The 57671-nt window shown below is 40.6% G+C and carries 54 protein-coding genes (1 of these 54 only partly in view); 42 read left to right on the top strand and 12 right to left on the bottom strand.

Annotated elements, in window-relative coordinates; genetic code table 11:
- Positions 1-100: 100 nt before the first annotated feature.
- Positions 101-1150 (top strand): glycosyltransferase, encoded by a 1050-nt coding sequence (locus FZ945_RS05820; RefSeq protein WP_148803194.1) that lies wholly within the window; start codon positions 101-103, stop codon positions 1148-1150.
- Positions 1147-1917 carry a polysaccharide deacetylase family protein gene (locus FZ945_RS05825; RefSeq protein WP_148803196.1) on the top strand — a complete coding sequence of 257 codons (771 nt, stop codon included), beginning with the start codon at positions 1147-1149 and terminating at the stop codon, positions 1915-1917. The genes FZ945_RS05820 and FZ945_RS05825 overlap by 4 nt, the downstream gene beginning before the upstream one ends.
- 78 nt (positions 1918-1995) lie before the next feature.
- Here FZ945_RS05825 and FZ945_RS05830 read toward each other — a convergent pair whose 3' ends face one another.
- The 7 genes from FZ945_RS05830 to waaC are packed head-to-tail and all read right to left on the bottom strand — an operon-like array spanning position 1996 to position 7994.
- Positions 1996-2499, bottom strand: coding sequence for a hypothetical protein (locus FZ945_RS05830; protein WP_148803197.1), 504 nt, complete (start codon positions 2497-2499; stop codon positions 1996-1998).
- Complete coding sequence (locus FZ945_RS05835; protein ID WP_148803199.1) at positions 2499-3296, bottom strand: polysaccharide deacetylase family protein; 798 nt, start codon at positions 3294-3296, stop codon at positions 2499-2501. The genes FZ945_RS05830 and FZ945_RS05835 overlap by 1 nt, the downstream gene beginning before the upstream one ends.
- A complete protein-coding gene (locus FZ945_RS05840) occupies positions 3293-4372 on the bottom strand; it encodes a glycosyltransferase family 4 protein (RefSeq protein ID WP_148803201.1) in 1080 nt (359 codons plus the stop codon). The genes FZ945_RS05835 and FZ945_RS05840 overlap by 4 nt, the downstream gene beginning before the upstream one ends.
- Positions 4373-4374: 2 nt before the next feature.
- Positions 4375-5439, bottom strand: a complete 1065-nt coding sequence (gene rfaQ, locus FZ945_RS05845) for a putative lipopolysaccharide heptosyltransferase III (protein WP_148803203.1) — start codon at positions 5437-5439, stop codon at positions 4375-4377.
- Entirely contained in the window at positions 5436-6140 is a 705-nt protein-coding gene (locus tag FZ945_RS05850; protein WP_148803204.1) for a glycosyltransferase family 2 protein, read from the bottom strand. The genes rfaQ and FZ945_RS05850 overlap by 4 nt, the downstream gene beginning before the upstream one ends.
- Complete coding sequence (locus tag FZ945_RS05855) at positions 6134-7027, bottom strand: lipid A biosynthesis lauroyl acyltransferase (protein WP_148803207.1); 894 nt, start codon at positions 7025-7027, stop codon at positions 6134-6136. Before FZ945_RS05855 ends, FZ945_RS05850 begins: the two co-directional genes overlap by 7 nt.
- Positions 7020-7994: a lipopolysaccharide heptosyltransferase I gene (gene waaC, locus FZ945_RS05860; protein ID WP_148803209.1), complete on the bottom strand. Its 975-nt coding sequence runs from the start codon at positions 7992-7994 to the stop codon at positions 7020-7022. The genes FZ945_RS05855 and waaC overlap by 8 nt, the downstream gene beginning before the upstream one ends.
- Before the next feature lie 63 nt (positions 7995-8057).
- Between waaC and FZ945_RS05865 the strand changes: the two genes are divergently transcribed.
- The 4 genes from FZ945_RS05865 to FZ945_RS05880 are packed head-to-tail and all read left to right on the top strand — an operon-like array spanning position 8058 to position 11574.
- Positions 8058-9068, top strand: a complete 1011-nt coding sequence (locus FZ945_RS05865; RefSeq protein WP_148803211.1) for a 3'-5' exonuclease — start codon at positions 8058-8060, stop codon at positions 9066-9068.
- A gap of 20 nt (positions 9069-9088) precedes the next feature.
- Complete coding sequence (locus FZ945_RS05870; protein WP_148803213.1) at positions 9089-10147, top strand: NAD-dependent epimerase; 1059 nt, start codon at positions 9089-9091, stop codon at positions 10145-10147.
- Positions 10148-10726, top strand: coding sequence for a DNA-3-methyladenine glycosylase I (locus FZ945_RS05875; RefSeq protein WP_103581948.1), 579 nt, complete (start codon positions 10148-10150; stop codon positions 10724-10726).
- Positions 10726-11574 carry a DNA ligase gene (locus tag FZ945_RS05880; protein WP_103581949.1) on the top strand — a complete coding sequence of 283 codons (849 nt, stop codon included), beginning with the start codon at positions 10726-10728 and terminating at the stop codon, positions 11572-11574. The genes FZ945_RS05875 and FZ945_RS05880 overlap by 1 nt, the downstream gene beginning before the upstream one ends.
- Here the strand turns inward: FZ945_RS05880 and FZ945_RS05885 are convergent.
- A complete protein-coding gene (locus FZ945_RS05885; protein ID WP_148803215.1) occupies positions 11571-12611 on the bottom strand; it encodes an LLM class flavin-dependent oxidoreductase in 1041 nt (346 codons plus the stop codon). The genes FZ945_RS05880 and FZ945_RS05885 overlap by 4 nt on opposite strands.
- A gap of 191 nt (positions 12612-12802) precedes the next feature.
- Here FZ945_RS05885 and galE point away from each other — a divergent pair, with 191 nt between their 5' ends.
- The 27 genes from galE to FZ945_RS06020 all read left to right on the top strand — a co-directional run bounded on the left by galE (position 12803) and on the right by FZ945_RS06020 (position 43147).
- Positions 12803-13786, top strand: coding sequence for a UDP-glucose 4-epimerase GalE (gene galE, locus FZ945_RS05890; RefSeq protein WP_148803217.1), 984 nt, complete (start codon positions 12803-12805; stop codon positions 13784-13786).
- Positions 13787-13795: 9 nt separating this feature from the next.
- Positions 13796-15118 (top strand): UDP-glucose dehydrogenase family protein, encoded by a 1323-nt coding sequence (locus FZ945_RS05895; protein WP_148803219.1) that lies wholly within the window; start codon positions 13796-13798, stop codon positions 15116-15118.
- On the top strand, positions 15115-15558 hold the full coding sequence (locus FZ945_RS05900) for an ecotin (protein WP_148803221.1): 444 nt from the start codon (positions 15115-15117) through the stop codon (positions 15556-15558). The genes FZ945_RS05895 and FZ945_RS05900 overlap by 4 nt, the downstream gene beginning before the upstream one ends.
- Complete coding sequence (locus FZ945_RS05905; RefSeq protein ID WP_103571625.1) at positions 15555-16787, top strand: nucleotide sugar dehydrogenase; 1233 nt, start codon at positions 15555-15557, stop codon at positions 16785-16787. Before FZ945_RS05900 ends, FZ945_RS05905 begins: the two co-directional genes overlap by 4 nt.
- A 117-nt stretch (positions 16788-16904) precedes the next feature.
- A complete protein-coding gene (locus tag FZ945_RS05910) occupies positions 16905-18422 on the top strand; it encodes an MATE family efflux transporter (protein WP_148803223.1) in 1518 nt (505 codons plus the stop codon).
- Positions 18423-19184 carry a glycosyltransferase family 25 protein gene (locus FZ945_RS05915; RefSeq protein WP_148803225.1) on the top strand — a complete coding sequence of 254 codons (762 nt, stop codon included), beginning with the start codon at positions 18423-18425 and terminating at the stop codon, positions 19182-19184.
- Positions 19185-20117 carry a glycosyltransferase family 2 protein gene (locus tag FZ945_RS05920; protein WP_148803227.1) on the top strand — a complete coding sequence of 311 codons (933 nt, stop codon included), beginning with the start codon at positions 19185-19187 and terminating at the stop codon, positions 20115-20117.
- A complete protein-coding gene (locus FZ945_RS05925) occupies positions 20114-21172 on the top strand; it encodes a glycosyltransferase (protein WP_148803229.1) in 1059 nt (352 codons plus the stop codon). Before FZ945_RS05920 ends, FZ945_RS05925 begins: the two co-directional genes overlap by 4 nt.
- Positions 21169-22212 carry a glycosyltransferase gene (locus FZ945_RS05930; RefSeq protein ID WP_148803231.1) on the top strand — a complete coding sequence of 348 codons (1044 nt, stop codon included), beginning with the start codon at positions 21169-21171 and terminating at the stop codon, positions 22210-22212. The genes FZ945_RS05925 and FZ945_RS05930 overlap by 4 nt, the downstream gene beginning before the upstream one ends.
- The gene (pglJ, locus tag FZ945_RS05935; RefSeq protein ID WP_148803232.1) at positions 22209-23333 is read left to right on the top strand and encodes an N-acetylgalactosamine-N,N'-diacetylbacillosaminyl-diphospho-undecaprenol 4-alpha-N-acetylgalactosaminyltransferase; all 1125 of its coding nucleotides are present in this window, start codon (positions 22209-22211) and stop codon (positions 23331-23333) included. The genes FZ945_RS05930 and pglJ overlap by 4 nt, the downstream gene beginning before the upstream one ends.
- Positions 23326-25425: an STT3 domain-containing protein gene (locus FZ945_RS05940; RefSeq protein WP_148803234.1), complete on the top strand. Its 2100-nt coding sequence runs from the start codon at positions 23326-23328 to the stop codon at positions 25423-25425. Before pglJ ends, FZ945_RS05940 begins: the two co-directional genes overlap by 8 nt.
- A 2-nt stretch (positions 25426-25427) precedes the next feature.
- Entirely contained in the window at positions 25428-26543 is a 1116-nt protein-coding gene (pglA, locus tag FZ945_RS05945; RefSeq protein WP_148803236.1) for a N,N'-diacetylbacillosaminyl-diphospho-undecaprenol alpha-1,3-N-acetylgalactosaminyltransferase, read from the top strand.
- A complete protein-coding gene (pglC, locus tag FZ945_RS05950; protein WP_148803238.1) occupies positions 26536-27141 on the top strand; it encodes an undecaprenyl phosphate N,N'-diacetylbacillosamine 1-phosphate transferase in 606 nt (201 codons plus the stop codon). Before pglA ends, pglC begins: the two co-directional genes overlap by 8 nt.
- Entirely contained in the window at positions 27128-27718 is a 591-nt protein-coding gene (gene pglD, locus FZ945_RS05955; RefSeq protein ID WP_148803240.1) for a UDP-N-acetylbacillosamine N-acetyltransferase, read from the top strand. The genes pglC and pglD overlap by 14 nt, the downstream gene beginning before the upstream one ends.
- 49 nt (positions 27719-27767) lie before the next feature.
- The gene (gene pglE / locus FZ945_RS05960) at positions 27768-28859 is read left to right on the top strand and encodes a UDP-N-acetylbacillosamine transaminase (protein WP_148803242.1); all 1092 of its coding nucleotides are present in this window, start codon (positions 27768-27770) and stop codon (positions 28857-28859) included.
- Positions 28860-30641, top strand: coding sequence for a UDP-N-acetylglucosamine 4,6-dehydratase (configuration-retaining) (gene pglF, locus FZ945_RS05965; protein WP_148803244.1), 1782 nt, complete (start codon positions 28860-28862; stop codon positions 30639-30641).
- A gap of 2 nt (positions 30642-30643) precedes the next feature.
- Positions 30644-31540, top strand: a complete 897-nt coding sequence (locus FZ945_RS05970; protein WP_009294679.1) for a PDC sensor domain-containing protein — start codon at positions 30644-30646, stop codon at positions 31538-31540.
- Positions 31537-32148, top strand: a complete 612-nt coding sequence (gene hisH, locus FZ945_RS05975) for an imidazole glycerol phosphate synthase subunit HisH (protein ID WP_148803245.1) — start codon at positions 31537-31539, stop codon at positions 32146-32148. Before FZ945_RS05970 ends, hisH begins: the two co-directional genes overlap by 4 nt.
- Complete coding sequence (gene hisA / locus FZ945_RS05980) at positions 32148-32858, top strand: 1-(5-phosphoribosyl)-5-[(5-phosphoribosylamino)methylideneamino]imidazole-4-carboxamide isomerase (RefSeq protein WP_148803339.1); 711 nt, start codon at positions 32148-32150, stop codon at positions 32856-32858. The genes hisH and hisA overlap by 1 nt, the downstream gene beginning before the upstream one ends.
- A gap of 63 nt (positions 32859-32921) precedes the next feature.
- On the top strand, positions 32922-33287 hold the full coding sequence (locus FZ945_RS05985) for a chemotaxis response regulator CheY (RefSeq protein WP_002939933.1): 366 nt from the start codon (positions 32922-32924) through the stop codon (positions 33285-33287).
- Positions 33287-34120, top strand: coding sequence for a 50S ribosomal protein L11 methyltransferase (locus tag FZ945_RS05990; protein ID WP_148803247.1), 834 nt, complete (start codon positions 33287-33289; stop codon positions 34118-34120). The genes FZ945_RS05985 and FZ945_RS05990 overlap by 1 nt, the downstream gene beginning before the upstream one ends.
- The gene (gene ftsH / locus FZ945_RS05995) at positions 34113-36038 is read left to right on the top strand and encodes an ATP-dependent zinc metalloprotease FtsH (protein WP_148803249.1); all 1926 of its coding nucleotides are present in this window, start codon (positions 34113-34115) and stop codon (positions 36036-36038) included. The genes FZ945_RS05990 and ftsH overlap by 8 nt, the downstream gene beginning before the upstream one ends.
- Position 36039: 1 nt before the next feature.
- Positions 36040-36657: a phosphatidylserine decarboxylase gene (locus tag FZ945_RS06000; protein ID WP_148803251.1), complete on the top strand. Its 618-nt coding sequence runs from the start codon at positions 36040-36042 to the stop codon at positions 36655-36657.
- A gap of 1 nt (position 36658) precedes the next feature.
- Complete coding sequence (gene pssA / locus FZ945_RS06005; protein ID WP_148803253.1) at positions 36659-37390, top strand: CDP-diacylglycerol--serine O-phosphatidyltransferase; 732 nt, start codon at positions 36659-36661, stop codon at positions 37388-37390.
- Positions 37391-37530: 140 nt separating this feature from the next.
- On the top strand, positions 37531-39045 hold the full coding sequence (locus tag FZ945_RS06010; RefSeq protein ID WP_148803255.1) for a 2-isopropylmalate synthase: 1515 nt from the start codon (positions 37531-37533) through the stop codon (positions 39043-39045).
- Positions 39046-39591: 546 nt separating this feature from the next.
- A complete protein-coding gene (locus FZ945_RS06015; RefSeq protein WP_148803257.1) occupies positions 39592-40308 on the top strand; it encodes a basic amino acid ABC transporter substrate-binding protein in 717 nt (238 codons plus the stop codon).
- 100 nt (positions 40309-40408) lie between these two features.
- The gene (locus FZ945_RS06020; RefSeq protein ID WP_148803259.1) at positions 40409-43147 is read left to right on the top strand and encodes a M16 family metallopeptidase; all 2739 of its coding nucleotides are present in this window, start codon (positions 40409-40411) and stop codon (positions 43145-43147) included.
- 314 nt (positions 43148-43461) lie between these two features.
- On the opposite strand, the gene FZ945_RS06025 is transcribed toward FZ945_RS06020, so the two are convergent.
- From FZ945_RS06025 to FZ945_RS06035, 3 genes are read right to left on the bottom strand one after another with little or no spacing between them, the layout of a single operon-like run.
- Positions 43462-44364 (bottom strand): Cj0814-related protein, encoded by a 903-nt coding sequence (locus tag FZ945_RS06025; protein WP_148803261.1) that lies wholly within the window; start codon positions 44362-44364, stop codon positions 43462-43464.
- 52 nt (positions 44365-44416) lie between these two features.
- On the bottom strand, positions 44417-44638 hold the full coding sequence (locus FZ945_RS06030) for a hypothetical protein (protein ID WP_002941152.1): 222 nt from the start codon (positions 44636-44638) through the stop codon (positions 44417-44419).
- Positions 44639-44670: 32 nt separating this feature from the next.
- Complete coding sequence (locus FZ945_RS06035; RefSeq protein ID WP_148803263.1) at positions 44671-44964, bottom strand: putative quinol monooxygenase; 294 nt, start codon at positions 44962-44964, stop codon at positions 44671-44673.
- A 153-nt stretch (positions 44965-45117) separates the two neighbouring features.
- On the opposite strand from FZ945_RS06035, the gene FZ945_RS06040 reads away from it, so the two are divergent.
- Positions 45118-47571: a molybdopterin-dependent oxidoreductase gene (locus tag FZ945_RS06040; RefSeq protein WP_148803265.1), complete on the top strand. Its 2454-nt coding sequence runs from the start codon at positions 45118-45120 to the stop codon at positions 47569-47571.
- A gap of 88 nt (positions 47572-47659) precedes the next feature.
- Positions 47660-48766, top strand: coding sequence for a D-TA family PLP-dependent enzyme (locus FZ945_RS06045; RefSeq protein WP_148803267.1), 1107 nt, complete (start codon positions 47660-47662; stop codon positions 48764-48766).
- Positions 48767-48933: 167 nt separating this feature from the next.
- Here the strand turns inward: FZ945_RS06045 and FZ945_RS09870 are convergent, their stop codons facing one another.
- Positions 48934-49071, bottom strand: a complete 138-nt coding sequence (locus FZ945_RS09870; RefSeq protein ID WP_187424173.1) for a hypothetical protein — start codon at positions 49069-49071, stop codon at positions 48934-48936.
- A gap of 141 nt (positions 49072-49212) precedes the next feature.
- Between FZ945_RS09870 and FZ945_RS06050 the strand changes: the two genes are divergently transcribed.
- From FZ945_RS06050 to FZ945_RS06080, 7 genes are all read left to right on the top strand, one after another.
- Positions 49213-49944, top strand: coding sequence for a phosphatidate cytidylyltransferase (locus FZ945_RS06050; protein ID WP_148803269.1), 732 nt, complete (start codon positions 49213-49215; stop codon positions 49942-49944).
- On the top strand, positions 49926-51035 hold the full coding sequence (gene dxr, locus FZ945_RS06055) for a 1-deoxy-D-xylulose-5-phosphate reductoisomerase (RefSeq protein WP_148803271.1): 1110 nt from the start codon (positions 49926-49928) through the stop codon (positions 51033-51035). Before FZ945_RS06050 ends, dxr begins: the two co-directional genes overlap by 19 nt.
- Entirely contained in the window at positions 51022-52257 is a 1236-nt protein-coding gene (locus FZ945_RS06060; protein ID WP_148803273.1) for a uracil-xanthine permease family protein, read from the top strand. Before dxr ends, FZ945_RS06060 begins: the two co-directional genes overlap by 14 nt.
- Positions 52257-53555 (top strand): M99 family carboxypeptidase catalytic domain-containing protein, encoded by a 1299-nt coding sequence (locus FZ945_RS06065; protein WP_148803275.1) that lies wholly within the window; start codon positions 52257-52259, stop codon positions 53553-53555. Before FZ945_RS06060 ends, FZ945_RS06065 begins: the two co-directional genes overlap by 1 nt.
- The gene (tsaD, locus tag FZ945_RS06070; protein WP_148803277.1) at positions 53552-54562 is read left to right on the top strand and encodes a tRNA (adenosine(37)-N6)-threonylcarbamoyltransferase complex transferase subunit TsaD; all 1011 of its coding nucleotides are present in this window, start codon (positions 53552-53554) and stop codon (positions 54560-54562) included. The genes FZ945_RS06065 and tsaD overlap by 4 nt, the downstream gene beginning before the upstream one ends.
- A 190-nt stretch (positions 54563-54752) precedes the next feature.
- Complete coding sequence (locus tag FZ945_RS06075) at positions 54753-55496, top strand: hypothetical protein (RefSeq protein WP_148803279.1); 744 nt, start codon at positions 54753-54755, stop codon at positions 55494-55496.
- A gap of 267 nt (positions 55497-55763) precedes the next feature.
- Positions 55764-57671: the 5' portion of a dynamin family protein gene (locus FZ945_RS06080; RefSeq protein WP_148803281.1), read on the top strand. It continues 174 nt past the right edge of the window; 1908 of the gene's 2082 nt are visible here — the first part of the coding sequence; its start codon is at positions 55764-55766; its stop codon lies beyond the right edge, outside the window.

Below are 57671 nucleotides of genomic sequence, written 5' to 3' on the forward strand. Positions count from 1 at the left end.
GTAAAATCATACGAAAATGTATCAAAAATTTTAAAAATATTTAATACAATAAATGGCTTTTTATCAAATAAAAAAATGAAAGAATTTAAAGAGTAGAAAAATGATAAATATACTTGAGCTTGAAAGCTCTTCGGGATTTGGTGGGCAAGAGCACCGCACGCAGCGTGTGATAAATGGGCTAGATAAGAGTAAATTTAAGGTTTTTTATGGATTAAATCCTGGCTCAAAAAGCTTTGAAAAGCAAATAGAGTGCGAATTTGTAAAGTTTAACCTCAAAAAATCTTTTAACATCTTTGAAATTTTAAAAATTTGCAAATTTGTAAAGCAAAATAATATAAAAATCATCTCAACTCACTCAGGCAAAGACGGCACGATAGGCGCGATCGTGGGCAAAATTTGTGGCGTTAGCGTGGTTCGCACTAGACATTTACAACTACCTATAAGCTCCCCAATACCTTACAACCTAAGCACAAAAGTGGTCGGCGTTTGCAACTCAGTCTGCGCTGATCTTATAAAAAGAGGCGTTAAAAAAGAGAAGGTACTAAAAATTTACACTGGCATCGATACGCAAAAATACACGCCAGAATTTAAGATAGACATGAAAAAAGAATTTGGGCTAAGTGACGACGTGGTGGGCGTTTGTATCGTGGCAGTGCTAAGAGCTGCTAAAAATCACAAGCTCTTAATTGATGCATTTAACGAGCTAAACTTAGAAAATTCAGCCCTTTTCATCGTAGGCGATGGTCCGCAAAATGAGAATTTAAAAGAATATATAAAAGATAAGAAAAATATCTTCATGCTTGGCAACAGAACCGATGTGAGCGATTTTTTGGGATCGCTTGATATCTGCGTGTTACCTTCAGACATGGAGGCTATCGGCGGAGCTTTGCTTGAGGCTTCTTCGTGCAAGCTAGCTACCATCGGAAGCGACGTGGGCGGTCTTGGCGAGGCGGTAAGCGACGGAAAGAGTGGATTTTTATTTCAAAATGGTGATAAAGAGGGGCTAAAAAAGGTACTTGAAAAGCTCATTTTGGACGAAAATTTAAGAAAACATATGGGTGAATTTGGCAGAGAGTATGTAAAAGAGACATTTAGCATCGAAAAAATGATAGAAAACACACAAAATTTATATATGGAGCTTGTAAAATGAGCGTACCAGTTTTGATGTATCACCACGTGCTTGAAAAGAGCGGATTTATCGCTAGTAGCGTGGATGAGTTTAGATCGCATATGAAATTCTTAGCCGAAAATGGTTATAAAACTCTAAGTGTAAATGAATTTATCGCGTACAAAAAGGGCGAGCTGGAAGTACCAAAAAAGAGCGTTTGCATAACATTTGACGATGGCTGGATGGACAACTACATCTATGCCTATCCTATCGTGAAAGAATTTGGACTAAAAGCAAATATATTTATAATAACTGGCTGGATAGAAGCGGCACAAAAGGCTCATGAGATGAGGCCTGCTAGCTTTTTAAACGTCGATCACAACGAGTGCAAGAAGCTTGCGCCAAGTAGGCCACAAGATGTGATCTTAAATTTAGAGCAGATTGAGAAGATGAGTGAGTGCTTTTATTTTCACTCGCATACGCACGGCCATTTTGATGGCTACTTTGGGCAGCTAAGTCTGGACGAGGAATTTGGCCTTTGCCGTGAGTTTATGAAAAAGAATTTTGGTTTTGATGATGATGCACTTTGCTGGCCACGTGGCAAATATAACGACGAGTATCTAAGCGTGGCTAAAAAACATGGCTACAATGCGTTTTTCACGACAAAACGCGGCATAAACAAGGCTGACGGCAACCTTGAAGAGATAAAACGCATAGTGACAAAACGTGATGAAAAATGGCTTAAAAAGACCATGTTTATCTATCAAAATGATATTTTAGGCTCAATTTACGCGGCGATAAGGTCTTAGTGGGCTATAAACTTATTTAGTAAAAATTTTCTAGTTCTTTGCTAGATGTTTTTCGCAATATCTAGGAATTACTTGTGTTTAAATATTTCGTTTTATTGGTGATTTAAACTCTAATTTAAATTTATACTCAAGGCCCGTTAGATCAAGCTCCTTTTTATCTATATGCTTTTGAGTGTTGTCTGGATATTCTCTGGAGTTTCTTTTGTAAATTCCAGCGATTCTATCTTCTTCGTTCATGCTTAAAATACAGAGTATATCGCATTTGCTGATGCGCGTAAGAGGGTTGGCGCTTGCGTAGATCACAACCTTTACAAATGGCATGATAAATTTAAAAAATGGCCTTAGCTCGTCTCTTTGATCACTCTTGATTTTTACTCTTGGGCGTATAAAAAAGAGATTTATACTCATCACTCCATCGTCTATAACGGCGACCTGATACGGCTTAAAGTTTCCAAAACCTTTGCGTCTTAGCTCTTTACCAAGTGTGCTTTTGCCACTGCCGTGAAGTCCGGCAAGGGTGATAAACACTCGTTTTTTTTCTTTTAATATCTCTTCGCAAGCTAAATTTAACGCTTCTAGCATTATTTATAGCCTCTATTTCTAAAATTTGAATATAAATTTCCTATTATTGGCATTGAATAGATAAAAAGCTTCTTTTTAACCCTAAAAACGTAGTCATCATCGTTTTTTGAGCTGCTAGAGATATCTATACGCCTTATCTTAAATTTATCATCTCCCATGCAATATCCACCATCTATCACGCTAAAAGCAAAGCCATAATACTCTTTAACTATCCTTTGTGAAAGCTCGTTAAAATGCCCCTTTGGAAAGCAAAAGCCAAATTCTTTTTTCTCAGGAAATAGCTCTTTTATCTTAGCAAGTGAGCTAGAAAACTCCTCTCTTAGCTTTGCCTCATCGTCACTTCTGCAAGAAAAGTGGCTCGCTGTGTGGCTATCAAACTCAAAAAGCCCGCTCTCTTGCATCTGCCTGATCTCATCTAAATTTAAAAAATACTCTATATCTTTATCGTAGTTGATATCTTTGTGCATTTTAAAGGAAAAATCATAATCCTGCCTTTTAAAATCCCTGATCTTATCTGTGATCAAAAAGCAAACAGCTGGGATATTTAGCTCTTTTAAGAGAGGAAAAGCAAATTTGTAATTATCAAAATATCCATCATCAAAAGTTAGTAAAATACTCTTTTTGTGAGCCTTTGCTCGGCCTGCCACGATATCTTTAAACTGGGCGTAGTTTATAAATTTATAGCCCTCGTCTAGCGCCACTTGAAGTGCTTTTTTTAAAAGTTCTGGGCTTATAGCAAAGTCATTTTTATTGTTGTTGCAGTGATGTACTGTCAGTACGCAAACTGGGTGATTCATAGGCTCTCCAATAATCTCTTGATATATGTTTTTAGAATTTGTGCGTCGTAATTCTCTTTGACAAAGGTGCTAGCATTTTCTGCGCATTGTTTGGCCAGCTCGTCATTTTGTATGTACGCATTTATCTTCTCCGCCATATCTTGCGCGTCTAAAAATTTAGCGCATTGCCCTCTGTTTTCTGCGAGCAGATTATTCATAGGGGCAATATCAAAAGCAACAATAGGACGAGATAGAGCCATAGCCTCTAGTAAAGCCGTAGGAAGGCCCTCCGTGTGAGAGGGAAAGGTGTAATAATCTATCCCTTTTACCACATTTGCTATATCGCTTCTAAAGTCTGTAAAGACTAATTTTTCTCTCACTGCATCATCAAATATGTTTAAAATTTGATCTTTTGTATTTTTGTTGATGTTTCCGCCAAAAATGCCGTATATATCGCTGTTTTTTTGCATGAGAATTTTTAGTGCATTTGCAAATTCAAAAACACCTTTTTGGCGACTTAGCGAGGAAAACATACCTACTGTTATAGCTTGTTTTGGGATGCTAAATTCTCCTTTAAATGTTGATTGCACCGCATTTAGAGCTTCGTGGTCCACAAAAGTTGGGATAAAAAATATTTTTTCATTTTTTACACCTATTTTTTGTAAAATTTCTGTCACATTTGGGCTTACGCTTATGATCTTATCAAAAAGTGTGGTGTGTAAAAATTTACTCAAAGAGCCTTTTATTGGGAACTCATTATGCCTTTCGCGTATAAATTTAACACCTTTTTTTCTGGTAAAAATTTTTGATATAGCAGCTACCCAGCTGTCTGTGGAGCCATTTGATATGACCACGTCTATATTTTCTTGCCACAAAATTTTGCAAAATATAGGCACTGTTTTATGAAAATTTTTCTTATTCATCTCACATTCGATAACTTTAAAATTTTCTTCTCGAGCGCGTTTTGAAATTTCAGAATTTGGGTTGCAAAATAGCGTTGTGCCGTGTCCTAGCTCACGCATATGACGCATCTCATTCATGATCTTATTTTGTTGCCCACCCCAGTTAAAAAGCGTCTCTGTGTGAAGTATATTCATCGCTATAGTCCTAAATTTTGCTTGATTTTTGCTTTTATCTGTGGCATCTCATCGCTAAAATCCATTAATGTTTTTTCTACGCCATGTTCTTTTATGCCCTCTTTGTCGCAAGGCACAAAGTCCCAGTCCTTTTGATAGACGATGTGTTTGCCCATGCTTTGTGTGCCATTTTGCGATGTGTAGCCATTTTGCATTAGAGCATTATCCCATGGTCCCCATTCAAAAGCTCCGCTAGGGCCAAAAAAGGCGATCACAGGCACGTCATTTGCCGCTGCTATGTGCATGATAGCAGTATCGACGCCTATAAAGAGGCTTGAGTGCTTTGAAAGGGCGATCGTTTGTTTTAGGCTTAGTTTACCGCCTAAATTTATAGGCTCGCTTTTACAAATTTTTAGCACGCTTGCAAGCTTATTTAACTCATTTTCTTTGTTGTCGCTTGTTAGCACGACCTTTACGCCAAGCTCATTTTCGCAGTAGTCGATGAGCTCAGCCATGCTCTCGTCGCTTGCGCATTTAAACATCCATCTGCTTGTTAGATGCATATGCGCAAAGCGTTTTGGTAAATTTAGATATTCCACGCTCTCATCTGAAAAGACGCTCACTTTTTTACTCACTGGCTCAAAGCCCAGCGCTCTTAGTGCGTTTAAATTTAGATCAACCGTGTGCGAGAAATTTTCGTAGTATTTTGCCTTTACGCTTAAGAGCTTATTTATCGCCTTGCGTTTGCCTAAAAAGCCAACTATCTTTTTTATCTTGGCGTACTTTGAGATGATGACGCCGCGGTCTCCAGTGGTCGTTTGCACTGCCATATTGTATTTCTCTTTTTTGATCGCTCTTATAAATTTTAGCTCGGTCATTAGCTTTTTAAAAAAGCCAGAATTTGCACTTTGCCTATCATAAATGTGGATTTTATTTATATAAGGATTGCCCTCTATCATCGCTTCCGTGCCTTTATTTAGGGCAAAGTCGATGGTCGCGTCTGGATAGTAGTGATGCAGGTTTTCAATGAGCGGTGTCGTTAAAAGCACATCGCCGATGTTTCTAAATTTAATTACAAGTATTTTCATTTTATATATTTCCAAAATGTGTACTGGGCGTAAAGTCTAGCGATAACATAGCCCATAAAGCCCTCTTTAAAGCCACCTTTTAACACAAAAAGCTTAAAAAATGTCCAAGCTGGGCTCGTAAGCGCCTTAAATAAATTTCTCTTTGCGCCCATGCTTGAGTAGCGATTTTGCTTAGCGATAAACTGCTCGATACTCTCATACGCATAGTGCAAGAAGTGATTTTTAAGCGTTCCAAGTCTTTGCGAGCCGTCATTTAAAACGACCTTTTCATGCACCGCTCTGCCATCAAATTTGGCAAAATTTTTATTAAAAACCCTCACCGTGTAGTCTGGATATAGCCCCATATTTTTTATCGCTTTGCCAAAGAAAAAATTTAGCCTAGCAACGTTGTAAGCGATAAATTTAGGCTCTTTTAGCACGCTAATGATCTCATTTTTAAGCTCGCCTGTAATTACCTCGTCGCTATCAAGCACAAAGACCCACTCGTTTTTGGCTAGATCCACGCCCTTTTGCTTTTGCGCGCCAAATCCAAGCCATGCTTGCTCGTGAAATTTCACGTTGCTAAAGCCATCACAAATTTGCCTTGTGCTATCTTTTGAGCCGCTATCAACCACGATGATCTCATCAGCAAATTTAGCGCTCTCTAGCACCTCTTTTAGGTACTTTTCGCTATTAAAAGTCAAAACGACAACGCTTAGCATTTGTACTCATTTTCGTAAAATCTCTTAAACCTTTGGTGAAACCAAAAGTACTCTTCTGGCCTTGCTCTAACCATCTCTTCGCACGCACTGCACTGCATCTGCGTCGCTTTTTGCACGGCATCTTCTTTGTCAAACGTGCTTATGTCTATTGGCTGCTCAAAGCAAATTTCATTTGAATTTTCATCTTTTTGGTAGATAAATGCGTTTATGATTAAAGCATTTGTCTTTTGCGCTAGCACGCTTGCTGCTGGCGTGTGAAGCACATCTTTGCCGAAAAACTGCACCTTTATCCCATCTTTTGGTGCGGTGTTTTGATCAACTAAAATTCCTACTATTCGCCTAGCTTTTAGCGCTTTTAAGATATCTTTTGCACCGCCATCCTTGTCGATTAGCTCCACATCAAACTGCGCTCTATTAGCTCTTAAAATTTTATCCATGACGCTGCTATCTAGCCTTCTGCCAAGCGCCGAAGAGGCCCCAAAGCGAGATGCAACAGCAAGCCCAAATATCTCCCACTGCCCAAAATGCGCAGTTGTGACTATGATAGGCCTGCCAGACTTTATCGCGTCAAGTAAAAAGTGCTCATTTTTAAAAACAACTTGCTCTAGTATCTTTTGCTTTGTCGTGTTTTGATTGAGGATGAAGTTTATACCAAGATATTTTGCAAAGTTGTAGTAGCATTTTTTGGCGATCTCAAGCTTTTCTTCTTTGGTTTTTGACTCGCCAAAAGCAAGGTCTAAATTTGTCATCACGATATGAAATCTCTTTTTTTTAAGCTTCATAAAGGCAAATGCCATAAATTTAGCAAGCATGTTTTGAAGCGAGCAAGGCATTATAAATATAAGAAATTTCAAGGTATAAAAGCCAGCTAGATATAGCCTATCCATTTAGCAGCCTTTTTGCGAAATTTGCAACTGTTTCAGGGTAAATTTCTCTTATGCAAAAGTCGTTTTTATCGATACTTCTAGCATCTATTTGTTTGCCCATATCAATGACAAGATTTTTGTCTGTGACGTAGGCGTTTCTGTGGCTTGGTCGGTTGCCAAAAAGCGTGATAGAAGGCCTATTTACAGCCCATGCAAGGTGCGTTAGACCGCTATCATTGCCAATTACCAGATCGCAGCTTGCTATGTAATCTATCATATCTTTTATGCTTAGTTTTTCAAGCAGTTTTGCAGATGTGCCCGAAATGATCGCCTCAGCCCTTGCTTTTTCGCTCTCACTCCCGTAGCAAAGGTAAATTTCACAACCAACAAGAAGTCTGATCACATCTTTAAATTTGTCATAAATTTTACTCTCTTCACTTGCAAAAGCAGCGATTAAAATGCGTTTTTTGCCGCTTTCATTTTTAAATTTCCCTACTATTTCAAAGCAGGGCGATTTTTCTAAAATTTCATCTCTGTCAAAGACAAAATTTAGAGCATATCCAACAAGGCTTAGGTTTCTAATTATGATATTTTCGTTGTAGTCGATCTTAAATTGATGCTTATAAAGCCTGGCTGCAATCTTTTCTTTGACGCTTTCTCTGCTAAAGCCGTAAATTTCTTTGCCAAGTAGTTTTGCGACGACGGCTGATTTAAAAAGCCCTTGCAAGTCGATGATCTTGTCAAATTTGCCAAGCGTTTTTATGATCTTGTAGCTTTTTTTAAAGCTCTCTTTAAGTGGCAAAACGACTAGCTCGTCGATTAGGGGATGATCTTTTAAAAGGCTTGCAAAACGGGCATCAACGAGCCATGTGATGTGAGCATTTGGGCAGTGCTTTTTTATAAACTGAAGCACGATGGCTGCGTGCACGATGTCACCAAGTGCCGAAAGCTTTACTATGGCTATTTTTAGTTGATTTTTATCTTGCATAAAACACTTTAAATATAAATTTTTGGTATGATTTTAAAAAAAAATGCTTAAAAAAGGGCTAAAATGGCGAAAAGTTACATCTGCGTCTTTGACTGCGAGACGATACCTGATGCAAATTTGATAAGAAAAATTTACGGCATTGACGGGAGCGACGAAGATGTGAGCGTGCAGGCGATGGCCTTGCAAAAAGAGGCCAGTGGTAGCGACTTTTTGCCCGTGATGTTTCATAGAGTGGTCGCAATCTCTGCGGTGATGGCTGATGAGTACGGCAAATTTTTAAAAGTTAGCACGATGGAGGGCAAGGACGAGCGCGAGATCATCGCTAAATTTTTAAAATTTATAAATGATTATAACCCAAGGCTTGTTAGCTTTAATGGCCGTGGCTTTGACCTGCCTATGCTTATGGTGCGTGCGATGCGATACAACCTAAACGCGGCGGCATATTATGAGAGCGAAAACAAAGAGCTAAACAAAAATAAATGGGAAAATTATAGAGCCAGATATTCGCCTAAATTTCACCTTGATCTGCTTGATTTTATAAGCGATTTTGGAAGCGTGAGAGGGCTAAAGCTTGATACGCTTTGTGCTAGCTTAAATTTACCTGGCAAGTACGACGTACACGGCGATCAGGTGCTTGAGCTTTACTATGCAGGCGAACTTGATAAGATAAACGAATACTGCGAAAGCGACGTGCTTAATACCTACTGGCTCTTTTTGAAATTTGAACTTTTGCAGGCAAATATCTTGCAAGATGACTACATAAATCACCTAAACGTGATGAGCGAATTTCTATCCAAAAACTGCGCTCACAGGGGATACACTGAGGTCTTTTGCTCTGCGATAAGCGACGAGCTAGCAAGGCTATCTGGCAAGCTAGACTACGAGATAAAGGTAGATAAAGAGGCTTTGGAATTTAGTGAATTTGATGAGGTAAGGCCGATTAGCAAAGAGGAGCTAAACCGCGATATGCTGGGCGGTCTGCTAAAAAAAGCAAGCGATCTAAAGCCAAAAGAGCCAAAGAGCAAGACGCTTTTTGAAGAGAAAGTGCCTGAGATAAATTTAGACGACGAATAAGCCAAAATGAAAGGAAAAATATGAAAATTTTAGTAACTGGAACAGCTGGATTTATAGGATTTCACCTTGCAAATGCCCTTGTGGCGCGCGGGGATGAGGTTGTTGGATATGACGTGATAAATGACTATTACGACGTAAATTTAAAGCTTGCACGCCTAAAAACGGCTGGTTTTGACGTGAGCGAGATAGACTACGGCAAGCTTATCGCCTCAAAAACACATCCAAATTTAAAATTTATAAAAGCAGACCTTGCTGATGAAAAGACGATGAAAGAGCTTTTTGCTAAAGAGAAATTTGACGTAGTGGTAAATTTAGCCGCACAAGCTGGCGTTCGCTACTCGCTCATAAACCCAAAAGCATACATCGATAGCAACATCACAGGCTTTATGAATATCCTCGAGTGTTGCCGCCACAATGAGATCAAAAATTTAGTCTATGCAAGCTCTAGCTCGGTTTATGGCTTAAATGAAAACATGCCATTTTCTACGCACGAGGGAGTCAATCACCCAATAAGCCTCTACGCAGCGACTAAAAAGAGCAACGAGATGATGGCGCACACTTATAGCCACCTATTTAACGTGCCAACGACTGGACTTCGCTTTTTTACGGTTTATGGACCATGGGGACGCCCTGATATGGCGCTATTTTTGTTTGTTGATGCCGCGCTTAAAGATAAAACCATCGACGTCTTTAACTACGGCAAGATGAAGCGCGACTTTACCTACGTAGACGACATCGTAAAGGGCATAATTAAGTGCATCGACAACCCTGCTAAGCCAAATCCAGCTTGGGACGCAAAGCACCCAGACCCTGCCACTTCAAAAGCGCCGTTTAAAGTCTATAATATCGGCAACAACAGCCCAGTCGAGCTCATGGACTACATCAAAGCAGTTGAGATAAAGATCGGCCGTGAGATCAAGAAAAATTTCCTCCCACTTCAAGCAGGCGACGTGCCAGCGACCTTCGCGGACGTGAGCGACTTGGTAGCTGACTTTGACTACAAACCAAATACAAAAGTAAATGACGGCGTGGCTAAATTTGTCGAGTGGTATAGCGAGTTTTACGGGATCAAGATATAAATGAGATGTTGCGAGTGGGCCAAAGGCGAGCTTGACATAGCCTACCACGATAATGAGTGGGGCAAGGTCATAAAAGATGATAGAAAATTTTTTGAGATGATAGTTTTAGAGGGCTTTCAAGCAGGACTTTCGTGGCATGGGGTACTTCAAAAAAGAGAGGCTATGAGAGCGGCGTTTGACGGCTTTGACCCTGAAAAGGTCAAGCTCTATGGCGAGGCTGAGATAGTTAAATTTATGCAAAATGAAGGGCTGATACGCAATAGACTAAAGCTAAAATCGCTTTCTGTAAACGCCCTTGCATTTTTGTCTGTGACGCAAGAATTTGGTAGCTTTTATGATTATCTTTGGGGACATTTGCTAAAGAAATTCGACCCAAAATTTGACGGCAAACAGATCATCAATCACTATCAAAATATCAAGCAAGTGCCGGCAACCACGCCGATGTCTGACTTTGTGGCAAAGGAGCTAAAAAAGCGAGGGTTTAAGTTTCTAGGCTCTGTTAGCACCTATGCTTTTTTGCAAAGCGTGGGCGTGGTGGATGATCATATGGACTATTGTTTTTGTAAGGCAAAAGGCTGATTAGGATAGTTTTTGCACTTTTGGTGCTTTTAAATTTTGCATTTTCTCTTGATCTGCTGCGCCTTAGCGAATTTAAAGATCAAAACGTCAGTGGCTGGCTAGCCAGCGAGAAGCTTGATGGTGTGCGTGCCTACTGGGACGGAGAGAATTTACTCTCAAGGCAGGGCAAAAGGCTAAATGCACCGCAAAGTTTTACTAAAAATTTCCCAAAATTTGCACTTGATGGCGAGCTTTACGCAAAGGAGCTTAAATTTGAAGAAATTCAAGCGACCGTGATGGACAAGCTGCCAGATGAAAAGGCGTGGGGCAGGCTTAAATTTCACGTTTTTGACGTGCCGGAGGCAAGTGGTGGCTTGCTTGATAGGCTTGAAGTTTTGGCTAAATTTCTAAAAAATGAGCCAAATGACAATTTAATCATCATAAAACAGATAAAGATGCGTGATAACGCTCAGTTTTTAAAATTTACAAAGGGCATTATCGCAAAAGGCGGCGAGGGAGCAGTCGTGCGTGAGCCAAACGCGTCCTACGAGCGAAAACGAAGCAAAAATGCGCTCAAATTTAAGAAATTTAAAGATGCCGAGTGCGAGGTGGTCTCTATAAATAAAGGCAGCGGTAAATACGCTAATCTTGCTGGCTCGCTTACTTGCAAGGCGCTTGGCGGCAAAGATGACAAAGAAAAAGCTGGCGAGCCAAAAGAGGGCACTATCTTTAAAATAGGCTCAGGACTAAGCGACGAGCAACGCACAAATCCCCCAAAGATAGGCTCTATCATCACATATAAATTTCAAAATTTATCGTCTTATGGCAAGCCAAGATTTCCTATATTTTTAAGGGTTAGAGAGGATTAAATTTCGTCTATGATCTCTTTTAACGCCCCAAAAGAGTCAAACTGCGCCCTTTCATCAAAAATAAAGCTTTGAGCCATGATCTCATCGACTTCAAATCTGTTTTGAAATTCTAAAATTTGCTCTTTAACGCTTTGCTTTGAGCCTATAAAAGAGCACGCCATCATCTCTTCTGTGACGATTCTTTCTCTATTTTTTAGCTCTATTTGCCTAAAGTCGATCGGCCCAAAATGAGGAGCCTTGGTACCTGTTTTACAAGAGGCAGCAAAGACCTCGTCGTTATCCTTTTTTGGTGGCTGCAAATACTCTTTTTCACCAGTTACTACGTTTAAGAAAAACTGCGTTTGCGTAGTGGCTAAACTCCTTGCTAGCTCGTCACTTTGGGCTATTATCACATTTGCTCCTGCGATGACATAGGGCGCTTTTAAAAAGGGTGATGGTTTGAAATTTTGACGATAAATTTCTACCGCTTTTTCTAGCGCACGTGGTGCAAAGTGCGACGCAAATGCGTAAGGCAGACCAAACTCAGCCGCCACGTATGCGCTATATATGCTTGAGCCAAGTATGTAAATAGGCGGAAATTTTTCAATTTTTGGATAGGCTTTTACGGCTCTTTTGGCGTTAAAATAGTCCATTAGCTCGTTTATTTGCATATCAAATTCTATCTCTCTTGCGCCACGTCTAAGCACCGCAGCCGTCTCTTGGTCAGTCCCTGGAGCTCTGCCTAGTCCAAGATCGACGCGGTTTGGAAATAGCGTTTCAAGAGTGGCGTACTGCTCGGCGATGGAGTATGGGCTGTGGTTTGGTAGCATCACGCCACCAGAGCCCACTCGCAGGCTTTTTGTATGCTCTAAGATGTGCGCGATGATGAGCTGCGTGGCTGAGCTTGCTAAATTTTGCATGTTGTGATGCTCTGCGACCCAGTAGCGCTTCATGCCGATATCTTCGGCAAATTTAGCCAGTCTAATGGCTGCATCTATGACTTCTTTTGCGTCACTGCCTTGCTTTATCGGTAGTAAATTTAATATTGAAACATTCATTTTTATCCTTTTTTTGTAGATGAGGGATTATAAAGATTAAATTTAAAATAGATTGTAAGTCTATTTTAAATTTATAAAGGCAAAGACCTATCCATGCAGTCTTCAAGCAAAATTTAAAAACTAACCCTGCTTTACTTTTGCTTTACTCTATTTTTGATAAAATTAACCACTTTTTTATGAAAGGCTTAAACTTGAAGATTTTAGTAACAGGTGGAGCTGGATATATCGGCAGCCACGTAGTAAAAGCACTTTTAAAGCAAGGCAAAGATGAGATAACCATCATCGACAATCTCTGCAAGGGCTCACAAAAAGCACTTGAGGCACTCCAAAAGATAGGAAATTTTAAATTTATAAATGCAAATTTAGAGGATGACCTAAGCGAAATTTTTGCAAATGGTAAATTTGATGCGATCATTCATTTTGCAGCGTTTATCGAGGTCTTTGAGAGTATGAGCGAGCCGCTAAAATACTATCTAAACAACACCGCAAACGTCGCAAGGGTGCTAAGATATGCAAAAACTTACAATGTAAATAAATTTATATTTAGCTCAACTGCCGCAGTTTATGGCGAGCCAGACGTGGCGGAGGTGTGCGAGACAACGCCTACAAATCCGATAAATCCATACGGCAGAAGCAAGCTAATGAGCGAGCAGATCATAAAAGACTACGCCGCTTCAAATGAAAATTTCAAATTTGCGATACTTCGCTATTTCAACGTCGCAGGTGCAGACGAAGAGGGGCTTATCGGTCAAAACTATCCAAACGCCACGCACCTTATAAAAGTAGCCGTGCAAACAGCACTTGGCAAGCGTGAGAGCATGGGTATCTTTGGCGATGACTACGCGACAAAAGATGGCACATGCGTTAGAGACTACATCCACGTTAGCGACCTAGCAGACGCCCACATAAGCGCGCTAGAGTATATCGGCCAAAACGGCAGCGAGATTTTTAATGTGGGATATGGCAGAGGATTTAGCGTAAAAGAGGTCATCGAGACCGCAAAAAAAGTAAGCAGAGTAAATTTCAAGGTGCTAAATGCGCCAAGAAGGGACGGCGACCCAGCTATCCTTATCTCAAACGCAAGCAAACTGCGCTCGCTAACAAGCTGGAAGCCAAAAAGAGACGATCTAGCGCTCATCATAAAAACCGCCCTTGAGTGGGAAAAGAGAATTTAAGGTATAAACGTGAGGGTAGCAGTAATTGGAACCGGATATGTTGGGCTAGTAAGTGGTGCATGCTTTGCGAAAATGGGTAACAGCGTGATCTGCGTCGATGTCGATAGCAAAAAGATCGAGGCACTAAAAAATGGCGTCGTGCCTATATATGAGCCAGGGCTTGCTGATATCGTGAGTGAGTGCTACAAAAATGGCTCGCTTAAATTTAGCACGCAGATAACCGAGGCGCTAGAGCATGCAGATGTGCTATTTATCGCGGTTGGCACGCCTATGGGCGCTGATGGACAGGCGGATTTAAAATATGTCCTTTCAGTTGCAAAGTCGATCGGAGAAAATTTAAGCAAACCGCTAATAGTAGTCGATAAATCAACCGTTCCAGTAGGCACTGGAGCTAAGGTGCACGAGGTGATCGAGGCTGAGCTTAAAAAGAGAAATGTAGAGGTTAAATTTGAAGTAGTCTCAAACCCAGAGTTTTTAAAAGAGGGCGCGGCGGTTGAGGACTTTTTAAAGCCAGACCGCGTTGTTATCGGCGCTAGTAGCGAGTGGGGCTTTGGCGTGATGAGAGAGCTTTACGAGCCATTTATGAAAAATCACGACAGGCTTATTTGCATGGACGTAAAGTCAGCCGAGATGACAAAATACGCTGCAAATTCGATGCTAGCAACCAAGATAAGCTTTATAAACGAGATAGCAAATATCTGCGAACGTGTGGGCGCTGATGTAAATTTAGTAAGAAAAGGCATCGGCAGCGACTCAAGGATCGGATATAGCTTCATCTATCCAGGCTGCGGATATGGCGGTAGCTGCTTTCCAAAGGATGTCGAGGCACTCATCTACACAGCTAGACAAAATGGCTTTGAACCAGAGCTTTTAAACGCGGTCGAGTCAAGAAATAAGGCTCAAAAAAGAGTACTATTTGATAAAATTTACAACTTCTTTGGTGGCGATCTAAAGGGCAAGACGATCGCACTTTGGGGGCTTGCGTTTAAGCCAAATACCGATGATATGAGAGAGGCTAGCTCGCTAACTTTGATAAAGCTTTTAGACGAGGCTGGCGCAAAAGTGGTGGCTTATGATCCAAAAGCAAGTGAAGAAGCGAAAAAATATTTGCCAAATTTAGACGTGAAATACGCTAAAAATAAGTATGACGCTCTTGATAATGCCGATGCTATGGTGCTTGTGACCGAGTGGAGCGAGTTTAGATCGCCTGATTTTATGGAGATCAAAGAGAGGCTAAAAAATGCTGTCATATTTGACGGACGCAACCAATATAACGCTAAAACTTTAGCCGAGAATGGCTTTAAGTATTTTCAAATAGGCGTCAAAGCGTGAAGCAAATTTTATCTCTCGTAGTTTTTTTGCTGCCTTTTGCGCTTTTAGCTAGCGAGGCTTCAGGCAATAGCGAGGCAAAGGCGCAAGAGCAGGTTTTTGAGCTACCTATCTCAAAGATGCCGGTTGATTATTTTAAATATGAAGTTGCATTTTTTAAAGAGATGCAAACAGACTGTGAATTTGCTATGCTAGAGGGCGGACATTTAGATAAAAAAGAGGATAAAAGCGGGGTTTATTATGAATTTAGTGCAGAGGATGCGCCGCTTAAGCCTTGCAACGGCAAAAAGAAAAAGAGGCAAATTTATTATGATTTTACTCAAATTTTGCCTGGCATTAGCCCCATTAAGATAGTAACTCCGCAAGGCGTGGGCGCAGAGATAAGAATCTATGAACGTGTAGAAACAATAAAACCAAAAATTTTAAAAAGGAAAGAGAAATGAAAATAGCAGTAGTAGGACTTGGCTATGTGGGACTTCCACTAGCAGCAGCTTTTAGTGAAAAGTACGAAGTAGTCGGCTTTGACGTAAATGCAAAACGTATAGAAGAGCTTAAGAGTGGCTATGATAGAACGCTTGAGCTTAGCAACGAGCAGATGAAAAAAGCGATCGATAATGGCATGAAATTTAGCCTAAATTTAGATGACATCAGAAGTTGCAACTTCTTCATCGTAACCGTCCCAACTCCGATAGATAAGAACAAACGCCCTGATCTAACCCCAGTGGTAAAAGCGACCCAGAGCGTGGCAAAAGTGCTTAAAAAAGGCGACATCGTTGTCTATGAAAGCACTGTTTATCCAGGCGTTACAGAAGAAATTTGCGTGCCGCTACTTGAAGAGAGCGGACTTAAATTTAACAAAGACTTTTTCTGCGGCTACTCGCCAGAGCGCATAAATCCAGGCGATAAAGAGCACACCGTAACTAAAATCAAAAAAATCACAAGTGGCTCAACTCCAGAGATTGCTGACAAGGTCGATGAAATTTACCGCTCTATCATCACAGCTGGCACTCACAAAGCTTCAAGCATCAAAGTAGCAGAGGCTGCAAAGGTCATCGAAAACACCCAACGCGACATCAACATCGCCTTTATAAACGAGCTTGCGATGCTCTTTGAAAAGCTTCACATTAACACTATCGATGTTTTAGAGGCGGCTGGCACTAAGTGGAATTTCTTAAATTTCCGCCCAGGTCTAGTCGGCGGTCACTGCATCGGCGTAGATCCATACTACCTAACTCACAAAGCTCAAGAGGTAGGCTACAACCCTGAAATGATCCTAGCAGGTCGCCGCATCAACGACGATATGGGCAGATACGCAGCCGATCAAGTGATAAAACTAATGATAAGAAAGGGCGTGCTTATCAACAAAGCGCGCGTGCTTGTTCTTGGTATGACATTTAAAGAGAACTGCCCAGATATAAGAAACTCTCGCGTTATAGACGTGGTTGATGAGCTAAAAGACTTTGGCTGCAAGGTCGATGTGACTGATCCTTGGGCTGATAGCGCTGAGGTAAAACATGAGTACGGCTTTGATCTAGTAAAAGAGTATAACCTAGACGACTACGACTGCATCGTGATCGCCGTAGCTCACAATGAATTTAAAAAGCTCAACCTAAAAGGCCACTTGGTTTATGATATAAAAAATATCTACCCAGAGGCTGACGCTAGGCTGTAAGTGAGCGTTAAATTTAAAATTTACATAGCTGCCTTGTCATCTGGCTTGGCGGCTAAATTTTTTGGTTTTTTCTTTTCAAATTTAGCTTTTGGGCTAAATTTCAAAGGTTAAAATATAATGCTAATCAATCTAATAAGCTCGATCGTCGTTTTTGTAGTATCAATGGGTATAAATTTCTTTCTTACGCCATTTATCTTAAAGAGCCTTGGCAACGAGGCTTTTGGCTTTGTAGGCCTTAGCAACGCCATCGTTAGCTACGCAGCGGTCGTAAGTGTAGCCATAAACTCGGTTAGTGGGCGCTTTGTCGCTCATGCGTGGCACAAAAAAGATCTAAGCCTTGCAAACACCTACTACTCATCAGTGCTTGTTGTAAATATCTTCTTTTGCGCCGTTGTCGTGGTGCTTAGCTCTGTTTTCATACTAAATTTGCAAAGCTTTTTAAACGTCCCTGAAAATTTACTCTTTGACGTGAGAATGACCCTTGTTTTTTACTTTATAAATTTTTGCGTTGGGCTATTTAACGGCGTTTTAACGGTCTGTGCCTTCGTGACAAATAAGCTCTATCTACTCTCCATCAGAAACGCCATCTCAAGCGCGATCCTAGCAGCCCTTATCGTCGCACTATTTTTCTTTTTTAAGCCATTTATCTCATACATCGCCATTTCAGCGCTAGTTGCTAGCCTTTTTGTCTTTTTTAGCACCATTTTTATGTCAGCTCGCATCACGCCAGAGCTAAAATTTAGCCTTAGTAAATTTGACTTTTTAAAGATAAAAGAGCTTCTAAGCTCTGGCATTTGGAATAGTTTTAACGCGCTAAATCGCATACTTTTAACAGGTATGGACCTATTTATCTGCAACATTTTTGTCAATGCAAACGCCACGGGTCTTCTTTCAGTCGCCAAGGCCGCCCCTATCATACTTGAGAGCTTTGTGGCGCAGCTTAGCGGTATCTTTGCACCAAAATTTGTTGAGCTTTACTCTAAAAATTTGATCACGGACCTCATAAACGAGGCTAAATTTTCAATGAAGGTGATCGCCTTTGTGATGAGCGCTCCAGCCGCATTTTTCGTCGTTTTTGGGCTGGATTTTTACACGCTTTGGCTGCCGTTTAAAAGTGCGGACGAGGTCAAATTTATATACAACGTCTCGATGATAACGCTAGTGCCGATCGTCTTTATAAGCTTTGTTTTCTCGCTTTTTAACCTTGATAGCGCGACAAACAAGCTTCGCCGACCAGCCATTGCCAACACCATACTTGGCGTTAGCACGATCATAGCGCAGATCACACTGCTTAAATTTAGTGACTACGGCGTTTATGGCATCGTCATCGTCGCAGCCGTTTTTTACAGCATAAGAATTCTTGGCTTTGACCTCATAAACGCTGCTTTAAATTTAGAGGTGAAACTCACCACATTTTACGGGGTTTATTTTAAAAATTTAGCCGTTTTTGCGCTCTGCGTGCTTGCGATGTTTGCCTGCAAGGACTTTGTGAGTCTAGATAACTGGCTAAAATTTGCTATCTTTGCTGCGATATACGCCGGCGCAGCTTATGTTTTGGGATATTTTTTGTTTTTTAATGCCTTCGAGCGAGGCATAGTTTGGCGTAAAATTTTAAAAAAATTTAAAAGGTCTTAAATGGATGAAATTTACCTGATCTCTTTGGCAAAAGACGCTAAAAGGCGCGAGCTTTTGCAGCAGAAATTTAGCTCTTATGATAGCTTTAATCTAATAGACGCAGTTGATGGCAGGGAGCTAAACGCAAGGGAATACTACAAGATCATTTCGCCATCATTTAAAGCTTACGGCAAGGTTTTAAGCCCAGCAGAGGTCGGCTGTTCGCTCTCGCACGTAAAAGCTTATGAGGCATTTTTGGCAAGTGATGCGAAATTTGCACTCATCTTTGAAGACGACGTTATAGGAGATGATGAGGCGATAAAAGAGGCGTTTTTAGCAGCTAGCAAGATACCAGAAGAGAGCGTGCTCATATGTGGCATGCAAGATGGGCTGGAGGGCAGATTTAGCGCCTTTGGCAAAAAGGTGGATACTAGCCTAAGTAGGTCGCTTTGGCAGGTCTCAAAGCACTCGTTTTCAAGCATTTATAGAGCAGGGGCTTATGTGCTAACCAAAAAAAGTGCTAAAAATTTGCTTGAAATTCATAAAAATGCGCTTTGTACGACCGATGTTTGGGACTATTTGCTAGGCGTTAATGATATGCAGATGTATTTTTGTGATCTTTTTGCGCATCCAACTGATCTTAGCGGCTCAAATATCGAGGGCGAGCGTCTTGAGAGGGGATACAAGGCAAATTTAAAGGCCTATATAAAAACATTTAAATTTATACTTTTCTCACGGCTTGAAAAACTTCAAGGCTATGAGAGAATTTTTAAAAGGGGCTAAATGAGCGAGCCATTAATTAGCATAGTAACCGCGACTTATAAGCGTCCAGAGCTTTTACAAAAGGCCATAAAAAGCGCTCTAGCTCAAAGCTATAAAAACCTAGAGATTATAGTCACTGACGACGGCGATGACGAGAGTGCAAGCGAAATTTGCAAGAGTTTTAACGACGCAAGGATCAAATTTGTAAAAAACACCACTCACAAAAAAAGTCCAAATGGTAATAAAAATAACGGCTTTGACAACGCAACAGGCGAGTTTGTCTGCTTGCTTGACGATGACGATGAGCTTTTGCCTGAGGCGATTGCTGTGTGCTATGAAATTTTAAAAAGTGGCGAGTACTCGTGCGTCTTTGCAGATGCGATCTGCGAAAAAGATGGCGTGATGACCGAGATGATAGCTGGTAGAAGCCCATATATCAAGAGTGGGGCGATGAGCAAGGTTGATTATCACTGCGGGCGGATAAATGGCGAGTATTTTAAGCTTTTTTCACGTGAATTTATAGACGACTTTAGATTTGATGAGAGCAGTTTTGGCGGCGAAAATGAGCTTTACATCCGCTTTTTTGAAAAAAATGTCTTTTATCTTAAAAAGCCACTTTACATCTACCGTATCGCAAGAAGCGATAGTGTGACGCTAAATGCCGGCAAGCACGCTTTAAACGTCGCAAATGCCTATATAAAAACAGCAAATTTGCACTACGACATCGCTATAAAAAATGAGCCAAAATTTCTAGCCTTGCAGTATAAAAACGCCGCTTACTACGCCAAAATAGCAGGCGAATATGGCCTTATGCTAAGGTGTATCTTTAAGAGTCTTAGTATTAAATTTAGTAAAGAAGCGTTTATTTTTTTGCTACTTAGCCCACTTCCAAGTGGCTTTTTACCGGCACTTTCAAAGCTTAGAGTGAAGATCAAGCAAAGGTTTGGCGTATGAAGATATTATTTGTCACATCAACGCTTAGAAGTGGCGGTGCGGAGCGAGTTTGCGCGGTGATCGCATCAAGATTTAGCATGGATCATGATGTAAGCCTTGTTAAATTTGACAAAGATGAGCCATTTTACGAGCTAGCAAGTGGCGTGAAGCTCATAAATTTGGGCGTTGGGGCTGATGAGCTTGGCTTGGTTGGAAATTTAAAAAAGAGAGTTTTAAAGGTGCTTGCTTTAAGAGTGCTCATAAGAGAGGGCAAATTTGACGCTGTGATATCCTTTTTAGACGCCGTAAATACCTTGGTGCTCTTTAGCTCAGCTGGTCTAAAAACGCCTATTATCATAAGCGAGCACACAAACTACCTTGCGCCAAAAAGAGCCATTTTTAAGGTGCTAAGACGCCTTAGCTATCCATTTGCAAACGCACTTAGCGTCTTAAGCGACGAGGATCTTGGCTATTACTCGAAATTTTGCAAAAATGTGATGAAAATTTACAACCCACTCTTTGAAGAGATACGAAGCGAGAGCTTTTCTAAAGAAAATTTGATCATATTTGTTGGCAGGCTAAATAAGATAAAAAACTGCGAAATGTTTGTAAGAGTGGCTGCAAGCTTAAAGCAAAGCGGCTATAAATTTGTTGTCGCTGGAGATGGAGGCGAGAGGGCAAATTTAGAAAGTTTAGCTAAAAATTTGGGCGCTGATGTGGAGTTTTTAGGAAATGTAAGCGACATCGCCTCACTTTATAAAAGGGCAAAGGTGCTGCTCTCTTGCTCAAATTTCGAGGGTCTTGGAAACACATTGATAGAGGCGATAAACTATGACTGCGTGCGGGTTGCGACAAGGACTAGCGGGGCAAAAGAGCTTATAAAAGATGGTTTTGATGGCTTGCTTTGCGAGATAAATGACGCTAGGCAGATGAGTGAAAAGCTTGCAAATTTGATCCAAGATGAAGCAAAAATGGGCGAATTTGCTAAAAATGCAAGAGCTAGACTTGATGAGTTTAGCGTGGAGCAAATTTATAAAAAATGGCTGGAACTTTTAAGACTTGGAGGTGTGAAGTGAAAATTCTTTTTGTCATCGCCGCACTTAGAAACGGCGGAGCAGAGCGCGTGCTAAACGTGCTTGCAAATGAGCTTAGCAAAGACAATGAGATCACTATCGCCCTGCTTGAAGAGGATCTTGGACTTTATAAATTTAGTGAAAAAATAAATATCATAAACCTTAATGTGAGTGGCTCAGGACTGACTTTAAAATTTAAAAAAATCCTCGCTCTTAGAGCGCTTTTTAAGGAGCAAAAAGCTGATCTCATAATTAGCTTTATCGACTGGACAAACGTCGCTTGTGTGCTGGCAAATGCTGGGCTAAAGAGCAAACTAATAGCAACCGAGCACCACGAGCATAGCTACTTAAAAAGTAAAGTCGCAAGCACTATGCGTGACTTTTCGTATAAATTTGTAGATGGTTTAAGCGTGCTAAGTAAAAGCGACTACGACTACTATAAATTTGCCAAAAATCGCGAGGTCATCCACAACCCACTTTTTATCGACGTGCCTGAAATTTGCGAGAAGCAAAACGTCATCTTAAGCGTGGCAAGGCTAGAGGCGGTAAAGGGCTATGATATCTATTTTGAGGCGCTTAATAAGGTAGATAAAAGCTTGCTTGATGGCTGGGAGATAAAGATCGCAGGCAGTGGCAGGCAAGAAGTGCAGCTAAAGCAAATGGCGTCAAATTTAGGGCTTAATATCAAATTTCTAGGTCACATGAGTGATGTTACAAAACTTTACAGCGAGGCTAAAATTTTCTCTCTTAGCTCACGAAGCGAGGGGCTTTCAAATGTGCTAATAGAATCAGGTGCCTTTGGCTGCGCTAGACTAAGTAGCGACACTGTGGGTGCAAGAGAGCTTATAAATGACGGCACAGACGGACTTATCTTTAAAAATGGTGATAGCGATGATCTAAAAGAGAAGCTTGAGATGCTTTTAAAAGATGAAAATTTAAGGCAAAAACTAGCAAAAAACGCCAGCGAAAGTGCAAATTTATTTAGCAAAGAAAATATCATCAAGCAGTGGCGAGAATTTATAAAAAAGGTTGTTAGCAAGTGAAAAAATTAGCCGTTTTTTTATACTCGATGGGACCTGGCGGGGCTGAGCGAAATGTGGCAAATTTACTGCCATTTTTGATCAAACGTTATGAAGTTCATCTCATCTTAATGAGCAAGGTCATCGCTTACGAGATCCCAAGCGAGGTGCAAATCCACTTTATAGAAAATAGCGATCCTTACGAGAGCGGGATAAAGAAGCTTGCAAGGCTCTTTTTAGCGATGCCAATGCTTGCCTTTAAATATAAAAATCTTTGTCAAAATTTGGGCATCGACACGCAGTTTGTGCTGATGAACCGCCCATGCTACATCGCTGGGGTTGCTAGGATTTTAGGGCTAAAGGCTAGGCTGGTTATCAGCGAGCGAAGCTGTCCATCGATCCTATATAAAGACGATCTAAGCGGCAGGGTTAATAAATTTTTACTCACTCATCTTTATAAAAAGGCTGATCTAATCCTTGCAAATGCAGCTGGCAACAAAGAGGATCTGGTGCGAAATTTTGGCATGAGCGAGGCAAAAACAAAGGTGCTTTATAACGCCCTTGATCTAAAAACTATAAATTTGCTAAAAGATGAGCCACTTGAGAGCGACTTTAAGCCATTTTTCATAAACATAGGTCGCCTTGATAGCGGTAAAAATCAAGCCATGCTAATAAAAATAATAGCTTTGATTAACGACCCTCGCGCCACGCTTGGCATCCTTGGCAAAGGGCCTTTAAAAGATGAGCTGCAAAATTTGATAGATAAATTTGGCGTGGGCGAGCTAGTAAAGCTTCTTGGCACTGATAAAAACCCTTTTAGGCATATAAAAAACGCCTCTTGCTTGCTTTGTGCCTCGCGTTTTGAGGGCTTTTCAAACGTCTTGCTTGAAGCGCTAGCATGTGAGAAAACTATCATCTCGACCGAGCATAAGAGCGGCGCAAAAGAGCTTTTGGGCGAGAGTGAGTTTGGCATCTTAGTGCCTGTTGATGACGAAAATGCTATGAAAGAGGCGATGATAAAAGTGCTTAACGAGCCAAAGATAAGGCAAAATTTTGAAAATGTTGCGTATAATCGGGCTAAATTTTTTGATAGTGAAAATATAGCGAGCGAGCTTATAAATTTTTTGGAAAATCCTAATGAATAGAAATTTGTTTTTTAAAAATTACTCTTTATACCTTATGATATTTGTCGCAGTCATCTTTGGCATGGTTTGCAGGCTTTACTGGGTCTTTTGGGCGAGCGAGTATCCGGTATTTTTCTGGAACAACGAGCTGATGATCAGCACAAACGACGGCTACGCATTTGCCGAGGGCGCAAGGGACATGCTGGCTGGCTTTCACCAAGAAAACGACCTTAGCTACTACGGCTATCCGCTTTCGACACTTACTTACTGGATCGTGAAATTTCTAGGCGTCAAGCTTGAGACGGCGATGATTTATATGAGCGTCTTTTTCTCGTCGCTTGTGGCTGTGCCTGTTATCTTGATCGCAAATGAATACAAAGCAAAAATGGCTGGCTTCATCGCTGCACTTCTTGCAGTGATCGCAAATAGCTACTACAACCGCACTATGGCAGGATATTACGACACTGACATGCTCATCATCCCACTTAGCGTTTTTGTCGTTTGGGGGCTTGTTAGAGTGCTTGAAAAAAAGGACGCAAAGAGCCTGATAATAGCACCTTTAAGCGTGCTTATCTATATGTGGTGGTATATGAGCGCCTTTTCGCTTATTAGCATTTTAACTGGACTATTTTTACTCTACACGCTCATTTTTGATAGGAAAAATCCACTTTTTTACCTTGAAATTTCACTGCTTTTACTTGCCATTTCAAACCTTGATCTAACTCTTAAATTTATCGCTGCTATCGCTATTTACGCACTTTGTATATTTAAAAAAGAGGTGATAAATTTAAAAATTGCTCTTGGCATTTTGGCAATTATCTTTGTCGTTTTTGTCATCCGTGGCGGGCTAAATCCTATAATCTTTCAACTTAAATTTTACGTCTTTAGAGACGCGCCTGAAGTTGGCGGCATGAGCTTTCACTTTTTTAATGTCAATCAAACTATCCAAGAGTCAAGCGTCGTTGATTTTACGCTATTTTGCGAGAGGATCAGCGCAAATGTCATCACATTTTTGATCTCGCTTGTTGGTGTTGCGCTATTTTGCTACAAACACCACTCATTTGCTGTCTCGCTTGGCATGCTCGCACTTGGCTTTTTAGCCTTTAAAAGCGGCCTTAGATTTACCATTTATGCCGTGCCTATCATGGCGCTTGGCTTTGGCTACTTAGTAGAGTTCGTGCTTGAGAATTTAAAGCTAAAAGAGGCTGTTTTAAATCTCATAAGAGCGTTCATAGCGGCTCTTGTGCTTGCTCCAGCACTCATTCACATCTATGGCTACAAGGCTGAGCCAGTCTTTGTAAATAAAGAGGTTGAAATTTTAAACAAGCTAAAAAGCATCGCAGGACGCGAGGACTACGTACTTGCGTGGTGGGACTATGGATATCCGATTAGATATTACAGCGATGTTAAGACGCTAATTGACGGCGGAAAGCACCTTGGACGTGAAAATTTTGCCGTGAGTTTTGCGCTTGGAAGCGACGAGATGAGCTCGGCAAATATGGCAAGGCTTGATGTGGAGTATACGGAGCGAAATTTCAAAGAGCACTTTAATGGCAACTTGGCTCAAATTTTAAAAGATAGAAATTTAAGCGTTGATCAGTTTTTTAGCGAGATAAAAGAGGCAAATTTTAGCCTGCCAGCAAAGAGCAGAGAGATATATTATTACCTGCCAGATAGGATGCTTAGTATTTTCCCAACCATTTTGCAGTTTAGCAAGATCGATCTAAAAAGCGGTAAAAATTTAAACAACGGACTTTTTGTCACCACAAGAGCGATCTCGCAAAGTGAAAAGGGCATCAGGCTAAGTGGTGGATTTACACTAACAAGCGATGTCACAAGTTTGATCTATGATGGCAAGGTCTTACCGCTAAGATCTTTTATAGAGACCGACTACAACGAGGCTGGCAAGCTAAATGTAAAAGAGTATAAAAATAACGAAATGTCAAATATTTCTGTCATTTATATGAGGGATTATGGCAGATTTATCATCCTTGATGAGAGCATCTTAAATAGCGCCTACATCCAGCTTTTCGTGCTTGAAAGATACGATCCAAAGGTCTTTGAGCCAGTCATACTTGACGGGGCGGCAAAAGTTTATAAACTAAAGAGGTAGAGATGGCAAGGATAGGATTTTTAAGCCACGCTGATATGAGCATACACTTTTTTAGACGCCCTATTATGCAGGCTTTAAAAGATATGGGGCATGAAGTTTTTGCTATCGCTCCAAAAGGAAATTTCACTAATGAACTTGCTAAAAGCTTTCACACCGTCACCTACGAGCTTGACAAGGCGAGTCTAAATCCACTAACCGTGATAAATAACTCAAAAAAACTATCTCAAATTTTAGGTGAGCTAAATTTAGACCTGCTGCAAACTGGCGCTCACAAGTCAAATGTCTTTGGCACATTTGCCGCTAAAAATGCTGGCATAAAACACGTGATAAATTTGGTTGAAGGCCTTGGTAGCTTTTATATCGATGATGATATTAAGACAAAGGCTGTGCGTTTTGTCATGGAGAGCCTTTATAAGCTCTCTTTTGCAAAGGCTGATGCTTGTATCTTCGTAAATGACGCAGATTCAGACTATCTGATCTCAAGAAATTTGATAGATAAAAGCAAGGTGTACCGCATAAAAAGCGTCGGCGTCGATACTGCTAAATTTGACCCAGCTATCACGCAGGCGGCTGACCTTGGTGAAAAAAAGGTCATTTTAATGATCGCAAGAGCTATGTGGCACAAGGGCGTTCGTGAATTTTACGAGGCAGCAGAAATTTTAAATGGCTACAAAAACTGTGAATTTGTCTTTGTGGGCGAGGGCTTTGCTGGCAATAAATCAACCGCGGACGAGAGCTTTTTAAAAGGTGGCAAAGTGCGATATCTCGGCGCTAGAAACGACATCCCGCAGCTTTTAAAGGCTTCTTATTTACTTGCTTTGCCAAGTTATAAAGAGGGCTTTCCAAGAACGGTTTTAGAGGCGATGAGTATGGCTAAAGCAGTTGTCGCAAGTGACGTTACAGGCTGCAATGAAGCTGTAAAAGAGGGCTACAACGGACTTTTATGCAAGGTAAAAGACGCAAATGACTTAGCAGATAAAATCAAAATTTTGCTTGATGATGAGGAGCTTTGCGCTAAGCTTGGGCAAAATGGCAGGGACTGGGCGGTAAGCGAGTTTGACGAGAAGCAAATCGCAAAAAGATATATAGAAATTTATAGGAAATTTATAGATGTATAGAAATTTTTTAAAGAGGACGATTGACATTTTGGGAGCTTTGTTTTTGCTCATTTTAACATCACCCATCATCATAGCAACGGCGATCTTTATCTATTTTAAAGTAAGCCGCGATGTTATTTTCACGCAGGCAAGACCAGGGCTAAATGAGAAAATTTTTAAAATTTATAAATTTAAGACGATGAGCGACGAGCGTGACGCAAATGGCGAGCTCTTGCCAGATGAACAGCGTCTTGGTAAATTTGGCAAACTGATCCGCTCTCTTAGCCTTGATGAACTACCACAGCTCTTTAACGTGCTAAAGGGCGATATGAGCTTCATTGGACCAAGACCGCTTTTGGTTGAGTATCTACCCATCTATAACGAAACGCAAAAGCATCGCCACGACGTGCGCCCTGGTATCACAGGCCTAGCGCAGGTAAATGGCAGAAACGCCATAAGCTGGGAGAAAAAATTTGAATACGACGTATATTATGCTCAAAATTTAAGCTTTATGCTTGATGTAAAGATCGCCTTGCAGACCATCGAAAAAGTGCTAAAACGAAGTGGTGTCAGCAAAGAGGGGCAGGCGACGACGGAGAAATTTAATGGCAAAAACTAAGAAAATTTACATCTACGGAGCAAGTGGGCATGGTCTTGTGATCGCTGATATCGCTAGAAATAATGGCTATGATGAGATAGTTTTTTTAGATGATGCTAGTGAGCGTAAATTTAGCCCAGAGCTAGAAAAAGCTGACATCATAATAGCCATAGGCGATAATAAAACTAGGCAAAAGATCAGCCAAAAGGTAGAGGATGTTGGCTTTGAGATAGTAAATTTGATCCATAAAAGTGCAGTTGTGAGCGGGAGTGCCGTGATAGAAAAAGGTGTGGTTGTCATGCCAAATGCCGTGATAAACGCAAAAGCTCGCATAAAAGAGGGCGCTATCATAAACTCTGGCGCGGTGATAGAGCATGAGTGCGTGATAGGTAAATTTGCTCACATCAGCCCAAATGCAGCCCTTGCTGGAAATGTGAGCGTGGGAGAATTTACGCATGTTGGCATTGGCTCAAGCATCATTCAAGGCATAAGCATCGGCAAAAACTGCATCATTGGCGCTGGAAGCGTGGTCGTTATAGATATAAAAGATGGCATAAAGGCTTATGGCGTGCCTGCATGCGAGCGCACTAAGATATAAATTTAAAAATAAGTGCTAAAATCGCCAAAAAATCACGAAAGGTATGAAAATGGATAGGGTTTTTTTATCTCCACCAAATATGAGTGGAAAAGAGCAGGAATATATAAAAAAAGTTTTTGAAAGCAACTACATAGCGCCACTTGGCGAATATGTCAATAAATTTGAAGATAGCATAAAGGCTTATACTGGAGCCAAAGATGCGCTTGCACTATGCGCTGGAACTGCGGCACTTCACCTAGCGCTTCGCGTCCTTGGCGTGAAAGATGGCGATCTTGTGCTTGCTTCTAGCTTTACTTTCATGGCTTCAGTCTCGCCGATACTTTATGAAAAGGCAACTCCAGTCTTCATCGACTGCGACGAGAGCTGGAATTTAAGCCCAGAGCTACTTAAAAAAGCGATCTCAAATTTACCTAAAAAGCCAAAAGCGCTAGTCGTCACTCATCTTTACGGCCAAGCTTCAAAGATGAAAGAAATTTGCGAAATTTGCCAAAACGAGGGCATCGCTTTGGTTGAAGATGCAGCTGAAGCACTTGGCGGATTTTACGGTGGCAAGGCACTTGGCACATTTGGCGTGATGGGTGGATATAGCTTCAATGGCAACAAGATCATCACCACTTCAGGTGGCGGCATGCTAGTTGGAGATAGTGAATTTGTAGAAAAAGCTAGATTTTACAGCACACAAGCAAGAGAGCCTTTGCTTCACTACGAGCATAAAGACTACGGCTACAACTACCGTTTAAGTAACGTCCTAGGCGCTATTGGCGTGGCTCAGATGGAAGTTTTGGAAAAAAGAGTCGAGCAAAAGAGAAAAGTCTTTGAAATTTATGAAAAAGAGCTTGGCGATATTTTAGAATTTATGCCAGAGCTACCAAATTCTCGTGGCAACAGATGGCTCACAACTGGCGTTTTTGCTAAAAAAGACGCACATTTAAATGTTATAAAAGCACTAGCTGATGCAAACATCGAGAGTCGCCCACTTTGGAAGCCTATGCACTTACAGCCAGTATTTAAAGGCGCGCTAAGTTTTGTTGATGGATATAGCGAAGATCTATTTTCAAGAGGAATTTGCTTGCCAAGCGGCAGCGATATGAGCGAGCAGACACAAGAAAGAGTGATAAAAATAGTCAAGGAAAATGCGTAAATGTTTCATGCAACGAAGTTAAAAAGGCTCGTATTTTTCCTTCTTGGCGATGTTTTTATATTTGTTTTTTCGATATATGCAGCATATCTTTTAAGATTTAACGCTGACATTCCAGATATCTACGTGCAAGGACTTTTTGTAACGGCTGGATTTTTGATCGTATTTAAGCTCTTTTTCATGTGGATATTTAAAATTTACAAGGTGCCATGGAGATTTTTTGGCTTAAACGAGGCACGTAAAATTTTCCTAGCTCACGTTTGCGCGGCGATCTTATTTACACCACTATTTTTTGTATTACAAGACATTTTTGCAATGTATCCAAGAAGTGTTATTTTGATAGATATGCTTATATCATGCTTATTTATTGGAATATTGAGAATTTCAAAACGAATGGCGCTTGACTTTTCAAACAGACCTCACAAAGGCGAGCCTTGTATCGTTATAGGCGCGACCTCAAAGGCACTTCATGTCTTACGTGGCTTAAAGCAGGGCTATCTTGACTACTATGCAGTTGGCGTGGTAGATGGCAGAAGCGATCTTGTTGGCACATATTGTGATGGATTTTTAGTTCAAGATAAAAAAGATATACCAAGCCTTATAAAAGACTATGACGCAAAGACTGCTATCATCGCACTTGCGCTCGATCAAGACGAGCTTCAAGCTTTAGTTGATGAGCTAACTGGATATGGCATAAGAGATATGAAACTCTTCTCGCTTATCGAAAATGAGCCGATCAAAGATATCTCGATCGAAGATCTGCTCGCTAGAAAGCCAAAAGACCTTAATCCAGAGGCTATTTCAAATTTCTTAAAAGATAAAAGAGTGCTTGTTACTGGAGCTGGTGGCAGCATAGGAAGCGAAATTTGTAAGCAGTGCTTGAGATATGGCGTAAGTGAGCTTATAATGGTTGAGCACAGCGAGTTTAACCTTTATAAAATTGGCGAAGATACAAGAGATAAAAGAACTGTTAGCAAGCTCGTAAATATCACAAATTTAAAAGACTTTGAAGAGGTTTTTGAAGAATTTAGACCAGAGATCGTTATCCACGCAGCAGCTTACAAACACGTGCCACTTTGCGAGCTAAACCCTCGCTCAGCAGTTGAAAACAACATCCTTGGTACAAAAAATGCAGTCGATCTTTCGAAAAAATATGGTGCTAAGAAATTTGTCATGATCTCATCAGACAAGGCAGTGCGCCCAACAAACATAATGGGCACAACTAAGCGTGTTTGCGAGCTTTATGCGCTAAATTCAAACGAAGCAGGTGTGTGCGAGATAGTTTGTGTGCGCTTTGGTAATGTTCTTGGCTCAAGTGGCTCAGTCATACCTAAATTTAAGGCGCAGATCGCTGCAAACAAGCCTTTAAGCGTCACGCACCCAGAGATCACAAGGTATTTTATGCTTACATCTGAAGCGTGCCAGCTAGTCCTTCAAGCAGCCTCTATCGCAAAAGGCGGAGAGCTTTTTGTGCTTGACATGGGCGAGCCAGTTAAGATCGTCGATCTTGCTAAAAAGATGCTTCTGCTTTCAAACAAAGAGCATCTGGGTATCGAATTTGTGGGGCTTAGACCTGGCGAGAAGCTTTATGAGGAGCTACTTATCAACAAAGATGACGTTCAAACTAAGTATGAGTCGATCTTCGTGACACACTCACAGCCATACGATCTAACTCTTTTAAATTCACAGATAAATGGGCTTTTACAGCTTGAAGATGACGAGGTAGCGCCTGCTCTTAAGGTGATCGTGCCAGAGTTTAATCATGCATTAAATTTAAAAGGCTAGTTTTGGTTATAAAAGATATTAAGAGATTTAGTGACACGAGATATAAGGCAAGGGCGTATATCTGCTATTTATTTAGTAGAAATTTGCCAAACAGGCTGCCTGGAGTGTGCTTAGAAAACATAAAAGCTGGCTTTGATAAGATCAGCCATGAGATAGAAAATTTTGACGCACTATACATTTTAGACGAAAATGGCATACAGATCGAAGACTCGATCAGCCTAAATGAAAAGTATAAAATTCCAAAAGGCGAAAACCGCGCAAACAAAGCCTACTACTACACCGCTGTGCGCGAGAAAAGGTGCGTTTTAAGCGATCCATATCCATCAAGTCTAAATGGAGGTTTGTGCGTCACAGCAAGCGTGCCTATCTATAATGAAAAAAATGAGCTTAAATTTATTGCCTGCATCGACATAAGCCTAGAAAATATCCTAAATATGGTCGATAGCGGCTTTGTCGAGGAGCATTTTGGTAGATTTTTAAAGACAGTTTATGCACTATTTTGTGCATCGCTTTTTATGATCTGTGCGTTTTTGTTTTGGCACGGCGTAAAGAGCTTTATCTCAAAGAGTATCGAACATATAAATGTCGAAGAAATTTTTGAATCAACCATTATTTTAACGCTAGCTCTTGCCATTTTTGACCTTGTTAAGACGATATTTGAAGAAGAGGTGTTAGGTAAAAATCACGAGGAAAATAGCGTTATTTATAAGACGATGGTTAGATTTATCGGCTCTATCATCATCGCACTTGCCATCGAAGCGCTTATGCTTGTGTTTAAATTTGCCATCACTGCACCTGAAAATATCATAAACGCTATCTATCTAATAGGCGGTGTGGCTATGCTAATGGCGGCACTTAGCTTTTATCTCTTTAGCGTAAAAAGACAAGAGAACAGATGATTGCTATTATTGATTATGGCGCGGGTAACATCAAAAGCGTGATAAATGCTTTTAAATTTCTTGGGCATGAGTGCGTTTTGCTAAGTGAGCCTGAGAGTTTAAAAGAGCACTCTCACATCGTTTTGCCAGGCGTTGGAGCTTTTGGTGAGGCGATGAAAAAGCTAAAGATGAACGGCATGGATGAAGCTATAAAAGAGGCTGTAAAAAGCGGAAAAGCCTTTATGGGAATTTGTCTTGGCATGCAGCTTTTATTTGAAAAAAGCTCCGAATTTGGCGAGCATGAGGGGCTTTCTCTTTTGCCAGGAGAGGTTGTTAAATTTGATGAAGCTAAATTTGATAAGCCGCTAAAGATCCCACACGTTGGCTGGAACACGCTTAGCTTTAAACAAAATGGCCCTTTAAATTTAGGGCTAAAAGAGCTTGAATATTTATATTTTGTGCATAGCTACCACGTGGTTTGTGATGATAAATTTGCGCTTGCAAAGACGGGCTATGGCTATGAATTTACAAGCGCGGTTCAGCATGAAAATCTCTTTGGCTTTCAGCCACATCCAGAAAAAAGTCACGAGGTTGGGCTTAAAATTTTAGAAAATTTTGCGAGGTTGTGATGGAAATTTTCCCAGCGATAGATCTAAAAGAGGGGCAAGCAGTTAGGCTTAGCAAAGGGCTCATGCAAAGTGCTAAAATTTATAGCAGTGAGCCGAGTGAGCTTGCTAAGAGGTTTGAAGGCTATGGCGCAAAATGGCTGCATGTGGTCGATCTTGACGGAGCATTTGCAGGAGAAGCTATAAATTTTAACACGATCGAAAAGATAGTAAAAGCTACAAATTTAAAGGTGCAAGTTGGTGGCGGCATAAGAGATGAAGAGCGAATAAAGCGCTATTTAGACCTTGGAGTTAGCAGAGTGATCCTTGGCTCAGTTGCTCTTCGTGATCCAGAATTTACAGCAAAAATGGCTGGAATTTACAGGGTTGTAGTTGGCATAGATGCCAAAGATGGCTATGTGGCAGTGCAAGGCTGGGGCGAGGTTTCAAACATAAAAGCAGTCGATCTTGCAAAAAAATTTGCAGATGTGGGTGTAGAAGCTGTGATTTGCACCGATATTAACAAAGATGGAATGCTTGGCGGAGTTAATGTTGATTTTAGCTTGCAAATAGCTAGAAGCAGCAAACTTGAAACCATAGCAAGTGGCGGTGTGAGCGATATGAACGACATTTTAGCACTTAAAGAGACAAATGAGATAGCTGGTGTGATCGTTGGTAAAGCTTACTATGAGGGACGACTTGATTTAAAAGATGCTTTCAAACAAGTTGGCTAGCGTTAAAGCTTTTATAAATTTTAATTAGCTAGAATAGGGCAATTTTTACTAAAAGGATATTATGTGAAGATTTTGGTTGTAGATGACAGCTCAACAATGAGAAGGATCATAAAAAATACTTTGCAAAGGTTAGGACATCAAGAAATTCTCGAGGCTGAGCATGGGCTTGAAGCTTGGAATATCTTGACGCAAAACGAGGGTATTGAGGTTCTTATTACTGACTGGAACATGCCTGAGATGAACGGTCTTGAGCTTGTTAAAAAAGTAAGAGCTGAGCAAAAATATGTTGATATGCCTATCATAATGGTAACAACAGAGGGCGGAAAAGCCGAGGTTATAACAGCTTTAAAAGCAGGTGTTAATAACTACATCGTAAAACCTTTTACGCCACAAGTTTTAAAAGAGAAGCTTGAAGACGTTCTTGGTTAATGAAAGATAAATTTTACGAATTAAGCATCAAAACATCAAATTTTTATGATGAAATTTTAGAGTTAGTTTTTTCTTTTGGGGTCACCTGTGTAGAAGAGCTAGATCATGAGATCATCATCAGGGAAGAGTATGATCTAAAAGATATAGCTTTGGGTGTCGAAGAGTATGTAAAAGGGCTCTCTAGCGTTCGTAAAATTCCAAATGATTTAAAAATTTCTCTTAATTTAAAAGAAAATAAAGACTGGCTAGGTGAATATAAAAAGGCAGTTAAGCCTATTTTGGTTGATAAAATTTATATTAGACCTAGCTGGGAAGAGCCACTTAATGGCGTAACAAATATCATAATCGACCCAGCTCTAGCCTTTGGCTCAGGGCATCATGAAAGCACAAATTCTTGCTTGCAACTTTTACAAAAATATGCAAAAAGTGGCGATAGTGCTTTAGATGTGGGATGTGGAAGCGGGATATTAAGCATCGCTTTAGCAAAGCTTGGCTGCAAGGTCGATGCCTGCGATACAGACGAGCAGGCCACGCAAAGCTCGCTTAGTAATGCCCAGCTAAATGAGGTTAAATTTAATAAAATTTGGACAGGATCTATTGCAAATTTAGAGCAAAAATATGATATCGTTGTAGCAAATATCATTGCTGATGTCATTTTTATGCTCTCAAATGACTTGAAAAAATCGCTTAAAAAAGGCGGCTATTTAGTATTGTCTGGAATTTTGAACAAATACGAAGATAGGATTAAAGATACGTTTAAGGATTTGGAGCTAGTTGAGATAAAACAGGCTAATGATTGGGTTAGCTTTGTTTATAAGGAAATGGATGAATAATCAAAATAATAACCAAAATAATGGCGATAATAACGGGTTTTTTAACAAAAATCCCATCTTTATCTTTGCTATTTTTGCGATAGTTATAGTTCTAGCTTTTAGAAGCTTTAGCGGCGACGGACTAGGCGGTACTTTTGGGCTTGGTAGCAACGCTCAAAGCAAGATGATAGCTTATTCTGAATTTAAGGATATGCTAAAGAATAAGCAATTAAATGAAGTTGCGATATCTGAAACCACGATAAAAGGCGTTGGTAATAACAAAACCATCTACCTCGCAAAGCGCATAAATGATCCAACGCTCATTGGCATACTTGAGCAAAACGGCATAACTTACAGTGTTTATAGCGAAAATAACTGGTTTGGAGATCTTATATTTTCATGGATCATACCGGTATTTATATTTTTTGCTATTTGGATGTTTATCGCTAGTCGTATGCAAAAGAATATCGGCGGTGGCATACTTGGCATAGGAAGTGCGAAAAAGCTTATAAATTCTGAAAAACCAAAAGTTAAATTTGACGATGTTGCAGGTGTTGAAGAGGCAAAAGAAGAGGTTCAAGAGATAGTTGACTATCTAAAGAGCCCAGATAAATACCTAAGACTTGGCGCAAAAATCCCAAAAGGTATTTTGCTAGTTGGCCCTCCAGGTACTGGTAAAACACTTCTTGCAAGGGCAGTTGCAGGCGAGGCTAGCGTACCATTTTTCTCTATGTCGGCATCAAGCTTCATTGAGATGTTTGTTGGCGTTGGTGCAAGTAGAGTTAGAGATCTTTTTGAAAATGCAAAAAAAGAGGCTCCAGCGATCGTTTTTATAGATGAGATCGATGCGATCGGTAAGAGCAGAAATTCTGGTCCAATGGGAGGAAATGATGAGAGAGAGCAGACGCTAAATCAGCTTCTTTCTGAGATGGACGGCTTTGATGCGGATAAGTCACCAGTTATTGTTATAGCAGCTACAAACAGACCTGAGGTTTTGGATGCTGCGCTTTTAAGACCTGGTAGATTTGATAGGCAAGTGCTTGTTGATAAGCCTGATTTTAAGGGACGTTGCGACATTTTAAAAGTTCATATGAAAGATGTAAAGATCGGTAAAGACGTTAATATCGAAGATATAGCAAGGCTTACTACAGGTTTAGCAGGGGCTGATCTTGAAAATATCATAAATGAGGCAGCTCTTCTTGCAGGACGTAAGTCAAAGACTTTTGTTGAGCAGGCTGATCTAGTGGAGGCTGTCGAGAGATCGATAGCTGGCTTAGAGAAAAAATCACGCCGCGTAAATCCAAAAGAGAAGAAGATAGTCACTTACCATGAAAGCGGCCATGCCTTGGTAGCTGAGCTAACAAAAGGTGCAAAAAGAGTGACAAAAGTCTCAGTCGTGCCACGTGGTCTTGCAGCGCTTGGCTATACGCTAAATACACCTGAAGAGAATAAATTTATGATGCAAAAGCATGAGTTGCTTGCAGAAGTGGATGTTCTTTTGGCTGGTAGGGCTGCTGAAGAGGTCTTTATAAAAGAGATATCAACTGGAGCTAGTAATGACCTAGAGCGTGCAACTGATATCATAAAAGCTATGGTTAGTATGTATGGTATGAGCGATGTTGCTGGTCTTATGGTGCTTGAAAAGCAACGCGCAACATTTTTAAATGGCGGACAAAGCATAAAAGACTATAGTGACAAGATGGCTGAAAAGGTCGATGAGTTTGTAAAAGCACTTCTTCATGAGAGATATACGGCTGTGCTTGGTCTTCTTGAAATTTATAAAGGTGCCATTGAAAACATGGTCTCAGCGCTTTATGAAGAAGAGACTATCGAGGGAAAACGAGTTAGAGAGATCATCAAAAACTACGAAGAAGAGAATGGTCTTGAAAGCAGGCTTGTAGAGCTTGAAGAAGAGGAAAAAGGCAAAAAAGAGGAATAAAATGAGTGGTTACATCGCTAAAGCAGGGTATAAATTTATATTATTCTTTTTGATTTTATTTGTTATATCTGTGTTATTTGGGTTTGTGCCACTATTTTTTCTAGCGTTACTTATTTTAACTCTATATTTTTTTAGAGACCCTGAAAGAGAGCCTTTTACTGATGATAAACTAGCCTTACTTTCGCCCATAGATGGTAAGATAAAAGAGATCAGCGTTTCAAATTTTGATGATAAAGAGGTAGCTAAGATAGTTATCTCAAAGCCATTTTTTGGCGTAGGTACGCTAAGAGCTATAAGCGATGCTAACGTCACTGAAGTTAAAAAAAGGCATGGGCTCTTTTTATGCCAGGCTATGAAAATTTCAGAGATGCTAAATGAAAGAGCGATAATTCGTTTTGAAAAAGGAAATATCAAATTTGCTATGAAGATCATAGCTGGAGTTTTTAGTAGAAGTTTGGAAATTTATAACATTACCAGCCTAAAAGCCTCTAGAAAATTTGGCTTTTTAGGAAGCGGCGAAGTGATCTTATACTTGCCAAGAGATACTAAAATTTGTGTAAGTGTTGGCGAGAGCGTTAAAGCTGCTTCACTTCTTGGATACTTTGAAGAGGAAAAATAAAATGAATAGCTTACAAAAAATGCAGTTAATGTATATCTTGCCAAATTTATTTACCGCAGCAAGCGCTTTTTTGGGCGTTATAAGCATTATTTCATCTATTCAGGGAAACTATTTTAAAGCTATTATTTACATCATTCTTTCACTGATTTTAGACGGACTTGATGGACGCGTGGCAAGACTTACAAAGACTACAAGCAAATTTGGAGTAGAGTTTGATAGCCTTGCAGACCTTGTAGCATTTGGTGTGGCTCCGGCGATCTTGTTTTATCTAACGGTTGGCGCAAAATTTGGCAGATTTGGTGCACTAATAGCAGCTATGTTTGTAGTCTTTGGAGCTATTAGACTTGCTCGTTTTAACGTCACCACCGGCACATACGAGCCAAATGTTTTTATCGGACTTCCTATACCATCAGCAGCTATCATTGGAGTGCTTTGGGTTGGAGTTTATTTAAAGTATGAGTTTTTATATGGCTTTGAGTGGTGCTTGATACTACTTGAAGCGGTTTTAGCTATCTTGATGGTTAGTAATATCCGCTATCCAAGCTTTAAAAAGATGAACTTAAAACAAACTCATGTTATAAGAATTTTAGTAGCGCTCGTAGTTGTATTTTCTATGCTTTATCTATATCCTTATGAGAGTGCGACATTTTTGATGAGTGTTTATATGCTTTATGGTATTATTAGAGCGGCTATAATGTTTAGCAAAAATCATAAAAAAAAGGAGAGTGAATGAGCGAAAACGGCATAATAAAATCGCGTAAATTTTTACCAAAAATCGAAATCAAAAACTCTCTACTGCTGCTACTTAGGTAGCAAATTCTTCTTTACTTAACTCATTAAATTTAAATATAAAAAATAATAAAAGGACAAAAAATGGATAAAAATAAAATTATAATCTTTGATACGACTTTAAGAGATGGCGAACAAAGCCCGGGAGCGTCGATGAACACAGCTGAAAAGCTACAGATCGCACTTCAGCTTGAAAGGCTTGGTGTTGATGTGATGGAGGCTGGATTTGCAGCGGCTAGCCCAGGGGATTTTGACGCGGTAAATCAGATCGCAAAGCAAGCTTCAAACATCACTGTCTGCTCGCTTGCACGTGCAGTTGAGCGTGATATTAAGGCAGCTGGCGAGGCAATAGCTCCAGCAAAAAACAAAAGAATTCACACCTTCATAGCAACAAGCCCGATTCACATGCAGTACAAGCTAAAAATGAGCCCAGACGAGGTGATCAGGCGTGCGGTTGAGGCGGTACAATACTCAAAAACATTTTGCGATGATGTGGAGTTTAGCTGCGAGGATGCATGCAGAAGCGAGATGAGCTTTTTAAAAGAAATTTGCGATGCAGCGATAAACGCAGGGGCAAAAACCATAAACATCCCAGATACGGTTGGCTACTTGTATCCAGAGGAGATCACAGCTCGCATTAGCGAAATAGTAAAATTTATAGGCGATAGAGCGGTAGTTTCGGTGCATAACCACAACGATCTAGGCATGGCTACGGCAAATTCGCTAGCCGCCATAAAAGCTGGTGCAAGGCAGGTTGAAGGCACGATAAATGGTATAGGTGAGCGTGCTGGAAATGCTGCGCTTGAAGAGATCGTGATGGCTATAAAAACTCGCCAGGACGTCTTTGCACCACTTTACACAGGCATCATCTCGAAAGAAATTTATCCAACTTCAAGGCTGATCGCTAACATCACAGGCATCGAGCCACAGCCAAACAAAGCAATCGTTGGCAAAAACGCCTTCGCGCACGAGAGTGGCATCCACCAAGATGGCGTGCTAAAACACAAAGAGACCTACGAGATCATCAGCGCTGAGAGCATCGGCTTGGAGAAAAACTCGCTCGTCCTTGGCAAACACAGCGGCCGCCATGCGTTTAAAGATAAGCTTGCTAGTCTTGGATTTGACCTTGATAGCGAGGCGCTTAATAAGGCGTTTGAGAAATTTAAAGACTTGGCGGATAAGAAAAAAGAGATATTTGACGACGATATCAGGGCGCTTGTGGCAGAGGAGATCACCAAGATTCCACAAGCTTACGAGATCACAGACTTGCTTCAAAGTAGCGGTGGCAGCTTAGCAAGTGCTTCTATGAGCATCAGGCACAACGACGAGATCGTTAGTGACTCAGCCCTTGGCAATGGCACAGCAGATGCGATATTTAAGGTAGTTGATCGCATTAGTGGCATTAGTGGCACGCTAAAAGACTATAAGGTCACAGCTGTTTCTCAAGGCAAAGACGCCCTTGCAAAGGTCGATGTAAAAGTCGAGTTTGAGGGCAAAACAGCCGTAATGGGTCACGGACTTGATATCGATACGATGATGGCAAGCGCTAAGGCCTATGTTGGCGCATTAAATAGCTACCTTCGCATACATAAAAACTAAAATTTTAGCCAGCTGCTAGATTTTCAGCTGGCTACTTTAAATTTAACTCTCTTTGAATAAAGGTCTAAATTTATTGGCTTTTTAAATTCTAAAATCTTACAAACTTGCCTTAGTAGACTACTAAATTTAGAAGCATAATATGCCAGCTCTAAATTTAAAATTCGCGTTAGATTTTAACCGCATGCAGTGCGAAGCACTGAAGCATGCACTTTGAACGTGCGAGGGGATTGAGGGATTTAAAGGGAGATAAGGGGGCGGCTTCGTAATTCAAGTCCCCTTGTCTCCCTTTTGGATAAATTTATTTCGCAAGCAAAATTTTAAAATCTCACTCACAAGAATTAACTACTAAAATTTGGCTTCGCTTAGCGCTTAGCTCAAATTTTAGAGCCGAAATTACTCGTTCTTAAATTTTAAAATTTGCTTGACCTCTTTTGGCGTATTTACCTATACGCTCTCGTGCAAATTTCTATAATTATGTTAAATTTAAACAAATTTTAATAGATAAATGCCGATAATTAGGGCTTTAAATCACCTTAAAGGATAGACATGAAAAAGATCTTTGCTCTTTTACTGACAGCTTTTGTTGCTCTTTGTGCAAACGAGCTAAAATTTGGTACAGCGGCAAACTACCCGCCATTTGAATACATCGATGAAAACAACAAAATAACAGGCTTTGACATCGATTTGATAGACGAAATTTCAAAGCGTGCTGGCTTTTCATACAAGATCATAAATATGAGCTTTGATGGTCTCATCCCAGCGCTTAAAGCTGGCAAGATAGATGGCATCATAAGTGCGATGAGTGCGACTCCTGATAGACTAAAGTCGATTGATTTTACAAAGCCATACTACCTAACTGAAAACATCTACCTAAAGAAAAAAGGCAACGACGCTTTAAAAGCTAAAGAGGAGCTAGCTGGCAAAAAAGTAGGCGTGCAACAAGGCACCATCCAAGAGCTAGCTGCAAATGCGATAAATGGCGCAAAAGTAGTGCCTTCAGAAGATACTGTGCCACTCATCATGGGGCTAAAAGTTGGCAAATTTGACGCGGTTATCCTTGATAGCTCGATCGGCTATGGCTTTATCAAGAAAAACCCTGAAGTAGAGGCGTTTTTCAAAGAGGTTGATGGTAGCGAAGGCTTTTCAATAGCTTTTGATAAAAATAAGCAGAGCGAGCTTATCGCTAAGATAAATCAAATTTTAGATGAGATGAAAAAAGACGGCAGCTACGACGCACTGCTTAAAAAATACGAACTAAAATAACACCTCCCAGCTAGCCTGCAAATTTAGCAGGCTAGCTTTATCTTGCATTTTAAAATTTATACTAAAATCCGCTTTTACATAGAAATTTAAAGGACGGATTATGAGAAAAATTCTGCTACTTTTGTGCCTAGCACTTAGTCTCTTTGCCTTGCAAAATGACAAAGATATGCTAAGTGGCGAGCTAAAAAACGGGCTTAAATACTATATAAAAGAGAATAAACTCCCGCAAAAAACGGCCATATTTTACCTAGTCGTAAACTCAGGCTCTACTGATGAGAGAGAGGGCGAGCAGGGGCTTGCGCACTTTTTAGAGCACATGGCGTTTAATGGCAGCCGTGACTTTAGCAAAAATGAGCTCATTAAACAGCTTGAGAGCCTTGGGGTCAAATTTGGCGCTGATCTAAACGCGCAAACAAGCTATGATCAGACGAGCTACACGCTAAGCATAAATGTAAATGAGAAAAATTTAAAGGACGTTTTTAAGGTCTTTTCAAACTGGATCGATGGCGTAAAGATCGATGCAGGCGAGCTTGATAAGGAGCGTGGCGTCATAATGGAGGAGGAGCGCCAGCGAAATACGCCAGCTTATAGGCTCTATCTTGCCCAAAGTAAGGACATCTTTGCAGGTAGCATCTATCAAAAAAGAGTGCCTATAGGCGACATGAACGTGATAAAAAGCGTGGATGCTAAGCACATGCAAGAGTTTTACGAGAGGCTTTATCAGCCAAGATTTATGAGCTTTGTGGCAGTTGGCGACTTTGATAAAAATGAGATAAAAACTCTGATAGAAAAAAGCTTTAGCGCAGCAAAAAATAGCAACTCTTACGCTCATCCAGATAAAAGTATCGCTTTTAAAGATGGGCTAAACGTCTTTAACTACGACGCAAACGAGACGGCGGCTCAGTTTGTAAGACTTAGCTTTTTTGATAAATTTAAGCCAGTCTTGGATGAGGCTGATGTGAAGAGAAATTTAAAAGATGCGCTAATAGCTAGCCTTATAAATATGCTTTATGAGCAAAAAAATGCAAATAATTCATCAAATTTAAGTGTTGATTTTATGGCACAAACGCTTCAAGCAAAGCAAAAAATTTATAGCTTTGAGGCAAATGTGATCGGGGATGATTTTAACGCTAGCCTTAAAGATATGTTAAGCGTTTTAAAGGGTATTGAGAAATTTGGCTTTAGCAAAGGCGATTTTAACGATGTGAAAAAGGCATTTGTGGCAAACGTGGAGGCTAAATTTAAACGCTCAAAAACTAAAAAATCAAGCGTTTATGCAGGTGAAATTTTAAACATGATCGAAAATGGCGGCTTTGTGCTAAGCGATGAAGATAGCAAAAACCTTAGCCTAAAGCTCTTAAACAAGATCACGCTAGAGGATGTTAATGCTAGATTTAGGCAAATTTTAGCCATACCTGATGAGCGCGTGAGGGTTTTTAGTAAAGATGGCTTTAAGCTTAGTAAAGATGCCTTTTTAAAGCTAAAGGATGAGGCAAAACCTTACGATACAAATTTAGCTAACGTGAGCCTAAATAAGAGCCTTGGCAATGAAAATTTAGAGCCAAAAGATATTCTTTCTAGTGAATTTGACCAAAAGCATGGCATCTACACTTATAAGCTGCCAAATGGCTCGCAAGTCATCTTTAAGCCACTAGCTACCAAAAAAGATAGCATTTTGTTTGCAGCCATTAGCAAGGGCGGCACTTCAGATCTAGATGATCCTAAGCTTGGTGGTTTTGCGGTTGCGCTCACAAATGAAAGTGGCGTTGGCAAATTTAACAACTACGAGCTTTCAAAGGTGCTAAACGACAAGATAGTAAGCTACGAAAAGAGCATAGAGGCGCTTACGCAGGGCTTTTACGGCTCATCTAGCAGTGGCGATCTTAGCTCGCTGCTAGCTGTTATAAATTTAGAGTTTAACTCCCCAAGAGCCGATGCAAACGTGCTTGAGAGGATAAAGCAAAGGGCAAAAGATGAGCTAGCTAAAGAGCAAAATTTGCCTGAATATAAATTTAGCACCGAATTTAGCAAGTTTTTTTACGAAAACAACAAGCGTGTAGCGCCCATTGATATGGCTCAGATCGACGCGCTAAAGCTAAATGAGCTAAAAAAGGTCATCAAAGATAAATTTACAAACGCAGCCTCATACACTTTCGTAATCATCGGCGACACCGACGAGGAGAGGCTTTTGCCACTTGTTAAAAAGTATATCGCCACCTTGCCAAAGCTTGGTGAGGCTGAAAATTTTAAAGATGACGGCGTGCGAAGCATCAAGGGAGAGCACACCTTTAAAAGAGAGTATCAAAGCACAAAAAGAAGCGATGTGAGCGTGGATATAATAAATTTAGATACAAAATATAGCTTCAAAGAGGTGGTCAAGCTAAGGGCGCTAAGCTCGGTCTTAAAAACGGCGCTTCGTGAAAAGATCAGAGAGGATAAGGGGCAAACATACGGCTTTAGCCTAAACGCCAAGCTCGCTCGCTATCCGTATGAGCACTCAAAGGCGGTGATCGGCTTTACTTGCGACCCTGCAAACACGGACAAGATCATCGCCGAGATAAAGGAGATAATAGCTAGCATCAAGCGTGATGGCGCGCTTATGCCAAAACATTTGGAGGATTTTAAGGCGCAGAGTGAAATTTCTATAAAAAAAGATTACGAAAAGCCTGAGTTTTGGCAAAATCTCATCATCTCAAATAAAATTTTTAACACACCACTTTACACGGCTGATGAGTATATAGATGCGGTTAAAGCGGTCACAAATGACGACATCAAAGAGGCTGCTAGGCTATATCTTGATGAGAAAAATATGGTGATAAGCATAAATAATCCGAAGTAGAATTTTTTTTGGGGGGGGGGTAGCTGGCTTTTTAAAATTTAAGACTAAGCAGAAATTTGAGAAGTCAAGCTGGCTTTTTAAAATTAAACATAAGTAGAAATTTAGAGAGCTAAAAGCCTCCAGAAATCTAAGCCCAGGCAGAAATTTGAGAAGTCAAACTGGCTTTTTAAATTTAAACTTGAGTATAAAATTTGGAGTTAAGCTAGCTCTTTAATTCAAATTTAAATAGAAATTTAGAGAACTAAGCCAGCCTCAAAAATTTAAGCAAAATAAATTTAGCGCGCTAAGCCAGCCCCAAAATTTAAACTCTAAAGCTAAGCCAGTATATCCTTTGGCTTTAGCTTGTTTAGCTTTTGCACCAGATCATCAAAGTTTGCACCATTTTCGACCTCGCGCCTGATAAATTCCTCAAAAAACTCGCGTTTTATATCCTTGTCCGTGTAGGTCACGCTCTTTTTGGTAACTTGCATAGGCTTAAATTTCTCTTCTTCTATATCCTCATCGCCATCTTCCCTAACTGGCACAAGAGCGATATTTTGCAGCACATCAGCGATATTTTCGCCCTTTTCATAACTTGTTTTTAGAAATTTCAAAAACTCATCTTTGCTGTTTTTATCAGCGTAGCTTACACGCTGTAGCATCGCTTGACCTAAGATATCTATGCGCTTCTTAGCCGATGTTTGCTCGTAGTGCAAGGCGCCATCTTTGAAAGAAATTTTCACATTTGCATGTTCGCCAAGTATCCTTTCGGCAGTAAATTCCAGCCATTTGTCTTTAAATTCATCTATGCTTAGATCAGAATCTAGCAAATTTCTAGCTTCAGGGCTTAGATGAAGCGCGCCATTATTTTGATTGATTATGATGCCAAGAGCGTCGGTGGCACTAGCGGATATATTGTAGGTTTTGTTAAATTCATCTACGCTAAAGCCGTTTTTCTCGCTAGTTAGGATGGAGCTTGCTCGCCAAAGCTTCGTGCTATCAACGAAATTTTTAAGGCTAGCAACTTCATCTTTACCCATCTTGCTATCAAGCCCGTTCATCTTGCCCCAGATAGAAATTTTATCATTTGACGAGTAGCCAGAAAGTGATAGATGCTTGATGTCTAGGGCATTGGGAGAAATTTTTACTTTGCCTAAATTTGCGATAGTCGTTGGCTGCTTATTAAAAGCGTCTTGATAGTTAAAGCTTTGATTAAGTCCATTTAGCGTGTTTATCATGTCAAATCCTTCTAGCACAATATCGGCAAATGGATTTAAATTTTAAGTGGGATTATTTTTTATTGCGGTATTTTTCGAAAATGGCGATCATCTGGTGCGAGTCTTGCGCGACTTTGAGCTTGTTTGGGTTTTTGCTAAGTAGCTCTTCTCTTAGGGCGTCGATAAATTCCTTGTCCTTTTTACAGGCTTCAAGGCTCACACGCCCTCTAAGTATAGCCATAAACATAATATCGGCAGTCGCGTTTATCATCTCAAGCATTTTTTCTTCGCTCATTTTTCTAAATTTTGCCCCTTTTTAAGCAAATATTATTCCTTTGTGCTTACAAAATTTATTATTTTCACCTCTTGGCTCTCTTTGCAAGCCTCCAGAGCAGCTGCATTTTTCACCATGTGAGCGCTCTTCATGTGCTCTTTTTGGCTCTCTAAATTTTCCCAGCTCTCCATAAAGCAGTATTCGCTTTTAGCGCCCACAACTACGCCACACTCGTAGCTTATGCAGCCTTTGTCTTTTCTTGAAGCTGGCACGATCTCTTTTAAAATTTCTTCAAATTTCGTTTCACATCCAGCTTTTAACTTTACATTTACATAAAATCCTACCATTTGCCTATCCTTTAATATTTTTTGGCTAAAATAACGCAATTTAGACGCAAGTTTGCGTATTACATTACAAGGCCTTTTCATGACAAGATGATACAAAATACTAAATTTATAACTCATAAAACCAAACAAATTTAACCAAATATCGGAGAAAAAATGAAAAGACGAGACTTTTTAAAGCTTGGTGCCTTAAGCGCAGCAAGCCTTCAAGCAAAAGAACTTGACGGAGCAGCTCAGGCACTTTTTGACAAGCAAAGCGGACTAAGTGCAAACAAATTTGGCCCATTTTATGTAAAAACTATCGCAGGTCGCGTGGTTGAGACTGAGCCATTTGAGGGCGATGCGTGCCCAAATGAGCTAAATAACGCACTTCTTGATCATATCCAAAACGAAAGCCGTGTAAAATATCCATTTGTTAGAAAGAGCTTTTTGGCTGACCCAAACAACCCAAAGCCAGAGCTTCGTGGCAAAGAGGAGTTTGTGCGCGTGAGCTGGGACGAGGCGATAAAGCTAAGTGCGAAAATTTTAAAAGAAAATTTTGATAAATACGGCGCTGAAGCGATATACGGACAGGTTTATCAGTGGGGTAGCCTTGGCAAAGTTGGCCACAGCCAAAAGACAGCAAAGAGGCTACTTAACGTGCTTGGCGGATATGTAAATGAGCTTGGCGGCTACTCATACGGCGCAGCAACTGTCATCATGCCTCATATCACTGGCTCGATCGACCCAACGCTCGCGCCAACAAAGTGGGAAGGCATCTTAAAAAATGCCAAAACGATCGTATTTTGGGGCACAAACCCAGTCGTTTCAAACAAGATCGCCATTGGCGTACCGCTTCACAACTCATATAAATACTACGATGAGATCAGAAAAAAAGGCGAGAGCGGCGAGATGAAAATTTATAGCGTCGATGTTTATCACAACGAAAGCGCAAGATATTTTGGCGCAAAGTACCTTGAAGTCGTGCCTTGCACCGATACGGCGATGATGATAGGCATATGCAACTACCTTTTTGAAAAGGGGCTTTACAGCAAAGAATTTATAGAAAAATACACCGTTGGCTTTGATAAATTTAAAGAGTATATGCTTGGCACAAAAGACGGGGTCAATAAAAACCTAGCTTGGGCAAGCAAAATTTGTGGCGTGAGCGAGCAGGAGCTGGCAAAATTTAGTGAGGATCTAGCTAAAAACGACTCGGTCATAGTTAGTGGCTACGCCATCCAAAGGCAAGATCACGGCGAGATGGCCTACTGGGCGCTTGTGACGCTAAATGCGATGCTTGGACACATCGGCAAAGAGGGTTGTGGCTTTGTCACAAATGACGGCATGCACAAAAACGCTGATGAGAGCTTCATAGCACCTAAACTAGCGGCTTTTGAGACGAAGGTGCCACAAAAATTCATTGATAGCGGGCTAGTGCCAAAGACTAAGGGCTATGAGCTGCCAAACTCAAGGCTCATAGACGCGCTTTTAAGCCCTGGCAAGGAGATAACTAGAAATGGCAAGAGCTACAAGCTACCAAAGATCAGAGTGATGTTTAACGCCAATGGCTCGACATTTACAAGGCATCCAGAGACCAACAGAGCGATAAAAGCTATGCAAAAAGTGCAAGCGATCATCACTTGCGAGCCATTTTGGACGAGCACGGCTAAATTTAGCGACATCGTCCTGCCAGCTGCGCTTGAGTGCGAGCGAACGGACATCGAGATGGCAAACTCAACTAGCGAATATCTCTTTGCCATTAAGCCACTTGTCGCGCCATTTGGCGAGAGTAAAAGCGACTTCGAGATCGCAAGGCTCATCGCAAAAGAGTGGGGCAGAGAAGAGGCATTTAGCGAGGGCAAAAGCGAGCTAGAGTGGGTCAAAGAAATTTACGAAGATGCCGTTAAAAAGGCTGCTGGGCTTGGGTATGAGAGCATGCCGAGCTTTGATGAGTTTTGGCAGAAGGGTTATTTTAGATTTGACAAGGTCGATGAGAAAAAACGCTACTTTACAAACTATAAGAAATTCCGCGACGACCCAGTGGCAAATCCGCTAAAAACGCCATCTGGCAAGATAGAAATTTACTCTGAAACGGTCGCTGGCTTTGGCTATGATGACTGCCCGCCGCATGCGACGTGGCTTGAGCCATTTGAGTGGTTGGGCGCAAAAAATAAAAAATACCCTATCGCCATCAGCGGCGCGCACTCTAAATTTAGACTTCACTCGCAGCTAAATAACTCCGTGCTTCGCCATTTTAACGAGATCGCAGAGCGCGAGCCAGTGCTCATAAACCCAAAAACAGCCGAAGCTAGAGGGATAAAAATGGGCGATGTGGTAAAAATTTACAACGACAGGGGCGAAATTTTGTGCGGTGCATTTGTGACCGAGGACGTGCCACAAAATGTCGTCATCGTGAGCGAGGGCGCTTGGTACGACCCAGATGTGCCAGGCGAGAAGAGCCTTTGCTTGCATGGAAATTTAAACGTGCTCACAAAAGACGTGCCATCAAGCAAGATGAGCCAGAGCAACACCGCTCACACGAGCCTTGTCGAGGTCGAGAAATTTAAAGGCACGCCAAAACGTGTCAGGGCGTTTGACGCACCAAAGATCGGCTCAAGAAAGGCCTAAAAGTAACACTTTGAAAATTTAAAGTGCTAAAAGCTATCCTTTTTTAAATAATTAGAGTTAAAATCTAAGAAAAAAGAAAGGATAGCTCATGAAAATAGCCGAAATAGACACTCCAGCACTGCTCATAGACAAAGAGATAGTGCTAAAAAACTTAGACAAAATGCAAAAATATGCTGATAAATTTAACGTAAGCTTAAGACCACATACCAAAACGCACAAGATGCCATACTTTGCAAAACTGCAAGTAGAGCGCGGCGCAAAGGGCATCACGGTGGCAAAGGTGGGCGAGGCTGAAGTGATGGCAAAAGAGGGGTTAAACGACATTTTCATCGCAAATGAGATCGTCACAAGGCAGAAATTTGCTCGCATCATAGCCCTTGTAAGATCTGGCGTAAAAGTGAGCTTTGGCGTCGATAGCGTGGGCGTTTTAAGACTCATTGATGAGGTATTTGGCGAGGCTGGCGAGATAGCTAGGCTACTTGTCGAGATAGAAGTTGGCGAAAACCGCTCAGGCGTCATAGAAGAGGGCGATTTTAGAGCTTTGATGAGCGCTTTTAAAGAGTGTAAAAATGTGGAATTTTGCGGTGTTTTCTCGCATGATGGTCACTCGTACAAGGCAAAAGATAAGTGTGAGTGCGAGCAAATTTTTAGGGTGGCAACCGACAGGACGCTAAAATTTGCTGATATCGCGCGTGAGTTTGGATATGAAAATTTTACCGTTAGCATCGGCTCGACGCCCTCGCTGATAAATGATTTTGAGATGCCAAAAGGCGTTACGGAGCTTCGCCCTGGCACATATATATTTATGGATGCGTCGCAGGCAAATGCCTATGGTAGCTTTGATATGAACGCTGCTAGCGTGCTTAGCGTCGTGATCTCAAGGCCGACTGCGACCCGCACGATCCTTGATGCTGGGGCAAAGGCGCTAACCAAAGAGAGACGCAGCGAGGGCTTTTGCACGACGCCTGGCATGGGGCTCATCGCGGAGCATGAAGTGTGGATAGATAGCCTATTTGACGAGCATGCGATCATCTTAAACGAGAAATTTGCAAAAAGTGTGCGCGTGGGCGATCTCGTGCGCATCTATCCAAATCACATCTGTCCGGTGGTAAATTTGTATGACTACGCCTATCTCGTAAGTGGCGATGAGGTCTGCGAAAAAGTGCCAGTTTTAGCAAGAGGCAGGGTAGAGTAGGGATTTGCCTTGGTTTTATGTAAAAATTCAAATTTTAAAATTCCATTCATCGCAAGAATTGGCTACTAAAATTTGGCTTCGCTTATCGCTTAGCTCAAATTTTAGAGCCGAAATTACTCGCTCATGAAATTTTAAAATTTATAAGAGTTTTTTTAAATTTATACATTTTAGGCAAATTTTAAAACTCTACTCACTCGCCTTAGCAGACTACTAAATTTAGGTTGCACTTCGTTTAGCACTAAATTTAGAGCCGTGATTATGCCAGCTCTAAATTTAAAATTTGCTGGAGTCTCAATAAAACGCATGCAATGTTAAGCTCTATCAAACGTCCTTCCATGCTCGTATCAAATTTTCAAACACATTTTAAACCAAATTTCACTCTTATAAACGCCGTCTAAATTTATAGTGTTATAATTACGGCAAAATAACTATTTTAAGGAGAGTGTATGTCTTCACGCATTATCACTGGCGTTTTGATGTTTGTTGCTATTTTGGTAGTTTTTTTTATAGATAATTATATTTTAAATTTTATTTTGCTTGGCGCTGTGCTTTACTTTGCCTTTAATGAGTCGCTAAAGCTTTATGAGATCTACCACAAACAGCTAGTTTACGCAGCGCTCGCATTTTACGTGCTCACATATTTTACAAATCCAATGTTCATCGCCATCCTTGCTGTGATGATAGTAGCTTCGATATTAGCACACATAAAAAGTGAAAATTTAAAACCAGTTGCGCCATTTTTATACCCAACCACGCCGATATTTATGATGTGGACGCTTTACTCTGAGTATGGCATAGGCTATCTTGCATGGCTTATACTAAGCGTCGTTGCAAGCGATAGCGGCGCATTTTTTGTCGGTAAAGCCTTTGGCAAACACCCATTTAGCCCAAGCTCACCAAACAAAACCATAGAAGGCGCAGCAGGCGGGGTCTTGCTAGGCACGGTAGTTGGCTGCATAGTTGGAAATTTCGTAACAGAAGGCTTTTTCCAAATTTTATTTTCAAGCTTCTTAGTCTGCGTATTTGCGGTCTGGGGAGATCTCTTTGAGAGCTACCTAAAAAGACTTTGCGGCGTCAAAGACAGCGGCACACTTTTCCCAGGACACGGCGGTATGCTTGATAGGATAGATGGCTATTTATTTGGCGTTGTTGCGCTACTTTGGTCGCTATCGTGGTAATACTTGGCTCCACTGGCTCGATCGGTAAAAATGCTCTAGCGCTATGTGAGAAATTTGACATTAGCGTCGAGGCACTAAGCTGCGCTAAAAACGTAGCTTTGCTAAATGAGCAAATTTTAAAATTTAAGCCAAAATTTGTCTGCGTGGGCGACGAAAAGCTAGCTAAAAATGTAAAAAACATTGAGGACAAAAACATCTTTGTTGGTGAGGCTGGACTGCTAGAAATGCTTGAAATTTCAAGCTCAAAAAAGGTGATAAACGCCCTTGTTGGCTTTGCTGGGCTTGCTCCTAGTCTAAAGACGCAAGCGCTTGGTAAAAGGCTCGCCCTTGCAAATAAAGAGAGCCTTGTAGTTGGTGGCAAGTTTTTAAAAACAAGAGAAATTTTGCCAATAGACAGCGAGCATTTTGGGCTTAAATTTCTACTAGAAAACAAAACTCCAGCCAAAAAGCTCATCATCACAGCAAGCGGTGGCGCATTTTATAAAAAGCCGATTAAATTTCTAAAAGATGCCACGCCAAGCGACGCTCTAAAACATCCAAACTGGGATATGGGCGCAAAGATCACCATTGATAGCGCGACGATGACAAACAAGCTTTTTGAGGTGATGGAGGCCTACTGGCTTTACGGCATAAAAGATATCGAGGCCGTGATAGAGCCGACCTCAGCCATCCACGCCGTAGTCGAGTTTATCGACGGCTCAAGCACGATGCATCTCTCGCGAGCAGATATGAAGCTAGCTATCGCGCATGCTATCTTTGAAAAAGTTGAGCAAAATATCGTCTCACACGCAAATTTACTTGATCTAAAAAATATCAAATTTCAGAGGATCAGTCTTAAAAAATATCCAGTCTTTTCTCTAAAAGACGAAGTCTTAGCTAGTCCTGATCTAGGTGTCGTCATAAACGCTGCAAACGAGGTTGGAGTATTTAGCTTTTTAGAGAAAAAGTGCTCATTTTTAGATATATCAAGGCTCATTTTAGGTTCAGCTAAAAAATTTAAGAGTCTTAAAATTTCAAGCGTAGATGAAATTTATGAAGTTGATAAAGAGGTTAGAGAATACGCAAAAAGGATGCTAAATGCAAAGGTATGAGGGGTATAAATTTGATCTTAGGCAAAGTCTCATCGGTGTGCAGTTTTTATTTGTCGCCTTTGGCGCGCTCGTGCTTGTGCCCATACTTACGGGGCTTGATGCAAACGTCGCGCTCTTTACAGCAGGTCTTGGCACGCTGCTTTTTCAGCTAATAACTAGAAAAAATGTCCCGCCGATCTTTCTAGCAAGCTCGTTTGCCTTCATCGCTCCGCTTCAGTATGGCATCGAAAAATGGGGCATACCAGTGACGATGGGCGGCGTTATATTTGCTGGATTTTTCTATGTCGTGCTAAGTCTTGTAGTTCGCTTTGGCGGAGAGAAAATTTTGCATAAAATTTTGCCTCCAGTGGTTGTCGGCCCTGTCATCATGACCATAGGCCTCATACTAGCTCCAAATGCCGTTAAGATGGCAACTTCAGCTACCGAAACCTACACTCAAAATGTAGCTATGATGGTAGCAGCCACCTCGCTTATAGCTACTATCGTTGTCATGATGCTAGGACGCGGGATGTTTAGGCTCATACCGATCTTGCTTGGCATCATCGCTGGCTACATCGTGGCTTACTGCTTTGGTATGGTTGATTTTAGCGCCATCGCAAACGCCCCTTGGTTTAGAGTGCCAAGCTTTAGCGCACCAAAATTTGAACTCGAAGCGATCATCTATATGATACCTATCGCCATCGCCCCAGCGATCGAGCACATCGGCGATATGCTCGCTATCTCAAATGTCACAAAAGAGGATTTTTTGAAAAATCCAGGACTTAAAAATACACTTTTAGGCGACGGTCTAGCCACCTCGCTAGCTGCTGCCTTTGGTGGTCCGCCAAACACCACCTACTCAGAGGTCACAGGTGCAGTTAGCCTTACAAAGGCCTATAATCCAGCGATCATGACCTTTGCAGCGATCACTGCTATCGTGCTAGCCTTTGTTGGCAAGCTTGGTGCGGTGCTCTCGACCATCCCAGCACCAGTAATCGGCGGCATCATGCTGCTACTTTTTGGCATCATCGCAAGCGTTGGCATGGAGACACTTATAAAAAATAAAGTCGATCTTGCCGACCCTAGAAATATGATAATAGTGGCTCTCATCTTCATCTTCGCCATCGGCGGCATGGTGCTTGACCTTGGAGCGGTTAAATTTTCAGGTATAGGACTTGGCGCGGTTACTGGTATAGTTTTAAATTTGCTTTTACCAAAGACAAAGCATTACGAAGGATACTAATGCGTAAATTTAGACTTTTTCTGGCAGCTCTAGCGGCTGCAAGCCTTGCAAATGCAAGTGCACTGGACTATGCACTTATCAAAAAAGGTGAGCCAAGTAGCAATACTATGCTCTTAATCGGTGGCATCCAAGGCGACGAGCCAGGCGGCTTTTTGGCGGCTTCTATCGTGGCGACTGATTATAACATCACAAAAGGCTCGCTTTGGGTCGTGCCAAATTTAAATTTCCCAAGCATCATCGAGCGAAGTCGCGGCACAAAAGGCGATATGAATAGAAAATTTGCCCACGTCGAAAAGGACGATCCAGACTACAACTCAGTGATGAAGATAAAAGACGTCATCACCGACAAAAACGTCACTCTCATCTTAAATTTACACGATGGTAGCGGATATTATAGAGATACTTTTATAAGCAAGGATAAAAATCCAGACAAATGGGGCAACACCTGCATCATCGACCAAAGCACGCTACCAGGCTCAAAGTACCCAGAGCTTGAAAGCATCGCCTCAAGCGTAAAAGACGTGCTAAATAAGCACCTCATAGACCCAAAACATCAGTATCACGTCAAAAATACGCACACCGCGATGGGCGATAAAGAGATGCTAAAAAGCCTCACCTACTACGCTATCACGCAAAACAAGTCTGCCTTTGCAAACGAAGCTAGTAAAAATTTAAACGCCGAGCAAAGGACATATTATCACCTAGTAGCGATCGAAGAGTATATGAAAAAGGCTGGTATTAGCTTTACTAGGCCCTTTGAACTTGATGTCAAAAGTGTGAAAAAAGCGATCGAAAAAGAGATCAGACTTGAGCTATTTGACAGCTATGCTCTTAGCCTTAAGAATTTAAAACCAGTGATAAGCTTCGTGCCATTTAAAAAGGGCGAGCTAAGCTACCACTCGCCAAATCCGCTAATCGCCGTCATAAAAGATAAAGATACTTACAAAGTGCAGTATGGCAACCGCTCTGTTACAAAGCTAAAGCCGCAATACTTCGAGTTTGCAAAGCCACTTGATAAAATTTCTCTTTTGAGCGATGGCAACGAGCAGGTGTTAAAAAGCGGCGATAAATTTAGCGTGAAAAAGAGCTTTAAGATAAAATCACTCAAAAACGTGCGCGTAAATGTTATAGGATACGGCACAAAAAGCGTTGATGAGAGCGAGCAAGAGATCGATAAAAATAGCTTAAACAAAAGCTATAGTATAGATAAAGATGGCAAAATTTACAGGGTCGAGTTTTACAAAAGCGAAAATGGCAAAGAGAAATTTGCTGGCATGATACTAGCGGAGTTTAGATGATACTTGGCATAGAAAGCAGCTGCGATGACAGCTCTGTCGCGCTAATAGATGAAGGCACGCTAGAGCAAATTTATTATAAAAAGATCTCACAAGAAGAGGAGCACGCTATCTTTGGTGGCGTGGTCCCAGAGCTTGCAGCGAGGCTTCACACAAAGGCTCTGCCAGCGCTTTTAAATGATATCTTGCCAAATTTAAAAGATATAAACGCCATCGCTGTGACAAACGAGCCAGGGCTAAGCGTGAGCCTGATAGGTGGTGTGAGCATGGCAAAAGCGCTAAGCATCACCCTAAATATCCCGCTAATCGCCGTAAATCACCTAGTTGGCCACATCTACTCGCTATTTTTAGACCGTGAGGCCACCTTCCCACTTGGCGTTTTGCTAGTTAGCGGCGGACATACGATGATACTAGAGATCGATGAAAATGGCGAGATTTTAGAGCTTGCAAGCACAAGCGATGATAGTTTTGGCGAGAGCTTTGACAAGGTGGCAAAGATGCTTGATCTTGGCTATCCAGGGGGTGCTGTGGTGCAGCAAAACGCACTTTTATGCGAGGATAAAGAGAGGTTTAAATTTACCGTCCCGCTTCTTCACGACAAACGCCTTGAGTACAGCTTTTCAGGGCTTAAAAACCAAGTCAGAGTTGAAATTTCAAAGCTTGAAACTATCACGCAAAAAGATATCGCCGACATCTGCTACGCCTTTGAAAATACAGCCTGCGAGCACATTTTAAATAAGCTAGAAAAGGTTTTTAAATTAAGAAATTTCAAGCGTTTTGGCGTGGTTGGCGGAGCGAGTGCAAATTTAAATTTACGCAAAAGGCTTGAAACTCTTTGCCAAAAAAATGAGTGCGAGCTTTTGCTAGCTCCACTTGCGTTTTGCTCTGATAATGCGCTGATGATAGCAAGAGCTGGACGTGAAAAATACTTAAAAAAAGAGTTTATCTCACATGATAAGCTAACCATAAATCCAAGGGTTAGCTTTAAGAAGTTTGAGCTAGATATCTAAATTTCTTCAAATTTTTTTAAAAATCCTCTATTTTTAAAATTTTAAAATAATGCAAATTTGCACTATTTCAAGCTTAAAATTTAAATAATTATTTTAATAAATTATATTTATGTAATTTATTCTAATAAAATTATAATAATTTAAACTTTAGTTTGGTACTATTTTGTCAGATTTACAAAAAGGTAAAATGATGAAAAAGGCTCTATTTCTAGGATTTAGCGCACTTTTATTATTAGTGGGCTGCAAGGAAAGCAATATAGGCATTGTTAAAAACTACATTTTAAAAGGTAACAAATCAATAACGATAGGTTCGGCGATAGATAGCTTTAAAGGTTGCTCAAGTACTCAATGGCAAGACATTAGTAGCGATGGAAAGAAAGTGGTTAAAGTAAGCTGCGTAGTGGGGAAAAATGTACTTGAAGATGAGTTTAAAAGAAAAAATAACGGCTACATAAAAGCTCTAAATAATGCCAAGTCTGCTCAGCAAAAAAAAGTTGATAACAGCTTGGAGCTCGCACTTGATAGCGCAAATAGCATATTAAAGAACGGTAAAAGCATAGACAAAGAGACTATTTTATCTATCGCGAACAAGCACTGTAAATTTGATCCGATGAAAGAAAGCGCTAGCTATATAGCCTCTGTTAGCTGTGATCTTGAGTTTAAAAATGAGCTTGCTCAAATTTTAGATATCAAGCAAAAATGGGTCTTTGACAACGTCGTAGCCCAAAGCAAATACGCCGCCTACTACTCGCAAAAAGAGCCAGAAGTGATCTATTTTGGTGAAAATACTAAAAAGATAAATGAGAGAGTTATTGAGCTCACCTTCACGATAAATAGCGATAAAAGTGTTAATATCTCAAAGGTTACAAAGATAGATGACGGCGACACAAAAGATATAAACCGTGGTTTGGTGGCAATGTTTTATGCAAGATAAATTTTGCTACTAAAATAAATATATTTAAGTTTAAAAGTATTACATTTTAAAAGCATGCTCTTGCTCATTTAGATAAGTGTAAATTAGCTATTTTAGAAATTAAAGTTGTATTTTACTTGTAACCAAAACTCGGTGCTTTTTTGATACTATTTTTGTAGCTGTGCGAAGTTCTCTTATATCCTTTTGCTTGAGCGCCATCCTCATTTTTTGATAGCTTCATAAGTAAAAATTTAATAAAATCCCAAAATATTAACAAAAAGAGTCTTTATGGATGAGTTTTTAAAACAGGCTTGGCGTGCAAATAAAATTTATACAAATGCTGCTGCTAGCGTGCCATTTTACCCAGATCTGCTAGCTCTTCTTTTAGTATGCGACGAGAAAAATTTAGATCAGTTTATGGCGCTTGATGAGTTTAGAGCGGTGCTAAAAAAGCTTAAAATCGAGCTTGATATATTTAGCATACAAAGTGCGCAGCTTGCGACTCTTAAAGCGCTAAATGAGGCTAAAATTTCAAGTGATGAGATAGTAAAATACCTAGAAATATTGCGTGATGAAAAGATCATAGATGATGAGAAATTTGGCTTTTTAGAAAAGATCATAAGCAAAAACAAGGGCGCTAATGAGGCTAAAATTTCTCATATAAAGCCAAAAGATCACTTCCATAAAAACCTAGACTTTTTAAATGAGATAAACAAAAAAGCAAGCTTGCTTGATAGCGAGAAAACATTTTTAGAGGCGCTTGTGGCAGCCAAAAAAAGATCAAACGAAACGCTTTTTAACATAGCTGCAAGTGGCGTCATAAACTCTGGCAAATCAACCCTTTTAAACGCACTTTTAAACAAATCCGTCCTTGGCGCTTCAAACGTGCCAGAGACGATAAATTTAACCATTTTAAAATACTCCAAAGATAGCTTTGCAAGGGTAAATTTTTACAGCATTGATGAGCTTTTAGCACTTGGCGTACCAAGCGAAAATTTACCAAGCAAAAGTGTAGATATCGGCATAGATGAGATAAAAAACTACACCTCTTCAAGCTCAAAAACAGCAAATCTCGTAAAAAGCGTCGAGCTTTATGATGATTTGGAGCTTTTAAAGGACAATGTCTGCATCATAGACACGCCAGGCATCGATGATGCGGTGGTTTTAAGGGAGCAGATCACTACAAATTTTATGAGAGAGTGCGACCTTTTAGCCCACCTCATGAACGCCTCACAAAGTGCCACGCAAAAGGACGCGCTCTTTTTGAAAAAATGCCTTGAAAACTCGCACATCGTAAGGCTTGCTGTGGTGCTAACTCACGCTGATGAGCTAAGTGCTAAAGAGCTAAACGAGACGCTAAACTATACTAAAAAAGCGATCGGTGAGCAGATAAATGGCGTGGAGATTGATTATTTTGCGCTTAGTGCAAAAAGCTACTTAGAAGGTGCTGCAAATAGCGGTGTAGATGAGTTTAAGGACTATCTTTACGAGGTGCTTTTTGGCAAAAATTCTAAAAAATCAGCCCTTATCTTAAGCTCGTATCAAAAGGAGCTAAAAAATATCCTAAATAGCAAGCTTGAAGCTACTAAGGCTGAAATTTTGTCGCTCAAAGCTTATGAAGTGGAGCTTAAAAAGCTTCAAAATGAGCAGGCAAACGTCAAAAACGCACTTAGTGAAAATTTCTCTAAACTTGAAAGTCTAACTCAAAACGAGCTTGCAAAGCTTGAAAGTAGCAATACCAAAAACATCTATAAAATGGGGCTTGAGACGCTTTTGCAAAACCTAAACGATAAGGTAAAAAGCGAGATAGCCTACTGCAAAAGCAAAAAGCAAAGCTTAAATTTTGAGCGCCTAGAGCAAATCGCAAAAACGACACTTCGTGACGGTGTGATGGCACTTATGAGAGAGGCTAGAAACGAAACTTTGGTGCAAACAAGATCGTGCGAGCAAAACATTGCTTTAAATTTTGATGATTATGTGATGAGTAAAGATGAGGTTTTTAACATCAATGACTTTTTAGAGCAAATGGGCGTAAAGCTTGAATTTAAGGAGCTTTTAGCTGCATTTAGAGCGAAAATTTCAAGTGACGCAAGTGAAGCACTTTTAGGCTTAAAAGAGGGTTTGCTAAAAGATAAAAATATCTCTCAATTTTGTGAAATTTTAACTGATCATGAAAAAAATCGCCTTTTAAACCTC

Origin of the sequence: Campylobacter concisus (assembly GCF_902460535.1) — a bacterium.
Classification (GTDB): Bacteria; Campylobacterota; Campylobacteria; order Campylobacterales; family Campylobacteraceae; genus Campylobacter_A; species Campylobacter_A concisus_AS.

Excerpts from the sequence above, each read along its gene's own strand:
- FZ945_RS05870 (WP_148803213.1), top strand. The coding sequence starts at position 9,089 with ATGAAAATTTTAGTAACTGGAACAGCTGGATTTATAGGATTTCACCTT.
- FZ945_RS09870 (WP_187424173.1), bottom strand. The coding sequence starts at position 49,071 with ATGCGTTTTATTGAGACTCCAGCAAATTTTAAATTTAGAGCTGGCATA.
- pssA (WP_148803253.1), top strand. The coding sequence starts at position 36,659 with ATGAATAGCTTACAAAAAATGCAGTTAATGTATATCTTGCCAAATTTA.
- FZ945_RS06060 (WP_148803273.1), top strand. The coding sequence starts at position 51,022 with ATGCAAAGGTATGAGGGGTATAAATTTGATCTTAGGCAAAGTCTCATC.
- FZ945_RS05820 (WP_148803194.1), top strand. The coding sequence starts at position 101 with ATGATAAATATACTTGAGCTTGAAAGCTCTTCGGGATTTGGTGGGCAA.
- FZ945_RS06045 (WP_148803267.1), top strand. The coding sequence starts at position 47,660 with ATGAAAATAGCCGAAATAGACACTCCAGCACTGCTCATAGACAAAGAG.
- pglC (WP_148803238.1), top strand. The coding sequence starts at position 26,536 with ATGTATAGAAATTTTTTAAAGAGGACGATTGACATTTTGGGAGCTTTG.
- FZ945_RS06030 (WP_002941152.1), bottom strand. The coding sequence starts at position 44,638 with ATGAGCGAAGAAAAAATGCTTGAGATGATAAACGCGACTGCCGATATT.
- FZ945_RS05910 (WP_148803223.1), top strand. The coding sequence starts at position 16,905 with ATGCTAATCAATCTAATAAGCTCGATCGTCGTTTTTGTAGTATCAATG.
- FZ945_RS05855 (WP_148803207.1), bottom strand. The coding sequence starts at position 7,027 with ATGGATAGGCTATATCTAGCTGGCTTTTATACCTTGAAATTTCTTATA.
- FZ945_RS05990 (WP_148803247.1), top strand. The coding sequence starts at position 33,287 with ATGAAAGATAAATTTTACGAATTAAGCATCAAAACATCAAATTTTTAT.
- FZ945_RS05940 (WP_148803234.1), top strand. The coding sequence starts at position 23,326 with ATGAATAGAAATTTGTTTTTTAAAAATTACTCTTTATACCTTATGATA.
- FZ945_RS06020 (WP_148803259.1), top strand. The coding sequence starts at position 40,409 with ATGAGAAAAATTCTGCTACTTTTGTGCCTAGCACTTAGTCTCTTTGCC.
- FZ945_RS06000 (WP_148803251.1), top strand. The coding sequence starts at position 36,040 with ATGAGTGGTTACATCGCTAAAGCAGGGTATAAATTTATATTATTCTTT.
- tsaD (WP_148803277.1), top strand. The coding sequence starts at position 53,552 with ATGATACTTGGCATAGAAAGCAGCTGCGATGACAGCTCTGTCGCGCTA.
- hisA (WP_148803339.1), top strand. The coding sequence starts at position 32,148 with ATGGAAATTTTCCCAGCGATAGATCTAAAAGAGGGGCAAGCAGTTAGG.
- FZ945_RS05850 (WP_148803204.1), bottom strand. The coding sequence starts at position 6,140 with ATGCTAAGCGTTGTCGTTTTGACTTTTAATAGCGAAAAGTACCTAAAA.
- FZ945_RS06040 (WP_148803265.1), top strand. The coding sequence starts at position 45,118 with ATGAAAAGACGAGACTTTTTAAAGCTTGGTGCCTTAAGCGCAGCAAGC.
- FZ945_RS05830 (WP_148803197.1), bottom strand. The coding sequence starts at position 2,499 with ATGCTAGAAGCGTTAAATTTAGCTTGCGAAGAGATATTAAAAGAAAAA.
- waaC (WP_148803209.1), bottom strand. The coding sequence starts at position 7,994 with ATGCAAGATAAAAATCAACTAAAAATAGCCATAGTAAAGCTTTCGGCA.
- pglD (WP_148803240.1), top strand. The coding sequence starts at position 27,128 with ATGGCAAAAACTAAGAAAATTTACATCTACGGAGCAAGTGGGCATGGT.
- hisH (WP_148803245.1), top strand. The coding sequence starts at position 31,537 with ATGATTGCTATTATTGATTATGGCGCGGGTAACATCAAAAGCGTGATA.
- FZ945_RS06025 (WP_148803261.1), bottom strand. The coding sequence starts at position 44,364 with ATGATAAACACGCTAAATGGACTTAATCAAAGCTTTAACTATCAAGAC.
- pglF (WP_148803244.1), top strand. The coding sequence starts at position 28,860 with ATGTTTCATGCAACGAAGTTAAAAAGGCTCGTATTTTTCCTTCTTGGC.
- FZ945_RS05825 (WP_148803196.1), top strand. The coding sequence starts at position 1,147 with ATGAGCGTACCAGTTTTGATGTATCACCACGTGCTTGAAAAGAGCGGA.
- FZ945_RS06010 (WP_148803255.1), top strand. The coding sequence starts at position 37,531 with ATGGATAAAAATAAAATTATAATCTTTGATACGACTTTAAGAGATGGC.
- FZ945_RS05865 (WP_148803211.1), top strand. The coding sequence starts at position 8,058 with ATGGCGAAAAGTTACATCTGCGTCTTTGACTGCGAGACGATACCTGAT.
- FZ945_RS05905 (WP_103571625.1), top strand. The coding sequence starts at position 15,555 with ATGAAAATAGCAGTAGTAGGACTTGGCTATGTGGGACTTCCACTAGCA.
- ftsH (WP_148803249.1), top strand. The coding sequence starts at position 34,113 with ATGAATAATCAAAATAATAACCAAAATAATGGCGATAATAACGGGTTT.
- rfaQ (WP_148803203.1), bottom strand. The coding sequence starts at position 5,439 with ATGAAAATACTTGTAATTAAATTTAGAAACATCGGCGATGTGCTTTTA.
- FZ945_RS05875 (WP_103581948.1), top strand. The coding sequence starts at position 10,148 with ATGAGATGTTGCGAGTGGGCCAAAGGCGAGCTTGACATAGCCTACCAC.
- FZ945_RS05885 (WP_148803215.1), bottom strand. The coding sequence starts at position 12,611 with ATGAATGTTTCAATATTAAATTTACTACCGATAAAGCAAGGCAGTGAC.
- FZ945_RS05925 (WP_148803229.1), top strand. The coding sequence starts at position 20,114 with ATGAAGATATTATTTGTCACATCAACGCTTAGAAGTGGCGGTGCGGAG.
- FZ945_RS06035 (WP_148803263.1), bottom strand. The coding sequence starts at position 44,964 with ATGGTAGGATTTTATGTAAATGTAAAGTTAAAAGCTGGATGTGAAACG.
- pglA (WP_148803236.1), top strand. The coding sequence starts at position 25,428 with ATGGCAAGGATAGGATTTTTAAGCCACGCTGATATGAGCATACACTTT.
- FZ945_RS06050 (WP_148803269.1), top strand. The coding sequence starts at position 49,213 with ATGTCTTCACGCATTATCACTGGCGTTTTGATGTTTGTTGCTATTTTG.
- pglE (WP_148803242.1), top strand. The coding sequence starts at position 27,768 with ATGGATAGGGTTTTTTTATCTCCACCAAATATGAGTGGAAAAGAGCAG.
- FZ945_RS05840 (WP_148803201.1), bottom strand. The coding sequence starts at position 4,372 with ATGAATATACTTCACACAGAGACGCTTTTTAACTGGGGTGGGCAACAA.
- FZ945_RS06015 (WP_148803257.1), top strand. The coding sequence starts at position 39,592 with ATGAAAAAGATCTTTGCTCTTTTACTGACAGCTTTTGTTGCTCTTTGT.
- FZ945_RS05835 (WP_148803199.1), bottom strand. The coding sequence starts at position 3,296 with ATGAATCACCCAGTTTGCGTACTGACAGTACATCACTGCAACAACAAT.
- FZ945_RS06065 (WP_148803275.1), top strand. The coding sequence starts at position 52,257 with ATGCGTAAATTTAGACTTTTTCTGGCAGCTCTAGCGGCTGCAAGCCTT.
- FZ945_RS05920 (WP_148803227.1), top strand. The coding sequence starts at position 19,185 with ATGAGCGAGCCATTAATTAGCATAGTAACCGCGACTTATAAGCGTCCA.
- FZ945_RS06075 (WP_148803279.1), top strand. The coding sequence starts at position 54,753 with ATGAAAAAGGCTCTATTTCTAGGATTTAGCGCACTTTTATTATTAGTG.
- FZ945_RS05915 (WP_148803225.1), top strand. The coding sequence starts at position 18,423 with ATGGATGAAATTTACCTGATCTCTTTGGCAAAAGACGCTAAAAGGCGC.